The 54,245-nt window shown below is 70.9% G+C and carries 53 protein-coding genes, 2 tRNA genes, 3 pseudogenes and 1 riboswitch (2 of these 59 running past the window's edge); of the genes and pseudogenes, 28 read left to right on the top strand and 30 right to left on the bottom strand.

The genetic code is table 11. From position 1 onward, the window contains the following. The 4 genes from JSY13_RS09605 to groL form a co-directional block, all read left to right on the top strand. Positions 1-677, top strand: the 3' portion of a protein-coding gene (locus JSY13_RS09605; protein WP_259606465.1) for a DUF2332 domain-containing protein. 316 nt of this gene lie to the left of the window's left edge; the window shows 677 of its 993 coding nt (coding positions 317-993); the start codon falls outside the window, past its left edge; it ends in the stop codon at positions 675-677. Positions 678-686: 9 nt separating this feature from the next. Further along, positions 687-944 carry a DUF3263 domain-containing protein gene (locus tag JSY13_RS09600; RefSeq protein ID WP_259606464.1) on the top strand — a complete coding sequence of 86 codons (258 nt, stop codon included), beginning with the start codon at positions 687-689 and terminating at the stop codon, positions 942-944. A 128-nt stretch (positions 945-1,072) separates the two neighbouring features. Next, positions 1,073-1,555 (top strand): LytR C-terminal domain-containing protein, encoded by a 483-nt coding sequence (locus JSY13_RS09595; RefSeq protein ID WP_259606463.1) that lies wholly within the window; start codon positions 1,073-1,075, stop codon positions 1,553-1,555. A 114-nt stretch (positions 1,556-1,669) separates the two neighbouring features. Continuing rightward, on the top strand, positions 1,670-3,289 hold the full coding sequence (groL, locus tag JSY13_RS09590) for a chaperonin GroEL (protein WP_259606462.1): 1,620 nt from the start codon (positions 1,670-1,672) through the stop codon (positions 3,287-3,289). Between the two features lie 95 nt (positions 3,290-3,384). On the opposite strand, the gene JSY13_RS09585 is transcribed toward groL, so the two are convergent. The 4 genes from JSY13_RS09585 to JSY13_RS09570 form a co-directional block, all read right to left on the bottom strand. After that, positions 3,385-3,672 (bottom strand): WXG100 family type VII secretion target, encoded by a 288-nt coding sequence (locus JSY13_RS09585; protein ID WP_259606461.1) that lies wholly within the window; start codon positions 3,670-3,672, stop codon positions 3,385-3,387. A gap of 141 nt (positions 3,673-3,813) precedes the next feature. Further along, positions 3,814-5,511 (bottom strand): sensor histidine kinase, encoded by a 1,698-nt coding sequence (locus tag JSY13_RS09580; protein WP_259606460.1) that lies wholly within the window; start codon positions 5,509-5,511, stop codon positions 3,814-3,816. 16 nt (positions 5,512-5,527) lie between these two features. Continuing rightward, positions 5,528-6,214, bottom strand: a complete 687-nt coding sequence (locus JSY13_RS09575; RefSeq protein ID WP_259606459.1) for a response regulator transcription factor — start codon at positions 6,212-6,214, stop codon at positions 5,528-5,530. A gap of 55 nt (positions 6,215-6,269) precedes the next feature. Then, entirely contained in the window at positions 6,270-6,821 is a 552-nt protein-coding gene (locus tag JSY13_RS09570; RefSeq protein ID WP_259606458.1) for a TetR/AcrR family transcriptional regulator, read from the bottom strand. 96 nt (positions 6,822-6,917) lie between these two features. Here JSY13_RS09570 and JSY13_RS09565 point away from each other — a divergent pair, with 96 nt between their 5' ends. After that, positions 6,918-7,814 carry an alpha/beta fold hydrolase gene (locus tag JSY13_RS09565; protein ID WP_259606457.1) on the top strand — a complete coding sequence of 299 codons (897 nt, stop codon included), beginning with the start codon at positions 6,918-6,920 and terminating at the stop codon, positions 7,812-7,814. A 95-nt stretch (positions 7,815-7,909) separates the two neighbouring features. Here JSY13_RS09565 and JSY13_RS09560 read toward each other — a convergent pair whose 3' ends face one another. From JSY13_RS09560 to JSY13_RS09550, 3 genes are read right to left on the bottom strand one after another with little or no spacing between them, the layout of a single operon-like run. Beyond that, entirely contained in the window at positions 7,910-9,550 is a 1,641-nt protein-coding gene (locus tag JSY13_RS09560) for a DNA repair helicase XPB (RefSeq protein ID WP_259606456.1), read from the bottom strand. 39 nt (positions 9,551-9,589) lie between these two features. Beyond that, positions 9,590-11,284: a helicase-associated domain-containing protein gene (locus tag JSY13_RS09555; protein WP_259606455.1), complete on the bottom strand. Its 1,695-nt coding sequence runs from the start codon at positions 11,282-11,284 to the stop codon at positions 9,590-9,592. Between the two features lie 7 nt (positions 11,285-11,291). Further along, entirely contained in the window at positions 11,292-11,579 is a 288-nt protein-coding gene (locus tag JSY13_RS09550) for a multidrug ABC transporter ATPase (protein ID WP_259606454.1), read from the bottom strand. Positions 11,580-11,682: 103 nt separating this feature from the next. On the opposite strand from JSY13_RS09550, the gene JSY13_RS09545 reads away from it, so the two are divergent. Beyond that, a complete protein-coding gene (locus JSY13_RS09545) occupies positions 11,683-12,063 on the top strand; it encodes a cold-shock protein (RefSeq protein ID WP_259606453.1) in 381 nt (126 codons plus the stop codon). Next, positions 12,047-12,601, top strand: a complete 555-nt coding sequence (locus JSY13_RS09540; RefSeq protein WP_259606452.1) for a DUF3027 domain-containing protein — start codon at positions 12,047-12,049, stop codon at positions 12,599-12,601. The genes JSY13_RS09545 and JSY13_RS09540 overlap by 17 nt, the downstream gene beginning before the upstream one ends. 44 nt (positions 12,602-12,645) lie before the next feature. On the opposite strand, the gene serC is transcribed toward JSY13_RS09540, so the two are convergent. Then, positions 12,646-13,758, bottom strand: coding sequence for a phosphoserine transaminase (gene serC, locus JSY13_RS09535; protein ID WP_259606451.1), 1,113 nt, complete (start codon positions 13,756-13,758; stop codon positions 12,646-12,648). Between the two features lie 99 nt (positions 13,759-13,857). Here serC and JSY13_RS09530 point away from each other — a divergent pair, with 99 nt between their 5' ends. The 3 genes from JSY13_RS09530 (at position 13,858) to JSY13_RS09520 (ending at position 16,432) form a co-directional block, all read left to right on the top strand. Next, a complete protein-coding gene (locus tag JSY13_RS09530; protein WP_259606450.1) occupies positions 13,858-14,559 on the top strand; it encodes an iron-dependent transcriptional repressor DtxR in 702 nt (233 codons plus the stop codon). Between the two features lie 339 nt (positions 14,560-14,898). Then, complete coding sequence (locus JSY13_RS09525; RefSeq protein WP_259606449.1) at positions 14,899-15,624, top strand: M23 family metallopeptidase; 726 nt, start codon at positions 14,899-14,901, stop codon at positions 15,622-15,624. Between the two features lie 310 nt (positions 15,625-15,934). Then, positions 15,935-16,432 carry an HNH endonuclease gene (locus JSY13_RS09520; RefSeq protein ID WP_259606448.1) on the top strand — a complete coding sequence of 166 codons (498 nt, stop codon included), beginning with the start codon at positions 15,935-15,937 and terminating at the stop codon, positions 16,430-16,432. Positions 16,433-16,605: 173 nt separating this feature from the next. On the opposite strand, the gene JSY13_RS09515 is transcribed toward JSY13_RS09520, so the two are convergent. The 4 genes from JSY13_RS09515 to JSY13_RS09500 all read right to left on the bottom strand — a co-directional run bounded on the left by JSY13_RS09515 (position 16,606) and on the right by JSY13_RS09500 (position 18,415). Further along, positions 16,606-16,679, bottom strand: a tRNA-Arg gene (locus JSY13_RS09515). A 68-nt stretch (positions 16,680-16,747) separates the two neighbouring features. After that, entirely contained in the window at positions 16,748-17,092 is a 345-nt protein-coding gene (locus tag JSY13_RS09510) for a histone-like nucleoid-structuring protein Lsr2 (RefSeq protein ID WP_259606447.1), read from the bottom strand. A gap of 39 nt (positions 17,093-17,131) precedes the next feature. After that, a complete protein-coding gene (locus tag JSY13_RS09505; RefSeq protein ID WP_259606446.1) occupies positions 17,132-17,458 on the bottom strand; it encodes a DMT family transporter in 327 nt (108 codons plus the stop codon). 13 nt (positions 17,459-17,471) lie between these two features. Then, positions 17,472-17,538, bottom strand: a riboswitch (guanidine-III (ykkC-III) riboswitch). 28 nt (positions 17,539-17,566) lie between these two features. Then, positions 17,567-18,415: a LuxR C-terminal-related transcriptional regulator gene (locus JSY13_RS09500; protein WP_259606445.1), complete on the bottom strand. Its 849-nt coding sequence runs from the start codon at positions 18,413-18,415 to the stop codon at positions 17,567-17,569. A 133-nt stretch (positions 18,416-18,548) separates the two neighbouring features. Here JSY13_RS09500 and JSY13_RS09495 point away from each other — a divergent pair, with 133 nt between their 5' ends. Then, entirely contained in the window at positions 18,549-18,881 is a 333-nt protein-coding gene (locus tag JSY13_RS09495) for a DUF485 domain-containing protein (RefSeq protein ID WP_259606444.1), read from the top strand. Further along, entirely contained in the window at positions 18,878-20,497 is a 1,620-nt protein-coding gene (locus tag JSY13_RS09490; RefSeq protein ID WP_259606443.1) for a solute symporter family protein, read from the top strand. Before JSY13_RS09495 ends, JSY13_RS09490 begins: the two co-directional genes overlap by 4 nt. Before the next feature lie 71 nt (positions 20,498-20,568). On the opposite strand, the gene JSY13_RS09485 is transcribed toward JSY13_RS09490, so the two are convergent. Beyond that, on the bottom strand, positions 20,569-21,117 hold the full coding sequence (locus JSY13_RS09485) for a methylated-DNA--[protein]-cysteine S-methyltransferase (RefSeq protein WP_259606442.1): 549 nt from the start codon (positions 21,115-21,117) through the stop codon (positions 20,569-20,571). Positions 21,118-21,275: 158 nt separating this feature from the next. On the opposite strand from JSY13_RS09485, the gene JSY13_RS09480 reads away from it, so the two are divergent. Both JSY13_RS09480 and JSY13_RS09475 read left to right on the top strand, forming a co-directional pair. Beyond that, a complete protein-coding gene (locus JSY13_RS09480; RefSeq protein ID WP_259606441.1) occupies positions 21,276-24,992 on the top strand; it encodes an AAA family ATPase in 3,717 nt (1,238 codons plus the stop codon). Next, the gene (locus tag JSY13_RS09475) at positions 24,985-25,233 is read left to right on the top strand and encodes a hypothetical protein (protein ID WP_259606440.1); all 249 of its coding nucleotides are present in this window, start codon (positions 24,985-24,987) and stop codon (positions 25,231-25,233) included. The genes JSY13_RS09480 and JSY13_RS09475 overlap by 8 nt, the downstream gene beginning before the upstream one ends. Before the next feature lie 60 nt (positions 25,234-25,293). On the opposite strand, the gene mscL is transcribed toward JSY13_RS09475, so the two are convergent. From mscL to JSY13_RS09460, 3 genes are read right to left on the bottom strand one after another with little or no spacing between them, the layout of a single operon-like run. Then, the gene (mscL, locus tag JSY13_RS09470) at positions 25,294-25,674 is read right to left on the bottom strand and encodes a large conductance mechanosensitive channel protein MscL (RefSeq protein ID WP_259606439.1); all 381 of its coding nucleotides are present in this window, start codon (positions 25,672-25,674) and stop codon (positions 25,294-25,296) included. Between the two features lie 30 nt (positions 25,675-25,704). Further along, positions 25,705-25,977, bottom strand: a complete 273-nt coding sequence (locus tag JSY13_RS09465) for an FmdB family zinc ribbon protein (RefSeq protein WP_259606438.1) — start codon at positions 25,975-25,977, stop codon at positions 25,705-25,707. Positions 25,978-25,992: 15 nt separating this feature from the next. Then, the gene (locus tag JSY13_RS09460) at positions 25,993-26,589 is read right to left on the bottom strand and encodes a 5-formyltetrahydrofolate cyclo-ligase (RefSeq protein WP_259606437.1); all 597 of its coding nucleotides are present in this window, start codon (positions 26,587-26,589) and stop codon (positions 25,993-25,995) included. Between the two features lie 59 nt (positions 26,590-26,648). Between JSY13_RS09460 and galU the strand changes: the two genes are divergently transcribed. From galU to JSY13_RS09440, 4 genes are all read left to right on the top strand, one after another. Continuing rightward, positions 26,649-27,536 (top strand): UTP--glucose-1-phosphate uridylyltransferase GalU, encoded by an 888-nt coding sequence (gene galU / locus JSY13_RS09455; RefSeq protein WP_259606436.1) that lies wholly within the window; start codon positions 26,649-26,651, stop codon positions 27,534-27,536. Positions 27,537-27,555: 19 nt separating this feature from the next. Further along, the gene (locus tag JSY13_RS09450) at positions 27,556-28,191 is read left to right on the top strand and encodes a GNAT family N-acetyltransferase (RefSeq protein ID WP_259606435.1); all 636 of its coding nucleotides are present in this window, start codon (positions 27,556-27,558) and stop codon (positions 28,189-28,191) included. A 111-nt stretch (positions 28,192-28,302) separates the two neighbouring features. Beyond that, positions 28,303-29,181 (top strand): hypothetical protein, encoded by an 879-nt coding sequence (locus JSY13_RS09445; RefSeq protein WP_259606434.1) that lies wholly within the window; start codon positions 28,303-28,305, stop codon positions 29,179-29,181. Between the two features lie 26 nt (positions 29,182-29,207). Further along, a tRNA-Ala gene (locus JSY13_RS09440) sits at positions 29,208-29,283 on the top strand. Positions 29,284-29,494: 211 nt separating this feature from the next. Here the strand turns inward: JSY13_RS09440 and JSY13_RS12740 are convergent. From JSY13_RS12740 to JSY13_RS12730, 5 genes and pseudogenes are all read right to left on the bottom strand, one after another. Then, positions 29,495-30,112, bottom strand: a pseudogene (locus tag JSY13_RS12740) (helix-turn-helix domain-containing protein); the annotation flags it as partial. A 344-nt stretch (positions 30,113-30,456) separates the two neighbouring features. Further along, a protein-coding gene (locus JSY13_RS09430; protein WP_370428832.1) for an IS3 family transposase occupies positions 30,457-31,853 on the bottom strand; the annotation gives its coding sequence in 2 pieces (ribosomal slippage) (positions 30,457-31,517 and positions 31,517-31,853; 1,398 coding nt in all). 442 nt (positions 31,854-32,295) lie between these two features. Beyond that, positions 32,296-32,871, bottom strand: a complete 576-nt coding sequence (locus tag JSY13_RS12735; RefSeq protein ID WP_259606433.1) for a CatB-related O-acetyltransferase — start codon at positions 32,869-32,871, stop codon at positions 32,296-32,298. A 65-nt stretch (positions 32,872-32,936) separates the two neighbouring features. After that, a complete protein-coding gene (gene galE, locus JSY13_RS09420; protein WP_259606432.1) occupies positions 32,937-33,962 on the bottom strand; it encodes a UDP-glucose 4-epimerase GalE in 1,026 nt (341 codons plus the stop codon). Positions 33,963-34,007: 45 nt separating this feature from the next. Then, positions 34,008-34,872: pseudogene (locus JSY13_RS12730) on the bottom strand (IS5 family transposase). A gap of 155 nt (positions 34,873-35,027) precedes the next feature. Here JSY13_RS12730 and JSY13_RS09405 point away from each other — a divergent pair. The 5 genes from JSY13_RS09405 to JSY13_RS09385 all read left to right on the top strand — a co-directional run bounded on the left by JSY13_RS09405 (position 35,028) and on the right by JSY13_RS09385 (position 39,126). Further along, positions 35,028-35,969 carry an ABC transporter ATP-binding protein gene (locus JSY13_RS09405; protein ID WP_259606430.1) on the top strand — a complete coding sequence of 314 codons (942 nt, stop codon included), beginning with the start codon at positions 35,028-35,030 and terminating at the stop codon, positions 35,967-35,969. Beyond that, positions 35,969-36,733, top strand: coding sequence for an ABC transporter permease (locus JSY13_RS09400; RefSeq protein WP_259606429.1), 765 nt, complete (start codon positions 35,969-35,971; stop codon positions 36,731-36,733). Before JSY13_RS09405 ends, JSY13_RS09400 begins: the two co-directional genes overlap by 1 nt. Positions 36,734-36,801: 68 nt before the next feature. Further along, positions 36,802-37,911, top strand: a complete 1,110-nt coding sequence (locus JSY13_RS09395) for a sensor histidine kinase (RefSeq protein WP_259606428.1) — start codon at positions 36,802-36,804, stop codon at positions 37,909-37,911. Next, complete coding sequence (locus JSY13_RS09390) at positions 37,905-38,513, top strand: response regulator transcription factor (protein ID WP_259606427.1); 609 nt, start codon at positions 37,905-37,907, stop codon at positions 38,511-38,513. The genes JSY13_RS09395 and JSY13_RS09390 overlap by 7 nt, the downstream gene beginning before the upstream one ends. A 154-nt stretch (positions 38,514-38,667) precedes the next feature. Beyond that, positions 38,668-39,126, top strand: coding sequence for a glycosyltransferase family 2 protein (locus JSY13_RS09385; protein ID WP_259606426.1), 459 nt, complete (start codon positions 38,668-38,670; stop codon positions 39,124-39,126). On the opposite strand, the gene JSY13_RS09380 is transcribed toward JSY13_RS09385, so the two are convergent. After that, positions 39,034-40,302, bottom strand: coding sequence for an IS110 family RNA-guided transposase (locus JSY13_RS09380; protein ID WP_239541894.1), 1,269 nt, complete (start codon positions 40,300-40,302; stop codon positions 39,034-39,036). The genes JSY13_RS09385 and JSY13_RS09380 overlap by 93 nt on opposite strands. Positions 40,303-40,796: 494 nt before the next feature. On the opposite strand from JSY13_RS09380, the gene JSY13_RS09375 reads away from it, so the two are divergent. From JSY13_RS09375 to JSY13_RS09360, 4 genes are read left to right on the top strand one after another with little or no spacing between them, the layout of a single operon-like run. Then, on the top strand, positions 40,797-42,977 hold the full coding sequence (locus JSY13_RS09375; protein ID WP_259606425.1) for a hypothetical protein: 2,181 nt from the start codon (positions 40,797-40,799) through the stop codon (positions 42,975-42,977). A gap of 8 nt (positions 42,978-42,985) precedes the next feature. After that, a complete protein-coding gene (gene pelF, locus JSY13_RS09370; protein ID WP_259606424.1) occupies positions 42,986-44,704 on the top strand; it encodes a GT4 family glycosyltransferase PelF in 1,719 nt (572 codons plus the stop codon). Beyond that, entirely contained in the window at positions 44,701-46,029 is a 1,329-nt protein-coding gene (locus JSY13_RS09365) for a hypothetical protein (RefSeq protein WP_259606423.1), read from the top strand. The genes pelF and JSY13_RS09365 overlap by 4 nt, the downstream gene beginning before the upstream one ends. Before the next feature lie 7 nt (positions 46,030-46,036). Next, a complete protein-coding gene (locus JSY13_RS09360) occupies positions 46,037-46,750 on the top strand; it encodes a spherulation-specific family 4 protein (protein WP_259606422.1) in 714 nt (237 codons plus the stop codon). Here JSY13_RS09360 and JSY13_RS09355 read toward each other — a convergent pair. The 8 genes and pseudogenes from JSY13_RS09355 to JSY13_RS09315 form a co-directional block, all read right to left on the bottom strand. Continuing rightward, entirely contained in the window at positions 46,735-47,601 is an 867-nt protein-coding gene (locus JSY13_RS09355) for an endo alpha-1,4 polygalactosaminidase (protein WP_259606421.1), read from the bottom strand. The two genes, JSY13_RS09360 and JSY13_RS09355, sit on opposite strands and share 16 nt — an antisense overlap. Before the next feature lie 53 nt (positions 47,602-47,654). Then, positions 47,655-48,519: pseudogene (locus JSY13_RS12725) on the bottom strand (IS5 family transposase). 187 nt (positions 48,520-48,706) lie between these two features. Then, positions 48,707-49,066 carry a nuclear transport factor 2 family protein gene (locus tag JSY13_RS09340; RefSeq protein ID WP_259606419.1) on the bottom strand — a complete coding sequence of 120 codons (360 nt, stop codon included), beginning with the start codon at positions 49,064-49,066 and terminating at the stop codon, positions 48,707-48,709. Continuing rightward, positions 49,063-49,542, bottom strand: coding sequence for an SRPBCC family protein (locus tag JSY13_RS09335; protein ID WP_259606418.1), 480 nt, complete (start codon positions 49,540-49,542; stop codon positions 49,063-49,065). Before JSY13_RS09335 ends, JSY13_RS09340 begins: the two co-directional genes overlap by 4 nt. Then, complete coding sequence (locus tag JSY13_RS09330; RefSeq protein ID WP_259606417.1) at positions 49,535-49,870, bottom strand: ArsR/SmtB family transcription factor; 336 nt, start codon at positions 49,868-49,870, stop codon at positions 49,535-49,537. Before JSY13_RS09330 ends, JSY13_RS09335 begins: the two co-directional genes overlap by 8 nt. A 30-nt stretch (positions 49,871-49,900) precedes the next feature. Next, on the bottom strand, positions 49,901-51,103 hold the full coding sequence (locus JSY13_RS09325) for an iron chelate uptake ABC transporter family permease subunit (protein WP_259606416.1): 1,203 nt from the start codon (positions 51,101-51,103) through the stop codon (positions 49,901-49,903). 180 nt (positions 51,104-51,283) lie between these two features. Beyond that, complete coding sequence (locus JSY13_RS09320; RefSeq protein WP_259606415.1) at positions 51,284-52,780, bottom strand: deoxyguanosinetriphosphate triphosphohydrolase family protein; 1,497 nt, start codon at positions 52,778-52,780, stop codon at positions 51,284-51,286. A 127-nt stretch (positions 52,781-52,907) separates the two neighbouring features. Next, complete coding sequence (locus JSY13_RS09315) at positions 52,908-54,083, bottom strand: MarP family serine protease (RefSeq protein WP_259606414.1); 1,176 nt, start codon at positions 54,081-54,083, stop codon at positions 52,908-52,910. Between the two features lie 125 nt (positions 54,084-54,208). Here JSY13_RS09315 and JSY13_RS09310 point away from each other — a divergent pair, with 125 nt between their 5' ends. Continuing rightward, positions 54,209-54,245, top strand: partial view of a MogA/MoaB family molybdenum cofactor biosynthesis protein gene (locus JSY13_RS09310; protein WP_259606413.1) — the beginning only. It continues 449 nt past the right edge of the window; 37 of the gene's 486 nt are visible here — the first part of the coding sequence; its start codon is at positions 54,209-54,211; its stop codon lies beyond the right edge, outside the window.

Here is a 54,245-nt window from a genome sequence, read left to right as displayed (position 1 = left end):
TCAGCCGGATCGAGGGACCGGTCGCGCTGCTGGAGATCGGTGCGGCGGCGGGGCTGTGCCTGTACCCGGACCGGTACTCCTACCGGTTGCGCGATGCCGACGGCGCGCTGCGCCTGGCTCTCGACCCGCGCGGCGGCGCGTCGCCGGTCGTGCTCACCAGCACCGTCACCGGGCCGCTCCCGCCGCTGCGGATGCCGGAGGTGGTCTGGCGCGCCGGCATCGACCTCGCCCCGCTGGACGCCCGGTCATCCGCCGATCGCGCCTGGATGCGCAGCCTGGTGTGGCCGGGGGAGACGGAGCGGGAGGAGCGGATCACGGCCGCTCTCGACATCGCCGCCGCCGACCCGCCGCTGCTGCTCGCGGGGGACGCGGCCGAGCGGATCGACGAGCTCGTCGCCCGCGCACCGGCGGATGCGACGCTCGTGATCACGACGCCGGGTGTGCTCGTGTACCTCCCGCGCGCGGCCCGGCTCGCGCTCATCTCCCGCATCCGGTCCCTGCCCGCGCGGTGGATCACGATCGACGCCCCCGGTCTCCACGACGCCTGGGATCCTCCGCTCGACGCCGGCGCGTGGCGGGGCTCGGCGGTGGCGCTCGACGGGCGGGTGATGGTCGCGGCGGATCCGTTGGGCCGATGGTGGGAGTGGCGCACCGGGAACGGAGCGGATGCCGCATAGCCTGGTGCCATGTCCGGAGAGCTCACCGATCGCGACCGCGCGATCCTGGCGCTGGAAGCCGCCTGGCCGCGGCACGGCGGCATGAAGGAGGAGACGATCCGGGCGCAGCTGGGGATGAGCCCGGCGCGCTACTACCAGCTGCTCGGCCGGCTGATCGACAGCGAGGCGGCGCTCGAGCACGACCCGCTGCTGGTGCGCCGGCTGCGCCGTATCCGCGACACCCGCTCCGCGCAGCGCGCCGCCCGCATGCGCGGCTTCGTCGGCTGACCGCCCGCACCGGATTCCCGGCCACGGGCCGATAGCATCGAGTGGTGTCCACCCCTCCCCGCGATCGATTCGATGAGGTGCCCCGCTCGACGGGGCGTGTCGGCGCACATCGCGCCGAAGCACCCGGCATGAACGGGTGGATCGTGCTGCTGTGGTCGGCGGCCGCCGCGCTCGTGCTCATCGTGGGCGGCATCTTCGCCTCGCTCGTCGTGATGGGCCGCATCGACCTCTTCCCCGAGGCCGCTCCGGTGACCACGGCGACCCCTGGCGTGAAGGGGGAGATCGACACCTCGTACCGGGTGATGATCCTGAACGCGACCCCCGACGAGGGCCTCGGGGAGCAGCTGCGGCAGACCCTGCTCGACAACGGCTGGACCGCCGAGACGGTGTTCGCCAGCGACGGCGCCAGCGAGGACTTCCCGCAGACGACGGTGTACTTCGTCGACGACGGCGACGTGTCCGCCGCCCTCGGCCTTGCCGAGCTGATCGGCGGTGCCGAGGTCGAGAAGAGCGACTTCTACGCGGGGCTGAACGACTCCGATTCCCCGCAGCTGACCGTGGTGCTCGGTCTGGACAAGGCGGCCGCCGCGCCCGAGACTCCCGCCGAGTAGGCGCGCCTCCGCCGCGGCTTGCACTCTCTGGGGGCGAGTGCCAGAATGGCGTTAGCACTCATCGACTCTGAGTGCTAAACCCAACGCCTACGTCCGGGAGGGACGACAAAACTCATGGCAAAGATCATCGCTTTCGATGAGGAGGCCCGCCGCGGCCTCGAGCGCGGCCTGAACATCCTGGCCGACGCCGTCAAGGTGACCCTCGGCCCCCGCGGTCGCAACGTCGTGCTCGAGAAGAAGTGGGGCGCCCCCACCATCACGAACGACGGCGTGTCGATCGCCAAGGAGATCGAGCTCGACGACCCGTACGAGAAGATCGGCGCTGAGCTGGTCAAGGAGGTCGCCAAGAAGACCGACGACGTCGCGGGTGATGGAACCACCACCGCGACCGTCCTGGCTCAGGCGCTGGTCCGCGAGGGTCTGCGCAACGTCGCAGCCGGCGCCGACCCGATCTCGCTCAAGCGCGGCATCGAGAAGGCCGTCGCCGCCATCACCGAGGAGCTCCTCAAGGGCGCCAAGGAGATCGAGTCCAAGGAGCAGATCGCCGCGACGGCATCCATCTCCGCGGCCGACACCGCGATCGGCGAGCTCATCGCCGAGGCGATCGACAAGGTCGGCAAGGAGGGCGTGGTCACGGTCGAGGAGTCGCAGACCTTCGGCACCGAGCTCGAGCTCACCGAGGGCATGCGCTTCGACAAGGGTTACCTCAACCCCTACTTCGTCACGGACCCGGAGCGCCAGGAGGCCGTCTTCGAGGACCCGTACATCCTCATCGCGAACCAGAAGATCTCCAACATCAAGGACCTTCTGCCCATCGTCGACAAGGTGATCCAGGACGGCAAGGAGCTCGTCATCATCGCCGAGGACGTCGAGGGCGAGGCTCTCGCGACCCTCGTGCTGAACAAGATCCGCGGCATCTTCAAGTCCGTCGCCGTCAAGGCCCCGGGCTTCGGCGACCGCCGCAAGGCTCAGCTGCAGGACATCGCGATCCTCACCGGCGGCCAGGTCATCACCGAGGAGGTCGGTCTCAAGCTCGAGAACACCACCCTCGACCTGCTCGGCCGTGCGCGCAAGGTCATCGTCACCAAGGACGAGACCACGATCGTCGAGGGCGCCGGTGACTCCGCGCAGATCGAGGGCCGCGTGACCCAGATCCGCCGCGAGATCGAGAACACCGACAGCGACTACGACCGCGAGAAGCTCCAGGAGCGCCTCGCCAAGCTCGCCGGCGGCGTCGCCGTCATCAAGGCGGGCGCGGCCACCGAGGTCGAGCTCAAGGAGCGCAAGCACCGCATCGAGGACGCCGTCCGCAACGCGAAGGCCGCGGTCGAGGAGGGCATCGTCCCCGGTGGTGGCGTCGCGCTCATCCAGTCCGGCACGAAGGCCTTCGAGGGCCTCTCGCTGGAGGGCGACGAGGCGACCGGTGCGAACATCGTCAAGGTCGCCATCGAGGCTCCGCTCAAGCAGATCGCCCTCAACGCCGGCCTCGAGCCGGGCGTCGTCGCCGCGAAGGTCGCCGAGCTCCCCGCGGGCCACGGCCTCAACGCCGCGACCGGCGAGTACGGCGACCTGTTCGCCCAGGGCATCATCGACCCGGCCAAGGTCACCCGCTCGGCGCTGCAGAACGCCGCGTCGATCGCCGGCCTGTTCCTCACCACCGAGGCGGTCGTGGCCGACAAGCCCGAGAAGGCGTCCGCCGCTCCGGCCGACCCGTCCGGCGGCATGGACTTCTGATCTGACGATCCGACGTCCGTCTGCGACACAGCGCCCCCGGCTCCGGCCGGGGGCGCTGTGCGTTCCACCAGGGGGTCGGCGGAACAGCCAGGGGGTCAGCGGAACAGGCTCGCCGAGTACTGATCGGCCTCGGCGTACTGCATCGCGGCTGTGGCGAGGGCGCCGCCGATGGACCCGAGCACCTGCTCGACGTGCAGCTGCGCCGCGCGCCACTGCTCGCTGCACTCCTGGAACGCGGCGGATGCCGGGCCGGTCCACGCGGACTGCAGCTGCGTGAGCTGCGACATCAGCGTGCCGGACTCGGTCTGCAGGCGCGACATCGTACCCAGGACGGCGCCGTGCGCGGCATCGACGGCGTCGGTATCGACGGTGAAGACGGTCATCAGGACTCCTCTCGACGGGTCTCCGACGCTACGCGGCGAGCCGGCGCCGCGTAGCGCCCGTTCCCGGTCGCTGTGCAGAACTCGCCGAAAGACATCCGCTGTGGAGGACGACCGCGAGATCACCCGGCCGACCCACCGGCCTCAGAGCTCCAGCCGGTCGAGCGGCTGCGTCTCCTCGAGAAGGTGCTCGGGCGTCGCCTGCGGCGGGGCGAGCGGCAGGGCCACCGTGAAGGTCGCGCCGCCGCCGGGAGTCTCGTCCACTGTGACCGACCCGTTCAGGGCATCCACGATCGAGGCCACGATCGCCAGCCCCAGGCCCGCGCCCCCGGTCTCCCGCGCCCGCGAGGTGTCGGCGCGCCAGAAGCGCTCGAAGATGTGCTCCCGGATCTGCGGCGGGATGCCCTCGCCGTGATCCACCACCGCGATCGTGCCCACGCCGCGCCGGCGATCCGCGCCCACGACGATCTCGATCGGGCTGTCGTCCGGCGAGAACCGGCGGGCGTTGCCGAGCAGGTTCGTCACCACCTGGCGCACCTTGTTGTCCTCGCCGAGAACGATCGGGGGCGTGCGCACCGGGGCATCCGTCGTCTCCGTGAAATCGATCGACGGCACCTCCGGGGCCGGGCGGGGCCGGCGTCGCAGCCGCGACAGCGCCACGCCGGGACGGGGGCGCGGCGCCGGCGGCGCGTCCTGGATCGGGATCGGGGCCGTGGTCGCCGGCGGCGCATCCCCGGCGGTGGTGTCGATCACGGTGACGGTGCGCCCGGGGGATGCCACCCGCACGTCGAGCGCGGCGTCCCGGGCGATCGGCCGCAGATCCAGCGGCTCGATCCGGATCTCGCGTTCGCGCTCCTCGTCGAGGCGCGCCAGGGCGAGGAGGTCCTCGACGAGCACGCCCATCCGGATCGCCTCCTTCTCGATCCGCTCCATCGCCCGGGCGGTGTCCTCCTCGCCGCGGATCGCGCCCATCCGGTACAGCTCGGCGTAGCCGCGCACGCTCACCAGCGGGGTGCGCAGTTCGTGGCTGGCGTCGCCGATGAAGCGCCGCATGTTCTGGACGGTGCGGTCGCGCTGCGCGAGGGAGCGGTCGACGCGATCCAGCATGGTGTTGATCGCGGCGTTCAGTCGGCCGACCTCGGTGCTCGGCTCCAGGTCGGTGAGGCGCTGGCTGAAGTCGCCGGCGGCGATGGCCATGGCGGTCGCCTCGACGTGCCCGAGCCTCCGGAAGGTGAGGGTGACCAGTCCGCGGATGAGCAGGGCCGCGAGGAGGATGGTGACCAGCGCGACGGTCGTGTACACCCCGAAGTAGGTGGCGATGATCCGGTCGGCCTCCTCGAGGGGGAGGGCGACGAACTGGATGTAGTACGCGCCGGGGCCCTCGTCCACGAAGACCGCCCCGTGGTACGCGGCGCCGTCCTCGCTCTCCAGCGGGATCGGGGCGCGGTCCTCGAGGGCGTGCGCGGCTTCGAGGGTGAGCGTGCGCGGGAACACCGGGCCGTCGGATGCCCCGGACCCGCCGCCCCGCGCCAGCAGCGTGCCGTTCGCCCCGTACACGGCGAACACGTAGTCGGAGGATCGGGGCGCGGTCTCCTTCGGCGTGAAGACGAGGGTGCCGCCCTCCGACGCGATGTCGAACCACCGCTCGGCGATGCCGCTCTTGGCGAGATCCGGCAGCTGCGCGTCGATGTTGCTGATCAGCGCGTTGCGCAGGATGGGGACCGTGCCGATGCCGGCGACGACCAGCCCCAGAGCCAGGACGGCGACGGTGACGCCGGTGACCTTCGCCCTCAGGCTGATCCGCCGCCACCAGCTGGTGACCGCGTCGGGCTTGTGCGCCATGCGGCCCCCTCGCCGGCTACTTGCCGACCTTGAGCATGTAGCCGAAGCCGCGCTTGGTCTGGATCACCGACTCCTCGGTGTGCGGGTCGATCTTGCGGCGCAGGTAGGAGATGTAGCTCTCCACGATGCCGGCGTCGCCGTTGAAGTCGTACTCCCAGACGTGGTCGAGGATCTGCGCCTTCGACAGCACCCGGTTGGGGTTCAGCATGAGGTACTTGAGCAGCTTGAACTCGGTCGGGCTGAGCTCGATCGGCGTCTTGCCGACGTACACGTCGTGCGTGTCCTGGTCCATCGACAGCTCGCCGGCGCGGATCACCGACTCCTCGTCGGCCTGCATGGTGCGGCGCAGGATCGCCTGCGCGCGGGCGACGATCTCGTCGAGCGCGAACGGCTTGGTGACGTAGTCGTCGCCGCCGGCGTTCAGGCCCTCGATCTTGTCCTGGGTGTCGTCCTTGGCGGTGAGGAAGAGGATCGGCGCCGTGAAGCCGGCGCCGCGCAGGCGCTTGGTCACGCTGAAGCCGTTCATGTCGGGCAGCATCACGTCGAGGATGATGAGGTCGGGCTCCTCCTCGAGCACGGCCGAGATGGTGGCCGCGCCGTTCGCGACCGTCTTCACCTGGAATCCGGCGAAGCTGAGACCCGTGGACAGCAGGTCGCGGATGTTGGGTTCGTCATCGACGACCAGGATGCGCGCATCAGTCATGTCCCCATTATGGTGATCCGGGCCATGCGGCGGCTGATTGTGCGCGGATCGGCGGTCAGGCCGCGGGCCCGTGCACGGCGGCGGCGACGGCGAGGGTGACGGATGCCGCGATGGGCGCGTCGGGGTCGACCGTGAGCCGGTGCAGGAGCAGCCCGTCGCACGCGGCCATCAGCATCGGCGCGCGCTCGGCCGCGGCGGGGCCGCCGATCGCGCCGAGAAGCGACCGCGTCCACTCCTCGAAGATGCGCCGCTGACGGCGCAGGGGTGTGACGGCCTCGTCGTCGACGGCCTCGAGGAACAGTGCGTACCGGGCGCGGGTGCGGGCGGCTCTCGGCCCGGACTCGATCTCCATCGCGGTGACGAGCATGTCGACCAGCGCCTGCTCGGTCTCGATCGGGGCGGGGAAGCCGCCCTCGGCCCGCTCGCTCTCCGCGATCCAGTCGATCACGCCGGCGAGCAGGGCGGCGCGCGTGCGGAAGTGGTTCGACGTGGACCCCGGGGGGAGTCCGGCGGCGGCGTCCACTCGGGCGTGGGTGAGGGCGCGGACGCCCTCGGTGCCGACAAGGTCGACGGCGGCATCCAGGGCGCGGTCGCGGGTGGTGCTCATGACGTCATACTACAGACGTAGTGACAAACTACTATGAACGTAGTAGATTGGGCGCATGGCTGGGGCGGCCTGCTCGCATCGAGGGAGAGGCTCATCATGGACACGCCCGCATCGCACACCGCCGGCACGACGACGTGGTCGCCGCCGCTGCCGGATGCCCCGGGTTTCGAGCACCGGATGGTGGACACACCCGGTCTGCGGACCCACATCGCGACGATCGGCACCGGCGACCCGGTGCTGATGCTGCACGGCTTCCCGCAGCACTGGTGGCAGTGGCGGCGGATCGGGCCGCGGCTCGCCGCCGCGGGGTACCGCGTGATCTGCCCGGACCTGCGCGGCTCCGGATGGACCGAGGCCGACGAGCAGGGCTACCGGCGCGAGACGATGCTGCACGACGTCGTCGCCCTGCTCGACGCGCTCGGCCTGCCGCGCGTCCGCGTGGTCAGCCACGACCTGGGGTCCGTGGTCGCGGGGCAGCTCGCGTACGCGCACGCGGAGCGGGTGCGCTCGGCGGTGCAGCTGTCCGTGCCGCCGGGATTCATGATCTTCACCCCGAAGCTGCTTCCCGCCTTCCGTCACATGCCGCGGATGTTGCGGCACCGCGAGGGCGCCTCCCTGCGCTGGGTGTTCGGAGGTCCGTGGACCGCGACGCCGATGACCGACGAGACGATCGACGGGTACCTCCGGGTGCACAGCCGGCCCGAGGTCAGCCGCGCCGTGAGAGCGCTGTACCGCGGAATGGTCATCCCGGAGGTCATGCGGCTCTCCCGTGGCGACTACAAGCGGATGCGGCTGCATCCGCCCACTCTCGCCGCCTTCGGCCGTGAGGACGGGCCGTTCCGGGAGGAGATCGTCCGGCGGATCTGCCGCGAGGCCGACCGTCGTGCCGACCGCTTCGAGCTGGCTTTCGTCGAGGGGGCCGCGCACTTCATGACCGACGACGCCCCCGACGAGGTGGCCGAATTGATCCTGGACTGGTTCCGTCGCAGCTGACCTCCCTCACTTCCCGGCACATTGTGTCGCGATCTGCGGGTTGAGGCCTGGGGGACTGGCACCTGGTGACACAATGTGGCGTTCCGGGTGGGTGGTCAGGCGGCGAGGGCGTCGGCGTCCATGATGGTGTAGCTGTAGCCCTGCTCGGCGAGGAAGCGCTGCCGGTTCTGGGCGTAGTCCTGGTCGACGGTGTCGCGGGCGATCAGCGTGTAGAAGCTCGCGGTGTGTCCGGACTGCTTCGGCCGCAGCAGCCGCCCCAGCCGCTGCGCCTCCTCCTGCCGCGACCCGAACGAGCCGGACACCTGGATCGCGACGGACGCCTCCGGCAGGTCGATCGAGAAGTTCGCGACCTTCGACACCACCAGCAGCGAGATCTCGCCCTCGCGGAACTGCCGGTACAGCTCCTCCCGCTCGTCCACCGGCGTCGCCCCGGTGATCTGCGGCGCATTCAGCGACTCGGACAGGGTGTCCAGCTGGTCGAGGTACTGGCCGATCACGAGGATGCGCTCGCCGGGGTGCTTCGCGATCAGGTCGCGCACGGCCTTGATCTTGGCAGGGGCGGATGCCGCGAGCCGGTACCGCTCCTCGTCGGTCGCCGCCGCGTACTCGAGCCGGTCGCCCGGCGGCAGGTCGACGCGCACCTCGTAGCAGGCGGCGGGGGAGATGAACCCCTGCGCCTCGATCTGCTTCCACGGCGCGTCGAACCGCTTGGGCCCGATCAGGCTGAACACGTCACCCTCCCGGCCGTCCTCCCGCACCAGGGTCGCGGTCAGCCCGATCCGGCGCCGCGCCTGCAGGTCGGCGGTGAGCTTGAACACCGGCGCCGGCAGCAGGTGCACCTCGTCGTACACGATGAGGCCCCAGTCCATGGCGTCCAGCAGGGCGAGGTGCGCGTACTGGCCCTTCCGCTTGGCGGTGAGGATCTGGTACGTCGCGATGGTGACCGGCTTGACCTCCTTGGCCTGGCCGGAGTACTCGCCGATCTCCTCGGGCGTGAGCGAGGTCCGCTTGAGCAGCTCGTCGCGCCACTGCCGGGCCGAGACGGTGTTCGTCACCAGGATCAGCGTGGTCGTCTTCGTGTTCGCCATGGCGCCGGCGCCGACGATGGTCTTCCCCGCACCGCACGGCAGCACCACGACCCCGGAGCCGTCCTTCGCGAACGCCTCCACCGCCTCGCGCTGGTACGGACGCATCTGCCAGCCGTCCTCGGCCAGCTCGATCTCGTGCGGCGTGCCCGGCGTGTAGCCGGCCAGGTCCTCCGCCGGCCAGCCGATCTTCAGCAGCTCCTGCTTGATCTGGCCCCGGGCCCAGGCGTCCACCACGTAGGCATCCGGCGAGGGGTGCCCGATCAGCAGCGGCTGGATGCGCTTGTTGCCGGCCACCTGCGTGAGCACGGCCGGGTCGCTGGAGCGCAGGATCAGCCGGCCCTCCTCGTCGCGCTCGATCACGAGCCGGCCGTAGCGGTTCACGGTCTCGCGCAGATCGACCGCCACCGACGGCGGGACCGGGAAGCGCGACCAGCGCTCCAGGGTCTCCAGCATGTCCTCCGCGGTGTGCCCGGCGGCCCGTGCGTTCCACAGGCCCAGACGCGTGATCCGGTAGGTGTGGATGTGCTCGGGTGCGCGCTCCAGCTCCGCGAAGATCGCCAGCTCGTGCCGGGCCGTCTCGGCGTCGGCGTGCGCCACCTCGAGCAGGACGGTGCGATCGCTCTGCACGATCAAAGGGCCATCAGACATAGCAGACCAGTCTACCGCCGCCCCCGCCGGCCGGACCGTTCAGCCCTCCAGCACGCGCACCGAGCGGATGCTGCGCACCGGCAGGGTGCGCTCGACGTCGGCGGTGCGGTCGCGGCCGCGCAGGCGGCCGCCGCCGAGGCCGGATGCCTCGAGCGCCAGCTCCCGGCTGGAGCCGTCCGGCATGGCGACCTCGACGAGCACGACCGCCCGGGCACGGACGGCCGCCTCGAGCTCCCGGTCGAGCCACGCCGCATCGGCATCCGGACCCTGATGCGCGCGCAGCCGGGCGATCAGCGGCGCATAGGACGCGGCGGCGGCCGGATGCTCGTCCGCCATGCGCCGGCGCGCCGGGGGGATCGCGGCCCCGTCCCCGCCGACAAGAGTGGCGGGGTAGCGCGCGTCGGCGAGCGCCCAGGCGATGGTGTCGGCGCCCACCCGGGAGACGAGCACCTCGCCGTCGCGGACCAGGCCGAGCGGTCGCAGCGCGCGGTCGACCTCGATCGCCTGCAGCAGGTGCGCGTCGGTGCTGGAGACCACGGTGCCGCGGGCCGGGTCGGCCGTCACGCGGACCAGGCCGTGCCGCTGCGCCGTCTGCGCCACCAGGTAGGACAGCGGCTGCGGCAGGCCGGTCGGCGACAGTCCGGTGAGGAAGTCCAGGATGCTCTGCCCGGTCTCACCGTCCGCGAGGGCGCGGGCGATCGACTCGGCGGTGAACCGGTAGGAGGAGGCCTGCGCGGCGTCGTGCTCGGTCATCGCCCGCAGCCGGTTGTCCAGCGCCGGCAGCAGCGGTCCGGGCGCGATCGCGGTGAGGTCGTTCTGCAGGAAGACCCGGTCCACCTCCGAGGGCAGCAGGGTGGCGAGCGGCTCGGCATCGGCCGGCTCGCCGCGCCGCAGGGGTGTCGCCCAGGCCGGTTCGCCGCCGTCGTCGGCCGAGAGCCCCAGCAGGGCGGCCCGGTTGCGCAGCGCCGCGACCGCCGCGGGCCATCCCGGATCCCAGGGGTGGGCGTCGTCCCAGGCCGCGACCGGAATCCAGCCGGCGCCGGTGCGGATGCCGCGCGGCAGGCTCTCCCGGAACGCCTCGGCGAGCAGGGCCCAGCGGCGCCGGAACGGGGAGTCCAGCCAGTCGCCGGCGGCGGGGGTGATGCGCAGCTCCCGGTCGACGGGGCGGGCGAGGTCCGCGGTCACGGCCAGGGCGCGCAGCTCGTCGAGCACCTCGGCATCCATCCCGCCTTCGGCGAGCCGGCGTCGCTCACCGGCGCCGAGGGCGCCGGATGCGACGAGGGTGAGCGGGGCGGTGCGGGCGCTCAGCAGCAGGTCGGCGAGGCCCCGCACGGTCTGGAAGGCGCGCTCGGCCGCGCGTGCCGCCGCCTCGGCGGACGCGGGCGCGGCCTCCGCGGCGACCGGCGCCGGCGGCACGTCCCGCTGCTCCGCGATCGCGGCGACAGGGGGCGGGACGCGGCCGTCGTCGTCCATCAGCGCGAGGGCGCGCAGGCCCGGCGAGGGATCGCCCGCGCTGCCGTCGCGCGCGGCGCGCACCAGAGCCTCCGCCTCGTCGCGGGTGAGCGTGCACAGCGCCCGCTCCACCGAGGCGGTGTCGAGCAGCGCTTCGGCGGCATCGAAGAAGTCCTGCCACGGGGCATCCGCCCGCACGCCGCGAGCGTGGAACAGCTCTGCGAGCCACGCGTCGTCGGCCGCGGCGAGCCGGTCGGCGAGCGGACGCGCGTAGGTGCTCATCGGCCGCTCAGGAGCGCGAGGACGCGCGCCCCTTCCGGATGAAGCTCATGACGAGCAGGGCGATGATCATCACGAAGGCGAGCGGCAGCCCGTACATGGGCACGGCCGCGACCACGGGCCAGGCGCCGGTGCCGAACGCCTGCTGGTCCATCCCGGCGGCCGTGCCGATGATGATCGCGAAGAAGCAGACGATCGACAGCGCGGCGACGCCCAGTGCCCCGAACGCGAGGAAGCGGTCGATCCCGCGGACCGGGACGTCGCGGTCGGCGTCGGGGCCGTCGTGCTCAGTGCTCATCCGTCTCAGCGTATCGCCTGCGCGCCGGGGCCGGACCGGTAGGCTGGAGGGGTCGCGCCGCCGCGCGACGTTCTTTCCATACCGTTCACAGCGAGGTTCTCCCATGCCCACCGGCAAGGTCAGGTTCTACGACGAGGAGAAGGGGTTCGGCTTCATCGCCAGCGATGACGGCCAGGACGTCTTCCTGCACGCCTCTGCCCTTCCCGCGGGTGTCACCGTGAAGAAGAACACCCGCGTGGAGTTCGGACTCGCCGACGGCCGCCGCGGCCCGCAGGCGCTCTCGGTCCGCGTGCTCGACGCGCCGCCCAGCCTGGCCAAGGCGCATCGCAAGCCGGCGGACGACATGGCCGTCATCGTCGAGGACCTCGTCAAGCTCCTCGACAGCATCGGCGGCGATCTGCGCCGCGGCCGCTACCCGTCGTCCAGCCACGGCCGCAAGGTCGCGGCCGTGCTGCGCAAGGTCGCCGATGAGCTCGACGCCTGACGAGCTGGCGGCCGCCACCCGCGACCTCGCCCTCGCCGCCCTGCACGAGATCACCCCGGCTTCGACGATCGGCCCGGCGGCCGGTCACGTGGTGGAGGCGGACGGCGCGGTGTCGCTGCGGTTCCAGAACCGCCTGCCCGGCTACCCGGGATGGTTCTGGACGGTCACCGTCGCGCAGGTGGAAGGCGCCGAGCCGACCGTGCTCGAGGTGGAGCTGCTGCCCGGCGACGGCGCACTGCTCGCCCCCGAGTGGGTGCCGTGGGCCGAGCGCCTGGCGGAGTACCGCGCGCACCAGGCCGAACCGGCCGAGCAGGCGGCCGCCGCGTCGGCGGAGGCCGGGGAGACGGATGCCGACGCGCTGCTGGACGCCGCGCTCGAGGCGGACGGACTGGACGAGGACGACGACCAGGAGCAGGACATCCTGCACGCCGGCGACCTGGACGGGGTCGACATCGACGAGCTGGACGAGTCCGGCGAGGACGACGACGACGAGGAACTCGACGACGCCGACGAGGCGCTCTCCGACGAGGAGGAGTGACCGGCGCGGGCGTGCGCTGACCGCGGCGCCCGGGCATCCGTTCGTCAGCCGGCGGTGCGCTCCAGCACGTAGTCGAGAGCGCGCGTGAGCGTACGCACGTCGTCCGGCTCGATCGAGACGAACGTCGCGATGCGCAGCTGGTTGCGGCCGAGCTTGCGGTAGGGCTCGGTGTCCACGATGCCGTTCGCGCGCAGCTCCTTGGCGACGGCCGCGGCGTCCACGCGCTCGTCGAAGTCGATCGCGACGACGACGGGGGAGCGGTGCGCGGCATCCGTCACGAACGGGGTCGCCACCTCCGAGGCGTCCGCCCAGTCGTAGAGGATGCCGGAGGACTCCGCGGTCCGCGCGGCGGCCCAGCCGAGCCCGCCGTTGTCGAGGATCCAGCCGAGCTGGCTGTCGAGCAGGTGCAGCGTCGCCAGCGCGGGCGTGTTCAGGGTCTGGTTGAGCCGGGAGTTGTCCACCGCGTTCTTCAGGCTGAGGAACTCAGGGATGTAGCGGTCGGATGCCGCGATCCGCTCGATCCGCTCGATGGCGGCCGGGGAGGCGGCGGCGAACCACAGGCCGCCGTCCGAGCCGAGGTTCTTCTGCGGGGCGAAGTAGTACACGTCCGCCTCGGCGATGTCGAGGTCGATCCCGCCGGCGGCGCTGGTCGCGTCGATCACCGTGAGCGCGCCGTCGGCCGCCACCCGGCGGACCGGGGCGGCGACACCGGTGGAGGTCTCGTTGTGCGGCCAGGCGTACACGTCCACGCCCTCCACGGCCTCCGCGTCGGTGCGCGAGCCGGGCTCGGCGTTGCGCACGTCCGGCGCCTCCAGCCACGGAGCCGCGGCGGCCTTGGCGAACTTGCCGCCGAACTCGCCGAACACCAGGTTCTGGCTGCGGCGCTCGATGAGGCCGAACGCGGCGGCGTCCCAGAACGCGGTCGAGCCGCCGTTGCCGAGCAGGATCTCGTAGCCGTCCGGCAGCCGGAACAGCTTCGCGAGGCGCTCGCGCACGCTGCCGACCAGGTTCTTCACCGGGGCCTGACGGTGCGAGGTGCCCAGGAGGCCGGCGCCCGCGGCGACGAGGGCCTCCAGCTGCGCGGGGCGCACCTTGGACGGACCGCATCCGAAGCGTCCGTCGACGGGCAGGAGTTCTCGGGGGATCTCGATCGCCATGGGTCGATTCTAGGGGGAGGGGCTGGGCCGCCCCGCCCGCATGACGCCCCGCGTCATCGCGGGAATGTAGGCTTGCCTAAGAACCACCGGAGGCCTTGCATGACCGACCTGATCGACACCACCGAGATGTATCTCCGCACGATCCTCGAACTGGAGGAGGAGAACATCGTGCCGCTGCGCGCGCGTATCTCGGAGCGTCTCGGGCACTCCGGCCCGACGGTGTCGCAGACCGTCGGACGCATGGAGCGCGACGGTCTCGTCGTCGTCTCCGAGGACCGCCGTCTCGAGCTCACCGAGACCGGACGGCGCAAGGCCGTCGACGTGATGCGCAAGCACCGTCTCGCGGAGCGCCTGCTGTCCGACGTCATCGGGCTGGACTGGGCGTACGTGCACGACGAGGCCTGCCGCTGGGAGCACGTGATGAGCGAGCAGGTCGAGCGCCGACTCGTCGAGCTGCTCGGCCACCCCACGGAGTCGCCGTACGGCAACCCGATCCCCGGGCTGGATCAGCTCGGCGACCTGCCGGCCCGCACCTTCGACGAGGGCGTCGTCGGCCTGGTGCAGAAGCTGAACGAGGCGGGCGGCCCGATCGAGGGCACCGTGCGCCGGCTCGCCGAGCCGGCCCAGGTGGACCCGGAGCTTCTGGAGCAGCTGCGAGACGCCGGCGTGGTCCCCGGCGCGCGCGGCGACTACCGCTACAACGAGGGCTACGTGCTCATCCAGATGGAGGGCAAGGACGAGGGGCTGGAGCTCCCGGTCGAGCTCGCCTCGCACATCTTCCTCGTCGGCGAACCCGCGTGATTCCGCGGCTGCGGGCCGCATCCGGGGGATTGCCAGGTTCGCAGGGTGACAGAATCGTTATCTTCCGGTAACCTCGGACGGGTCGCCGGCGAAGAAGCCCGCCGGTGATGCACGCGAAGATCGCCTCCCTGGCTCGTCGTCTTCGCGAGAAGTTCGCACAACGTGCCCGTGTGACTACGTGCCCGAGAAACGACAGTGCCGACGAGCCAGCGCTGCCCGAGCGCCGAGGCGCAGGAGGAAACCCTTTTGGCCGCAGACATCGACAAGACCGCGACGACAGCAGAACAGAGTTCCCCGGCACGGCGCCGAGCATCCTCGGCCGGCCGGAGTGTGAAGCCGATGCGGACCGTCGCGATCTTCGCGGCCGTCAGCGCGCTCGTCGCCGCCGTGGCGCTCCCCGCCTACGCGGCCACGAAGCCGACCGGTACGGAGGCGACCACGCTGCAGCAGCTGGCCGTCGACGACGCCCAGTCCCTCGTCGTCGCCTCCGAGGCCACCGCCGCGCCGCTGAACCGCGGCAGCTACTCGGCGACCACGCCCGAGGAGATCGAGAAGAAGAAGGCCGAGGAGGCCGCGGCCGCCCGCGCCGCCGCCGCGGCCCAGCTCGCCGCCGCGGGCGCTGACGGCGGACGGGTCAGCGACGCCGACCTCCGCCTGGTGGCCGCCGGCTCCGGCGAGGTCCGCTACCCGCTGCCGGCCGGCTCGTACTACGTCAGCCGCACGCTCAGCAGCGGCCACGACGGCGCCGACATGGTCGCCGACGGCGGCACCCCGATCTTCGCCGCCGCCGGCGGCGTGGTCCGGATCTCCTCCGAGAGCTACTACGGCTACGGCGTCGCCGTCGTGATCGACCACGTGATCGGCGGTCAGCGCGTCTCCACCGTGTACGCGCACATGACCAACGGCACCCGCGCCGTCAGCGCCGGGCAGGTCGTCCAGCCCGGCCAGTTCATCGGCAAGGTGGGCAACACCGGCCGCTCCTACGGCGACCACCTCCACTTCGAGGTGCAGGTCAACGGCTCCCTCGTCGAGCCGATGGGCTGGCTCAGCGCCAACGCCGGCTGAGCCCTCGTCGACACGCCCAGCGCTGTTCACCGGCTGTTCCCGTCCCGGATGCCCCGGGATGGGTTAGCCTGAACGCGTCGTCGTACGAGTGGGAGAAGCCGATGTATCCGATACCGAGCATCCGCACCATGGATGCACTCGGTCGTCTGGTGCTCCGGCATCGCCCGCAGGGCTGCCTCGGTTCCGCCGAGTGTGAAAGGCGCTGTCCGTAGACAGCGCCTTTTCCGTACCTGCGAGCGCTCCTCATCCGCACGGCGTCGTGTGAGTCGAGAGTGCCGGGAAGCCATCCCGGCGGATCGAGAGGATGACGATGCGCACACTGGTCCTGAACGCCGGATACGAGCCGCTCGCGGTCGTGTCGTTCAAGAGAGCCCTGGTCCTGGTCATGAACGACAAGGCCACGGTGATCGAGCACATGGAGGACGACCCCGTCTGGGCCGCCCGCGGCGCCTACGAGCGCCCCGTGGTGATCATCCTCTCGCGCTACGTCCGGGTGCCGAATGCGCGCCGGATGCCGGTCACCCGCCGCGGCGTGCTGCGCCGCGACGACCACCGCTGCGGCTACTGCGGCAAGTCGGCGTCGACGATCGATCACGTGCTGCCGCGGTCGCGCGGAGGCCGCGACACTTGGGAGAACCTCGTCGCCTGCTGCCTGCGCTGCAACAACATCAAGAGCGACCGCACTCCGCAGGAGATGGGCTGGGAGCTGCGCGTCACGCCGCGCCCGCCGCACGGCACCGCCTGGACGGTCCGCGGCGTCGAGCGCAGCGACCCCCGCTGGGAGCCGTACCTGGCCCTCGCGGCCTGAGCCTCCCGCGATGGTGCCCTCGAGTCCTCCATCGGCCCCTCCGCGCGCCGCTCGTCGGAGGCGGATGTCGCGTGGGGAGGGAAGGCGGCGCGCGGAGCCTCCGGCCGATGGGGGCCCGCTGTCGAGGGCTTAGACGATGGAAGGGCCGCCCGTGGGCGGCCCTTTCAACATCGTGCCCCCGACAGGATTCGAACCTGCGACCTGCCCTTTAGGAGAGGGCTGCTCTATCCAGCTGAGCTACGAAGGCGCGCGTCAAGTCTAGTCGTGCGCCGGAAGCCGCCGGAGCGCCGCCGGAGCGCCGCAGGGGGAGCGTGCTCAGTGCGCGGCGCGGTAGGCGTCCACGATCTCGCTGGAGACGCGACCGCGCTCCGAGACCTTGTAGCCGTTCTGCTTCGCCCACTCGCGGATGGCCCCGGCCTCCGCATTGCCGCCCGCACGGCGGCGGGACGTCCCGCCGCGGACCGCGCCGGCCGTCGTCGCACGCCGTCCGGCCTTGATATACGGGGCGAGCGCCTCACGCAGCTCGTCCGCGTGCGCGGTGGTCAGGTCGATCTCGTAAGCGGCGCCGTTGAGCGAGAAATGCACCGTCTCGCCCTCACCGCTTTCCAGAAGAGTTCCATCGATGTCGTCGACGAGCTGATGAACGATTTTGCGAGCCATGGCACAACGCTATTGCGCAAACGGCTCCGACGGCAACATTCAGGCGTGACCGGTGTCGACGAGTTTCAATCCCACGATGCATCCGATCAATCCGGTCAGCAGCAGAATCCGCACCCACGAGATATCCGTCTCGCCCGTGATCATCGCCCAGATCACCGTGAGCGAGGCGCCGATTCCCACCCAGACCGCGTACGCCGTCCCGGTCGGAATGTCGCGCATCGCCCAGGCGAGCCCGAGCATCGAGAGAATGAGCCCCGCGAAGAACACCACGCTCGGCCACAGCCGGGAAAGGCCCTCGGATTTCCCCAGCGCTGTGGCCCACACGGCCTCGAGAACTCCGGAGATGATGAGCACGACCCATGCCATGATTGCGACCCTCCAGGACCAGTCCTTTCGCTCACCGGGTACTGGCCTGCCTCGTCCGGGGCCGCTGCCGGCGGCCGCATCCCAGATTATCCGGGCGGGGTCGGCCGGTCAGGGGAGCAGGCCGAGCCGCCGCGCCCGCGCCACCGCGGCGTGACGAGTGGACGCGTCCAGCTTCGACATCGCCGAGCCGAGATATGCCTTGATCGTCCCCTCGCGCAGCCCGAGCCGCACGGCGATCTCCGCATTGGTGGCGCCCAGCGCCACGCAGGCGAGCACGTCGGTCTCCCGCGGGGACAGCCGCACCGTCGGCACCGGACCGGTCGTCGCCGGGACGACGGGTTCGCCGGCCAGGCCCAGCAGGCGCCGCTCGACCGCTGCGAGCCGCTCCCGAAGCGACTCGTCCGCGATGTCCGCGGCGATGCTGCGCAGCTCGGCGTAGCTCTCGCGCAGCTCCTCGCGCTGCGCGGGGGGCAGCTGCGCGGGGCTGGGCAGCGCGTGCAGGCGCCGGTCGACCTCGTCGCGGATGCCGAGCTCGGTCGCCACCGAGGCCGCGACCTGCATGGCCGGGGCCGTCGCGACGCCGCCCACCTGCCACTCCTCCCACGCCCCGGCGTAGAGCACCCCGCGCGGCCGTCCGCCCACCACGACGGGGATCGCGAGCAGCGTGCGCAGCCCCTCGCCGAGCACGAACATGTCGTAGTCGTGGGTGATCTGCTGGGAGGTCCGGTAGTCGCTGGTCATCCGCGGCCGCAGCTCCATCATCGCCCGGCCGCCGAGGCCGCGCTCCGGCCGCACCCGGAGGCCGTGCAGGCTGGGCGTGCGGTTGCCGACGATCGCGGTCACCGCGACGACGCCGTCCTCGACCAGTCCGCCGAACGTGACGGGGAAGCGCGTGCGACGCGCCAGCTCACGCACCGCGTCGGCGAGGAGCTGCTCCTCGGGGTCGGGTCGGATCATCGTGGTCAACGGATACCAACTTTCGGGGGTGACGGCGCCGTTCCCCTTTTCGTAGCGTCGACCTTATCACCCGCGCGGCGCCGCCGCGCGAGACACGGACATGTGGCAAGGAGGCCTCATGAAGGATCGGGTCATGGGCGATTCCCCGGGAGCGATCGATTACATCGCCGTGGAGGAATCGCCGAAGTTCCAGCACCTGAAGCGGATGCAGCGCTCATTCGTGTTTCCGCTGGCGGTGTTCTTCCTGCTGTGGTATTTCGCATACGTCCTGCTGGCGGCATTCGCCACCGAATTCATGAGCCAGCGGGTCTGGGGGGATATCACCGTCGGGCTGCTCTTCGGGCTCGGGCAGTTCGTCACCACATTCGCCATCACGATGGCGTACGTCTCGTTCGCGAATCGTCGGCTGGATCCCGTCGCGCAGGAGATCCGTGAAGAACTCGAGAATGCGGAGGCGAAGGCATGAGCACCACGATCATCGCCGCGGAGACGGTCCAGAACGACCCCGTCCTCAACATCGCGATCTTCGGCGCATTCGTGGCGGTGACGCTGTTCATCGTCATCCGCGCCAGCCGCAACAACAAGACCGCGGCCGACTACTATGCCGCAGGCCGCTCCTTCAGCGGACCGCAGAACGGCTTCGCGATCGCCGGCGACTACCTGTCCGCGGCATCCTTCCTCGGCATCTGCGGGGCGATCGCCGTGAACGGCTACGACGGGTTCCTGTACTCCATCGGGTTCCTGGTCGCGTGGCTGGTGGCGCTGCTGCTCGTCGCGGAGCTGATGCGCAACACCGGCAAGTTCACCATGGCCGACGTGCTGTCGTTCCGGCTGCAGCAGCGCCCGGTCCGCCTGGCCGCCGCGATCACGACCCTCGCGGTGTGCTTCTTCTACCTGCTCGCGCAGATGTCCGGCGCCGGCGGCCTGGTGTCCCTGCTGCTCGGCATCGACACCCAGATCGGGCAGTCCCTGGTGATCGCCGTGGTCGGCGTGCTGATGATCCTGTACGTCCTCATCGGCGGGATGAAGGGCACCACGTGGGTGCAGATCGTGAAGGCGGTGCTGCTCATCGCGGGCGCCATCGCGATGACGCTGTGGGTGCTCGCGCTGCACGGCTTCAGCCTGAACGCGCTGCTCGGCGCGGCCGTCGAGGCCTCGCCGCAGGGCGAGAAGGTGCTCGGCCCTGGCCTGCAGTACGGCGCGAACCCGCTCGACTTCCTCTCCCTGGGGATGGCGCTCGTGCTCGGCACCGCCGGCCTGCCGCACGTGCTGATGCGCTTCTACACCGTGCCGACGGCCAAGGAGGCGCGGCGGTCGGTGGTGTGGGCGATCTGGCTGATCGGTCTGTTCTACCTGCTCACCCTGGTGCTCGGCTACGGCGCCGGGGCGCTGGTCGGACCGGAGAACATCCTGGCCGCCCCCGGCGGCGTGAACTCCGCGGCGCCGCTGCTGGCCCAGGCCCTCGGCGGCCCGATCCTGCTCGGCTTCATCTCGGCCGTGGCGTTCGCGACGATCCTCGCGGTCGTCGCCGGGCTCACGATCACCGCGGCGGCGTCCTTCGCGCACGACATCTACGCCAACGTGATCAAGCGCGACAAGGACGGCAACCACACCGCCGACCCGAACGGGGAGGTGCGGGTCGCCCGCCGCACGGTGGTCGTGATCGGCATCCTTGCGATCCTCGGCGGCATCGCGGCGCAGGGCCAGAACATCGCGTTCCTGGTGGCACTGGCGTTCGCGGTCGCGGCATCCGCGAACCTGCCGACCATCCTCTACTCGCTGTTCTGGCGCCGGTTCAACACCCGCGGTGCGGTGTGGAGCATGTACGGCGGCCTGATCTCCGCGGTCGGCCTGATCGTCATCTCCCCGGTGTTCTCCGGCGGGGAGAAGTCGATGATCCCCGGCATCGACATCGCGATCTTCCCGCTGAACAACCCGGGCATCATCTCCATCCCGCTCGGCTTCCTGCTGGGCTGGATCGGCACGGTCACCGCCCGGCACACCGAGTCGCGCGCGCTCGCTGCCGAGATGGACGTGCGCTCCCTGACCGGCTTCGGCGCGGAGAAGGCGGTGGAGCACTGATCGTAGCCGATGACGGATGCTGACGCCGGTCCCGATCCGGCGGACGCCCGCACCCGACGGACCCCGGCGGCCTACACGCCGGGGTCCGTCGGGTCACGCCTCGGACCGGCTTCGCGTTCGAGGTCGAGCAGGAAGCGCTTCCGCTCCGGATACGCGCCGTAGTGCCCCGGCGTCCCGTCGGCGCGGATGACGCGGTGCACCGGCACGATGACCGAGAACGGCGTCTCCCGGCAGGCGGTGCCCACCGCGCGCGCGGCCCCGGGGCTGCCCGCGCGCACCGCGACCTCGCCGTAGCTCATCGTCTCGCCCCACGGGATCTCGCACACGGCCTGCAGCGCCGCGCGGGCGAAGCCGTCGACCAGGCGCCAGTCGAAGCGGAGATGATCGTCGAAGCGGATCGGCGCGCCGTCGAAGTACGCATCCAGCAGGTGCGCCAGTTCGTCCGCCGCCCCGGGATCGTGCTCGGGCGCCGAGCCGAGCCGGCGGCTGAACCCCTCCAGCAGCCACGGGACGGTGGGATCCTCCGCCTCGGACAGGTCGAACCCGACGATGCCGTCGTCCGAGAACACGGCCAGCCCGTCGCCGAACGGCGTCGGCACGAAGTCGTAGCGGTACCTCATGCACCCATCCTGGCCCCGGCGCTCCCGCTCCGGCGCGCCGCCGGCCGGGAACGGGGGAGAACCCGCGACGAGGATGCGGCTGTGCAGAACGTCCGGGAATTCGGCCCGATCCGGCGGGGATACCGCACGGACCGGCGTGTCGCGCCTAGGCTTTCCGTGTGTGGCGACGAGAGGCGAAGTCTGCGGAGAGCGCAGGAACGGATGCCGCGGTGACCCTCGGTGAGCTCAGCGACTCATCGACCGGCGTCGGCATCGCCCACGCCGCCGAGGCGGAGCGCACCCGCCGCCGCGCCGAGGCGGCCGATCTCGGCGGACCCTCCCCGCTGGTGACCTACCGGGACACGCCCGAGGCCGGGATCGACATCTCCAAGGCCCATCCCGGGAGCCTGCCGCAGTTCATCACCGGACGCTCCACCCTGCTCTCCAACCTGTTCCGCGACGAGGTCGGGCTGCGCACCGCGCGCATGGCCGCCGAGCGCATCACCGCCCGCAACACCGAGCTGCGCACGGTCCGCGGCATCGACGCGGTGCGCCTGGCCGTCGGTCTCGCCCGCTGGCGGCTCGGCGGCGCCGAGTTCTCCGCCCCGGTGCTGCTGCGCCCGCTCGCGATCCGCCGGCACCACGCCGATTTCGAACTGAAGCTGCAGGGCGCCTTCGAGGTCAACCCGGAGCTCGTGCGGGTGGCGCGCGAGCACTTCGGCCTCAGCCTCGACCCGGTCGGCCTCGCCGCCCTCGCCTACGACGGCGGCATCTTCAAACCGCAGCCGGTGATCGATCAGCTGCGCGCGCTCACCCAGTCCATCGACACCTTCGCCGTGCAGCCGCGCCTGGTGGTGTCCACCTTCGCCGACGTCGCCGCTCCGATGGTGCGCGACCTGGCCTCCCTCGACCATCCCGTGCTGAACGCCCTCGCCGGGCACCGCGCCGACCGCGAGCAGGTCACCGCCCCGCGCCCGGAGCCGGAGATCGTCGGGCCGGACGAGCGGGCACCGGCATCCGACAACCTGCTCCTGGATGCGGATGCCGAGCAGGAGCAGGTGCTGGCGCGGATCGCGGCCGGCCACTCGCTCGTCGTCTCCACGCTCCCCGGCACCGGCGGCACGCAGACCGTGATCAACGCGCTCGGTGCGGCGGTCCGCGCCGGCCGCCGGGTGCTCGTCGTCTCAGCCCGCCGCTCCACACTCGACGGCGTCCGGCACCGGCTCGCGGGCATCGGCCTGGACGGCCTGGCCGTCTCGCCGGCGAACCTGCGCCGCGACCTCATCCGCGCGATCGGACGCTGCGAGAAGGCGACGCAGCCCAAGGTGGCCGAGGTGGACGATGCGCTGGTGCGGCTGCGCGCCGTGCTGCGCGACTACCGCACCGCGCTCACCTCACCGGTGGGGCGCACCGGCGCCTCCGTCCTGGACGCCACCCGGCACCTCACCCGGCTCGCCTCCCTGCCCGTCCCGCCGTCCACGACGGCACGGCTGAGCATGGACGCGCTGGAGCGCCTGGCATCCGACCGGGGACCGGCCGCCGAGGCGCTCACCACGGCCGCGCGGCTCGGCGAGTTCCGCTTCGGCCCCGACGACTCGCCCTGGTACGGCGTCAGCTTCGAGACCACCGAGGCGGCGCGGGCGGCGCACGCCCTCGCCGGGCGGCTGCACGCCAGCGCCGTGCCGTCTCTGCTGGAACGCGGCTACGAGCTCATCGCGCAGACCAGCATGCGCCCGTTCTCCACGGTCGAGGAGCTGGGGGAGTACCTGCGCCTGCTGCAGGGCATCCGCGACTCCCTCGACCGGTTCAGCCCCACCGTCTTCGAGCGCCCCCTCGGCGAGCTCATCCAGGCGCACGGCTCCCGCCGGGACGCCCCCGGCATGTCGGCGGCGAACCGCCGGCGCCTGAAGCGGCTGGCCCGCGAATACGTCCGCCCCGGCGCGCACGTCAGCGAGATGCACGAGGCGCTGCTGCGCATCCAGCAGCAGCGCACGCAGTGGCAGCGCTACGTCGAGGCGGGCGTCGCCCCGCAGGTGCCGCTGGGACTGGCGGACGTCGCGGTGGCGTGGCAGCGCGTGAACGCCGAGCTCTCGGAGCTGGACGCCGCGCTCGGCCGCCGGGAGCCGCTGGCCTCGCTGCCCGTGGCCCGGCTGCTGCGGACGCTGTCCGGCCTGGCCGCGAAATCGGACGTCTTCGACAACCTGGTGGAGCGCACCCGCATCCGCGACTCGCTCGCCGAGCTCGGCCTGGGGCCGCTGCTGGCGGACCTCTCGATCCGGCACGTCCCCGAGGACCGCGTGGCTGACGAGCTCGAGTTCGCCTGGTGGCAGTCGCTGCTGGAGCGCGCCCTGCAGGACGACCGGGCGCTGCTCGGCGCGAACACCGCCGTCGTGGACCGGCTCGAACGCGACTTCCGGCTCGTGGACGAGGCGCACACCGGGCTCGCCGGCCCTCTGCTGGCGTGGAACCTGGCCAGCCAGTGGCGGATCGCGATCGTCGACGAGCCCGAGGAGGCGCGGCACCTGCGCTCGGCGCTGAAGACCGGGGAGGCGACGCCCGCCGAGATCGCGGCAGTCGCCCCGACGCTGATGCGGGTGCTCGCGCCGGTGTGGATCGCGTCCCCGTACGAGGTGCCGGCGATCCCGGAATCCGTCGAGTTCGACCTGGTGCTGCTGGTCGACGCGGCCGCGATCAACCTCACCGAGGCGGCGCCGGCCATCCGCCGCGCGCGGCAGGTGGTCGCCTTCGGCGACCCGGTCACGCAGAAGCCGACCCCGTTCCAGCTGGCGACCGACCCTGCGTCGGAGTGGGAGCCGGAGGTGCCGTTCGACGACGTGTCGGTGTTCGAGCGGCTCGCCGAGCTGTTCCCGGTGATGACCCTCACCCGCAGCTACCGCGCCGGCGGCGAGGATCTCGCGGAGCTCATCAACGACGCGTTCTATGGCGGGGAGATCGTGTCGCTGCCGTGGGCGGGCTCGTACCTCGGCCGCGGCAGCCTCACCGTCGACTACGTCGAGGGCGGGGTGGGCACGCCCGACCCGGTCACCGGTGCGGTGGAGAGTCCCGACGCGGAGGTCGCCCGCGTGGTGACGCTCGTCGTCGAGCACGCGGTGCACCGGCCGACCGAGTCGCTGATGGTGGTCACCGCCAGCCGGCGGCACGCCGAGCGCGTGCGGGCCGCAGTCACCAGCGCGTTCGCGGGCCGGTCCGACGTGGCCGACTTCGTCGGTCGCGACTCCGCGGAGCCGTTCGCGGTGCTGACCCTCGAGGAGTCCGTCGCGGAGAGCCGCGACCGGGTGATCTTCTCGCTGGGCTACGGTCTCACCAAGCACGGCCGCGTGCTCAGCGACTTCGGCGACCTGTCCCAGCCCGACGGAGAGCGCCTGCTCACGGTCGGCATGACGCGCGCCCGCCGGTCGATGGTGATCGTGTCGTGCATCCGCCCCTCCGCCTTCGACGAGGGCCGCCTCGAGCATGGCGCCGCCACGCTGATGTCGATTCTCGGCGGGCTCGCCGCCCGCGGGCGCGACGCGCGGCTGGAGGACCTCGCCGACCCGCTCACGCTCGCGCTCGCCCGCGAGCTGCGCCGCCTGGGCGCCTCGGTGGACGTCGACTACCGCGGGCTGCTGCCGCTGGTCGCCCAGCACGCCGGCCGGGCCGTGGTGATCGAATCCGACCCGGAGTCCCGCGGCGAATCGCTGCGCGAGAGCCTGCGCCTGCGCCCCCAGGTGCTGCGCCGGCTCGGCTGGCACTACGTGCGGGTGCACGCCTTCGACCTGTACAGCGACCCGGCCTCGGTCGCCACCCGCATCGCCTCGGTGCTCGGCATCCAGGAGGACGCGGTCCGCGCCGAGCACGACACCGAGCCGATCGACCTTGGGGACGCGGATGCCTGAGAGCCGCCGCCAGCGGATCGAGCGCGTTCCGGGCGCGCGCCGCGCCCGGCTGACCCCGGCCCCCGGCACGGACCCGGACCCCGAGTCGCGGCCGGGCTCCGAAGCGGTGTCCGACGCGGCGCCGGATCCTGCCGCGCCGGATGCGGCCCCGCCGCGGGTCGCCCGTTCGCGCACCGGCGCCGCCCCGGCATCCGGGCCCAACGACGAGCGGATGCTCCGCGAGGTCCCGCCGCACTACTGAGCCGGCGGACACGACGACGCCCCCGGCGGCGGAGGGCGGCCGGGGGCGTCGGTGACCGGATCAGCGGGCAGCGCTCCTGCGCAGCTCGTCGCGGATCTCGATCAGCAGCTCCTGCTCGGTCGGGAGGGTCTCCTCCTCGACGGCCGGGTTCTTCGCCGCCTGGCGCTCACGGTACTTGTTCATCGGCATGACGAACACGAGGTACACGATGAGAGCGACGGCGAGGAAGTTGATGACCGCCCCGATGATCGCGCCGATGCCGATGACGCCCAGCTTCACGTTGCTGAGGTCCTCGGCGTTGAACAGCAGCCCGATGATCGGGTTGATCAGGTTGTCGACGATCGCGGTGACGATGGCCGAGAACGCGGCGCCGATGACGACCGCGACGGCCAGGTCGATCACGTTGCCCTGGGCGATGAATTCCTTGAATCCCTTGAGCATGGGTCCTCCCCTATTCAGAGACGGGCGACCTCAGGCCGAGGCCGCGGCCTTCGCGGGCGCCGGTGCGGCGCTCGACGAAGAATCCGTCTTCGATGATGCCGGGGAGGCAGCCTTCGCACCAGCATCGCCGCGCGAGTCGGTGCGGTAGAAGCCGGAGCCGTTGAACGTCACGCCGACGGAGCCGTACTGCTTGCGCAGCCGGCCGCCGCATTCGGGGCACAGCGTGAGCGCGTCGTCGGTGAAGCTCTGCACGGCGTCGAACCGGTGGTCGCAGGCCGTGCAGGCGTAGGCGTAGGTGGGCATGCGCAATCTCCGTTGTCAGTGCCGCTCCGGGGAGAGCACGATGGTCTGCGTCGGCGTGACGATGCCGTCGACCGGCTGGTCGTGCACCTCGCGCGGCAGGGTGTCGAGTACCTCGGAATCATAGATCACCGCGTACACCGGGGGGCACTTCTGCATCGAGCCGATGGTCTTGTCGAAGTAGCCGCGGCCCCAGCCCAGGCGTGTTCCGGTGCGGTCCACCGCCGCGGCGGGGATGATCATGAGGTCCACATCGTCCACCGCGATGGGGCCGAGGACCTCCCCGGTCGGCTCGGGCAGACCGAACATCCCCTCCGCGACGTCGTCCGGGTCGTCGGCGACGGCCCAGTCCAGCAGGCCGTCGGTCCGCGTGATCGGGAGCAGGACACGGATGCCGCGTCGCACCGCGTTCCGCACGAACTCGCGGGTCCCCGGCTCGGAGGTCGTGGACAGGAAGCAGGACACCGAGCGCGCTCCGAGGCGGTCGACCAGCTCGTCCAGCTGCCGGGCGATACCCGCCTCGGCGCTCTCGCGCTGCGCGGGCGAGAGCAGCTGGCGGCGTTCCCGCAGCTCGGCGCGCAGTGCCCGCTTCTGCTGCTCCGGCTCGGTCGGCATCCTCCGATCATACGCGGCGCGGGGCGGGCGCCGAGCGGGCCACCGGTAAGCTGACGGGCATGGCGAAGAAGAGAATGAAGGCGGTCATCCCCGCGGCGGGACTGGGGACCCGGTTCCTCCCGGCGACGAAGGCGATGCCGAAGGAGATGCTGCCCGTCGTCGACAAGCCGGCGATCCAGTACGTCGTCGAAGAGGCGGCCTCCGCCGGGATCGACGACATCCTGGTGATCATCGGCCGCAACAAGAACGCCATCTCGAACCACTTCGACTCCGTGCCCGAGCTCGAGGTCAAGCTGATGGAGAAAGGCGACACCGGCCGCCTGGAGCGGGTGATGAAGTCGAGCGACCTCGCCGACATCCACTTCGTCCGCCAGGGCGAGCCGAAGGGGCTCGGCCACGCCGTGCTGCGCGCCCGCACCCACGTCGGCGACAGCTCCTTCGCCGTGCTGCTGGGCGACGACCTCATCGACGAGCGCGACCCGCTGCTGACGAAGATGATCGAGGAGCACGAGCGCACCGGCGCCGCCGTCATCGCCCTGATGGAGGTCGAACCCTCGATGATCCACATGTACGGCGCCGCCGCGGTGGAGACCACCGACGACGCCGACGTCGTCCGCGTCACCGACCTGGTCGAGAAGCCCGCGCGGGAGGACGCGCCGTCCAACCTCGCCGTCATCGGCCGGTACGTGCTGCCCGCCAGCGTGTTCGAGATCCTGGAGCGGACCGAGCCCGGCAAGGGCGGGGAGATCCAGCTCACCGACGCCCTGCAGGAGCTCGCCACCGCCGAGGGCGGGCCGGGCGTCGTCGGCGTGGTGTTCCGCGGACGCCGCTACGACACCGGCGACCGGGTCGACTACATCAAGGCGATCGTGCAGCTCGCCGCCGACCGGGACGACCTCGGCGCGGACCTTCGTCCGTGGCTGAAGGAGTTCGCGGAACGTCTCTGAACGGGAGGGCGGTCAGGTCATGCAGCTCGATGCGCTGGCCCCGCTGCAGCACGGGCCGGTGGCGCTCCGCCTCGTCCGCGCCCGCGACGCGAGGCCGCTGCAGAACGAGCTGCTGACCAACCGCCGCTGGCTGCAGCCCTGGGAGGCCACGCTGCCGGGCGCGGCCACGTCCTTCGACATGCGTCTCAGCATCCGCCGCCTGCTGCAGCAGCACCGCGACGGAGGCGGGTACCCGTTCGTGATGGAGTACGACGGCGAGATCGCCGGCCAGCTCAACATCTGGGGCGTGGCCCGCGGCTCGCTGTGCTCCGCCACGATCGGGTACTGGGTGAGCGAGCGGTTCGCCGGCCGGGGCATCACCCCGACGGCCGTCGCGCTCGCCACCGACGCCAGCTTCACCCAGTACGGGCTGCACCGGATCGAGATCTGCATCCGCCCGGAGAACAGCGCCAGCCTGCGGGTGGTGCAGAAGCTCGGCTTCCGCTACGAGGGACTGCGCCGCCGCTACATCCACATCGACGGCGACTGGCGCGACCACTACGCCTTCGCGCTCATCCGCGAGGAGGTGCCCGACGGGGTGCTGCAGCGCTGGCTGGAGGGGATGGCGCCGGAGGACGCCGCGAGCATCCCGCCGGGCGACCGGCTGCCCGGCTGAGCGTCCACAGCCCGTGCGGGTTCCGCTGGTCGCGGCGACACGCCGGTGCACGCCACGACACGCGCCCGCCGTGCCGGGCGCGTCCGCCCGTCGTCGCCTACCGTGGGGGACATGGATGGGCCGGTGCTGAGTGGCGGCGTGATCGTCGTCGTCGCCGTGCTGCTGTGGGCTCTCTATCTGATGCCCAGCTGGCGCGGCCGTCATCAGTACTACGCCGCGGAGCGCAACGCCGTGCGGCTGAACCAGGCGCTCCGGGTGCTCGCGGAGACGAGCGAGACGCCCGCCGAGGTCCGCCTCGAGTTGAACATGCGCACCGCGCTCGCGCAGCAGCGGCTCGCCAAGCGCGTGCAGGCCGAGAAGGCGAACGCCGAGCTGGAGCGCCTGCGCGAGGAGCTGGCGGCGACGCGTCGCGATCCGCTCGTGCGGCAGGCGCGGGCGCGCCGGCGAGTGCGCCTGAGCGCCACCGTCGCGGGCCTGGCCGGAGCGGTGCTGGCCGGTCTCGGCGTCTGGCAGTTCGCGGTCTCCGGCGGGTGGGTGCTGCTCGCGATCGGAGCCGTGCTGCTCGTCGCGGGAGTCGCCGTGCTCCTGCAGATGTCGCGGGTCGCCCGCCGCAGCGCGCGTCGCGCGGCCGCGCCGGTGATGACGGATGCCGCGGCTCCGCGCGTCTCGCCCCCGCTGCACGACCAGGGACCGGCATCGTGGACGCCGCGCCCGCTGCCGCAGCCCATGGTCTCGGTGGCCGGATCCCGCGCGCAGGCCGCGCGGGCGCAGCAGCAGGCGCAGGAGGACCGCCGTCAGGCGGCCCGGCTGGCAGAGCTGCGCCGCCGCGCGGAGGAGCTCGCGCCGCCGGCTCCCGTTCGTCTTCCGGCCGCCGCCGAGACGGCGACGACGGATGCCGGCGACTCGCCGTACGCGCGGATGGGCTTCGTCGACGACGCCGAGATCGAGGCGCACGTCCGCCGGCTGCTGGCGCGACGCGCGGCGGGCTGAGCGCATGGTAATGTAGCTGAGTCCACGGGCCCATGGCGCAGTTGGTAGCGCGTCTCGTTCGCAATGAGAAGGTCGGGGGTTCGAATCCCCCTGGGTCCACCACAAGAGGCTTACTGCAATCGGCATCTTCGTAAATGCCGTTCGGTACCTCACTCCAGAGATGTTTTAGTTCCGCCAAGCCGCCCCCCGGGGCGGCTTTCGGCGTTTCCGGCCCTGTGTGGCGTGCTGCGGCGGCCTGGGTGGCGTGGCGGGCGGTGTCGGGGCCTGCGCCGCCTGTGCGGGCGTTCCAGCCGTGCTCGGCAGCGAGGAGCGTCTTCCCTTGGCTGTCGCGGGTGAGGTCGACCATCCCGGTCAGCTCCTTCGGCCCCCGTCGGCGCGGGTCGACGTGATGCCAGACGTGCTCGTCGACGCCGAGGCTGGTGACATTCTCGAACCGGGACTCGTCCGCCGCGAGCTTGACCAGTTCGGGTTCGACGGCCCGCCACACCGTCTTCCACGACGTCCCGAGCTGCCGGGCGAGTCCTTGGATGGTGGCGTGCTCGCGACGCAGCTGCCCGATCGCCCACGCGACGGCGCGCTTCGTGATCGACCCGCGCGGCGCGACCAGCGACGGGACCTGTTCCACGAACGTCTTCCGCGGACAGCCGGACTCGCCGCACCGCCACATCCGCTGCCGCCACACCACCCTCACCCGCGTCACACCCGGCACGTCATGCAGCACCCGAAGGCGCCGACCACGGCTCGTCACGAGCACGCCGCACCCCGGGCAGCCCGTCGGGGACGCCGGAGTCGAAACGGTCACCACAAGAAGTCCGTCGCGACGCTCGACGTGCTCGACATGGACACCGTCGAGGCCGAGAAGCAGGTCGCAGCGGGCACACGGACAGTCGGCGGGGCGCGCGTCAGCGCACCCCGAAGTAGGGTGAAGCACGTCGAGGTCCTCGGTCGGAATCAGAGAGTTAGCGCTTCTGATCCTCGGGGACCTCGACCCCTACCGCCGAATCACCGCCCGGCCACCCTCACCCCACCGGATGTCCGAAGAGCCGAAAGTGGGCTTGATCCGCTTCATCCGCAGCAGATCGCGCGGGCGACAGGTCGTGCCGTCGGGAGCGTAGCCCGGGACGTGGTGCGGTGGGCGCAGGCGGGATGTCATCCCACGGCCGATCACTTCAGGCTCCTTCGGCGGCACGGCCTCGAGCACGCGTTCCCCTCACGAGAGACAGTCGACGATCTCGAGAGGAGCGGAAAGTGTCAAGGCGGGTGAGACAGATTCCGTCAGGCGGTCTGTATGAGGGCCTCCTGTGAGGGCTGGTTGATCCAGGCGGCCTCGGGCAGCTTGGGCGCCTGGGGTCGGCGGTGGCCGAAGCGCTCGGGACGGGCGGCGTAGGCCGCGTCCAGGGTGGCCTGGCGCTGGGCGCGGACCTGCCCGGCGGTGCCGAAGTGGACGCTGGCGGGGGTGTGCAGCCCGATCCCGCAGTGGCGGTGCTCGTGGTTGTAGTAGGCGAAGAACTGCTCGGCGAACGCGCCGGCGTCGGCCAGGGACCCGAAGCGCTCGGGGAAGACCGGGGCGTACTTCAGCGTCTTGAACGCCGCCTCGCTGTAAGGGTTGTCGTTCGACACGTGCGGGCGGGAGTGCGACCTGGCCACCCCGAGGTCGACGAGCAGCTGAGCGACCGGTTTGGAGGTCATCGAGGTCCCGCGGTCGGCGTGGATCGCCTCCGGCACGCCATGGATGCCCATGGCGTGCTCGAGCAGGTTCTTGGCGATCTCGGCGTCCTCGCGGGCCGCGATGGTCCAGCCCACGACGAACCTGGAGAAGATGTCGAGCACGACGTACAGGTCGTAGTACACGCCCCGCTCCGGCCCCTTGAGCTTTGTGATGTCCCAACTCCACACCTGCCCCGGCGCCGTCGCGACGAGCTCGGGCCGGGTCCGGGGCGGGTGGCTCGCCTGCCGGCGCCGTTCCCCGGCCATGTCGTGCTCGCGCAGGATCCGGTGCATCGTGGACATCGAGCACAGGTAGGTGCCCTCGTCCAGCAGCGTGGCCCAGACCTGGGCGACCGACTTGTCCGCGAACCGCTGGCTGGTCAACACGGCCAGCACGTGGGCCCGCTCGGCGGCGGACAGCTTGTTCGCCGGTGCCGGCCGCGGTGTCCGTGGACGTGGCGGTGGCGGGTTCTTGGCCCGGTAGTGACTGGCGCGGGAGCGACCCAGCAGCGCGCACGCAGCCGCGGTGCCGACGTGCTCGGCCAGCCCGTCGACGGCCGGGTTGATCACCGCGGCGACCGCGGCGGCTTGTCCGCGCTCTCGGAGAGCGTCTCCAAGAGCGCGTGTGCTTTTCCCATCAGGTCCAGCGCCGCCCTGGTCTTGGCCAGCTCGGCCTCGGCCTTCTCCGCCCGGGCCCGTAGCGCCTGCAGCTCCCGCTCGCGCCGGTCCCGCGGCTTGCTGCCCAGCCCGGACAGCGAGCCGGCGGCCGCGGCCTTGCGCCACTCGATGATGTGGGAGGTGTACAGGCCCTCCCGGCGCAGGATCTCCCCACGCCCAGAGCGGTCCGCGGCGTCGTACTCGGCCAGGATCGCCGCTTTGAACTCGGCGGTGAACGTCCGCCTCTTGGGCCGGTCAGCACGAGGAGCCATAGCCCCATCATCGGTGCCGACGTCAGCAACCGTCATCGTCATCTCAGTATTGGTCCGTTCTCGCCCCGTGCAGTGCGAAGGTCAGCAGTGCTGGTGTCTCACCCCATCCTGACGCACAGGGGAGCGCCGACGCAGTTCGTGGGGCGGGGCGTGTCGATCGCACGGAGCTGGCTCTGATGCTGATCCTCCAGGGGCGCACCCCGCGCGAGATTCGCCGCTCGCTCAAGCGCTACCTCGCCCGTCAGATCTACAGGCAACTCAACGCCACGATCACACCTGCGGCGGCTGCTTGACATACATAGGAGATTCAACGGGCGGCTCGAACACCTCCGCGGCTCCGCCCTCGGCTTCCGCAACCTCACCCACTACATCGCTCGGTCGCTGCTCGAAGCCGGAGGGTTCAGACCCGCGCTACACCCTCGTTCGTGAAGAGCCCCTTTAGCGACGTGCGTGGCAGGTGTTAACGCGCGAGGTGGAACTACTGGACTGGGTAATGGGCTACCGCGCGCAGCCGCTCGATCGCAGATCGGATGTCGTCCGTGCGGAAAACATCAATGTTGCTGCGGAGGGTTTCTACCGGTAGCTCCCACCATCTGAGCTCCTCCAAGTCAGCGATGACGTCGTCGCTGAATCGCATCCGCAGCTTGCGTGCGGGTGCGCCCGCGACCACGCTGTAGGGCTCGACATCGGGACACACGATGACCGTATCGATCACCGCACCATTACCGATCGAGACTCCGGGCATGACAATCGCCTGCGTGCCGATCCAAACGTCATGCCCGATGGCGACGCGATCCACCTGCTGGCTACGGGGATCGCGCGAGATGCCCAGTTCGGGTACGTAGGGGAATGCATGGGTGGTGAGGTGTGTCATCGGATGCGAGATCGCGCCGATGGTGACGTCCCATGAGACCGAGCCGAATGATCCCAGATCCGCAAAAGCGATCTTGGAGAAGCGCCCGATCGATGTGAAGGTGCCAACGCTGCAGGATCGCAGGCTGGCGTGATGCGCAACACGGGCGTGCAGTGCAAGTCTCGAATCGTCGAGGGTCACCGACCGCCAACTTACGATCGCTCCGGCCCGTCGGGCGCGAGCGATGTGCTTTAGATTATTGAGCATTATGCGGTCATCGACTTGCTCGATGAGGTGCGCTTCTGCTCCCAATTCCAAGCGTCCGCGCATGCGTCGGCAATCCCGAGCCGGGCCTTCCAGCCCATCACGCGTTCCGCCTTTGACGGATCGGCGTACGACACCGCGACGTCTCCCGGCCGTCGTTCGCAGAACACGTAGGGTACCTCCACCCCCGTAACCTTCTCGAACGTGCGGATGAGCTGCAGAACGCTTACAGGCTCGCCCGTGCCGAGATTGAACACCTCGTAACCGGGACGCGCAGTCTCTAGGGCCTTGACGTGCCCCCAGGCGAGATCTTGAACATGGATAAAGTCACGAACTCCCGTACCATCGACGGTGTCGTAATCGCTCCCGAAGACTTGCACCGCTTCGCGACGTCCTGCCGCAGCATCGACGACAATAGGCATGAGATTTGTAGGGGCGAGGCGAGGGCTCTCGCCGATCAGGCCGGATGGGTGCGCTCCGACGGGATTGAAGTAGCGGAGACTCACAGCCCTGAGCGAGGCGTGAGCGGCTGCAGCATCCGCAATGATCTCTTCGATCATGCGCTTGGTCTTGCCGTAGGGATTAGCGAGCGCGAGGGACGTCGGGGTCTCTTCGGTGACGGGCAACTTCTCCGGGAAGCCGTAGACAGTGGCGGAGCTCGAGAAGATCATCGTGTCAATCGCCGTGGCGGCCATCGCCTTAAGCACTGCGATCGCCGAGCTAATGTTCACGTCGTAGTAGCGAACCGGATCGGCCGTCGACTCCGCGACGGCTTTGAGACCCGCGAGGTGGATGACCGCGTCAATGGGCGCGTGAGCTTCGATGAAGGCTTGCACCGCCGCCGCTGACCTGCAATCAACCTGTTCGAACGGCACCGGCCGGCTGATGATCGACTCGACTCGCGCGACGACGTCTGCGTGGGCGTTCGAGAGGTCATCGATGATGAGTGGCTCGTGCCCGGCCTCAGCAAGTGCGATCGCGGTGTGAGCACCGATGAAGCCGGCGCCGCCGGTAAGAAGCACGCGCATGTCTCGAGCCTACCGGTGGTCGATGCGGTGAACTAGGCCGTGTTGCTAAATCCATTGCAAGGCGGCGGAGAGGCAGATCCCTGCCGCGTATGACCGGGCGGTCTTGTCGTAGCGGGAAGCGAGTCCGCGCCACTGCTTCACGAAGTTGAAGCACCGCTCGACGACGTTGCGGCCCTTGTAGCGCTCCCGTTGCTCATCGCCGAAGTCGATCGGACGGCCCGGCCGCTTGCGGCGGTGCGCGATCTGGTCGTCGCGTTCGGGGATCGTGGCCTTGACGCCGCGCTCGCGCAGCCAGGCCCGGTTCTTCTTCGACGGGTAGCCCTTGTCCGCGAGCACCCGGTCCGGTCTCGTGCGCGCGGGCCCTCGGCCGGGGATGTGGATCTCGTCGAGTACGCAGGTGAACATGCTCGTGTCTGCGACCTGCCCGCCAGTGAGGACGAACACCAGCGCCCGGGCCTTCCCGTCGCAGACGAGATGGATCTTCGTCGTCAAACCACCCCGTGACCGGCCGATCGCGTGGTCAGGAGGCTCTGGCCCGGACTTCTTGTAGTTCGACGGATCCCCCTGTGACCCGGGGCAAGGTCGCGCCATGCTGATGGACACGCGCGATCGAGGAATCCACCGACACGACCCAGTCGATCTCACCCTGAAGCGACGCCCGCTTCTGCACGTGGGTGAGCAGGTCCTCCCAGACGCCGTCGCTCGCCCACCGGCGGAAGTTCTTGTAGATCGTGTTCCAGCTCCCGAACCGGTCGGGCAGGTCTCGCCACGCCGATCCCGTGCGGAACCGCCACGCGGTCGCCTCGACCACCGTGCGCCGATCCACCGGAGGACGGCCCCGTGTCCTCACCGGCGGGAACACGTCCCGGATCAGCTCCCAGACCTCGTCCGTGATGACATCTCGCGACACGCCTCAAGGATCACCCGAAGGCTCCACACCCGCCGTCGGGCGAGGGTGCTGGGATCGCTTCATCTGCGCGGCCCGACGGGGCGTGACAGTTGTCATGCCTAACTCGTGACGGGCGCGGATCGTGCGCGCGCGGAGCGTTCGGCGAGTGTGGAGGCATGGACACACGGGATGCCGCCGCGGTCGCGCTGCGCGGCGTGGTGAAGCAGTTCGGAACGGGACCGGGCGCCGTCCGCGCGGTCGACGGGATCGACCTCGAGATCGGCCGAGGCGAGATCGTGGCGTTGCTCGGGCCCAACGGTGCCGGGAAGACGACGACGCTCGACATGGTGCTGGGCCTGACGAATCCCACCGACGGCGACGTCGCGGTCTTCGGCCAGGCGCCGCGCCGGGCGGTGCGCGCCGGCCGGGTGTCCGCCGTGCTGCAGACCGGCGGACTGCTGCGCGACCTCACCGTGCGCGAGACCATCACCCTCATCGCCTCGACCTTCGCCGATCCGCTCTCCGTCGACGAGGTGATCGCGCGGGCGGGTCTCGAGGGCATTGCGCGCAGACGAGTATCGAAGTGCTCGGGAGGAGAGCAGCAGCGGCTGCGGTTCGCGCTCGCGCTGCTGCCCGATCCGGATCTGCTCATCCTCGACGAGCCGACGGCCGGCATGGACGTGCGCGCTCGCCGGGAGTTCTGGGACACGATGCGCGCGGATGCCAGAAGTGGGCGCACCGTGATCTTCGCGACGCACTACCTCGAGGAGGCCGACGCGTTCGCGCAGCGGATCGTGATGGTCGCCGGCGGCCGGGTGGTCGCCGACGGCACGACCGCGGAGATCCGCGCGACCGCGACGGGCCGACGGGTGTCTGCCTACGTCGATGCCGGATCGCAGCAGGCGGCGCTCGAGCGGCTGCGGGAGCTCGGGGAGGTCGAGGTCGACGCCGGGCGGCTGCTCGTGCGGACCGCCGACTCCGACGCGGTCGCGCGCGTGCTGTTGAACGAGCTCGGCGCGCGCGACCTCGAGATCGCCACGGGCAGCCTCGACGATGCGTTCGAGGCGCTCACGGCAGGTGCCGCTCCGGCGGCCGCGGCACCGATGGGAGCGGCGTGATGAACCTCACGTACTTCGGCATCGAGCTGCGGCGCATCGTGCGCGACGTCGTGACGATGTTCTTCGTCGCGGTTCTGCCCGCGCTCCTCTACGTCATCTTCGGCGCGAGCCAGTCGTACGGCGAGAACAGCGTCGGCAACGGCAACGTCGCGTTCTACGTCATGATCGGCATGGCGGCGTATGGCGCCGTGACGGCCACGGTCGGCGTCGGCGGCACGGCTGCGGTCGAGCAGATGCAGGGATGGGGTCGGCAGCTCGCGCTCACACCGATGAGCGATGCCGAGCGGGTGGTGACGCGCGCGGCGGTCGGGTTCGTCGTCGCGATCGTTCCCGTGGCGCTCATCTACGCGCTGGGCGCCATGACCGGCGCCGAGGCGGATCCGCACGTGTGGGCGATCAGCGCGCTCGTCGTGCTGCTCGGATCCGCCGTGTTCTCGTTCTTCGGGCTGCTCGCCGGCCTCCTGTTCCGCAGCGAGGCCGCGGTGAGCGCGGCGAGCGGATCGCTCGTGATCTTCGCCTTCCTCGGCAACCTCTACTTCCCGCTTACCGGTGCACTGCTCGACATCGCGCGCTTCACCCCGCTCTACGGCTACGTCGCGCTCGCGCGGTACCCGCTGACCGACGGATGGACGGTGCGCCAGAGCCCGGCGGACGACTCGGTGCAGGAGGCGCTGTGGGTGCCGGCGCTCAACCTGGGCGTGTGGGCCGCGATCTTCATCGTCGCCACGATGCTCGTCGCCCGGCGCGGCCGGTCCCGCCAGTGACGGATCCGCTCGCGACGGGTCCCGCGCGGATGCTGGGCCCCGCACCCGCGCCTGTCAGCATGGAGGGCATGGCGCAGGCGAGACGAGCGGATGTGGGCCCCTGGGCCCGCTTCTCGTGGACCCTCGGCGTCGTCTGGGTCGTCTGCATGTTCTTCCCCATCGCGTCGGCGCTCGAGTCCGGGGCCGCCCCGGCCGCGCGGACGACGGCGGTCGTGCTGCTCGTCATCTTCGGCGTGCTGTACGTCGCGACGTTCGTGTGGCTGACGATGTCGGCGTCCTGGGAGCAGGCCGCCCGGCGGGGCCTGCCGGCGCTCGCCGTCATGACGGTGCTCATGCTCATCGCGACCGCCCTTGTCGGCGTCGGCGCGCTCGGGGCGGCGCCGTTCCTCGTGGCCATTGCGATGTTCTCCGGCCCCCGCACGGGGTCGCTCGCGCTCGCGGTCGCGATCTCCGTGGCGCTCGTCATCGCGCTCGCGGCGAGCGGACAGCTGGGCGACCACTGGGGGCTCCTGCTGCCGACGGCGTTCGTGCTCGTCACGTGCGCGATCGTGCGGATCATCGACGGCGCACAGGACGACCACAACGAGCTCGAACGGCAGCTCGCCGTCGTCGCCGAGCGGGAGCGCGTCGCCCGCGACGTACACGACACGCTCGGGCACTGCCTGACGCTCCTGACGGTAAAGGCCGAGCTCGCCGAGCGGCTGGTGGACCGGGATCCCGACGCGGCGAAGGCGGAGCTCGCGCAGATCCGCAGCCTCACGCGCGAGGCGCTCGCCGAGGTGCGTGCGACCGTCGCAGGGCTGCGCGTGGCGCGGCTCGGCGACGAGCTCGAGAGCGCCAGGCGCGCGCTCGCGGACGCCGGCGTCGAGGCGGACGTGCCCGCCGATCCGGAGGTCGTCGATCCGCGGCACCGCATCGTCGTGGCATGGGCGCTGCGCGAGGCGGTGACGAACGTCGTGCGGCACGCGCGGGCGCGGCGCTGCGTCGTGCGCCTCGCGTCGGCCGGGATCGTCGTGGAGGACGACGGGATCGGCACGCCCGCGGACGTCGCGGCGACCGGCCTGCGCGGCATCCGGGAGCGCGCGGCGACGGCGGGCGCCAGGCTCACGGTCGGGCCCGCGCGAGAGCTCGCGGCCGGTGGAGATCGCCCCGGCACGCGCGTGGAGGTGACATGGTGATCCGGCTGCTGCTCGCCGACGATCAGGCGCTCGTGCGCGGCGCGCTCGCCGCGCTACTGAGCCTCGAGCCCGACCTCGAGGTCGTCGCGCAGGTCGATCGGGGTGACGTCGTCGTCGACGCGGCGCGGGCATCGGGGGCGGATGTCTGTCTGCTCGACGTCGAGATGCCGGGCGCCGACGGCATCGAGGCCGCCGCCGCGCTGCGCCGCGAGCTGCCCGGCGTGCGCTCGCTCATCGTGACGACGTTCGGCCGACCCGGCTACGTGCGCCGCGCGCTCGAGGCGGGTGCGGCCGGGTTCGTCGTGAAGGACACCCCAGCGGGCGAGCTCGCCGACGTCGTGCGGCGCGTGCAGGCGGGGGAGCGGATCGTCGATCCGGCACTCGCGACCGAGTCGCTCATCGGAGGTGCGAACCCGCTCGGTGAGCGGGAGCGCGAGATCCTCCGGCACTGCCTCGACGGCCAGCCCGTCGCCGCGATCGCCGAGCGTGTGCATCTCTCGCCCGGCACGGTGCGCAACTACCTCAGCGCCGCGATCGCGAAGACGGGCGCCTCCGGCCGCGTCGCCGCCGCCCGCATCGCCCAGGAGCGCGGCTGGCTCTGAGGCGGTTCACCGGGTCGGTTGCCGGGCACGCCCGCTTGCGGTGGTCGCTTCATCTTCGCGGCGCGCCGCTTCGTTCAGCAACCGATGGCTGCGGCCGGGTCGTGCGGCAACCGAGGGGCGCGGCCGGGTCGGTTGCGGGGAGGGGCCGCTCGGCGTGATCGACTCGGTCACCTATGAGGAGGCGAACACCTCGATCCCGAACTTCATCCGTCAGCGCAGCCGCTGGATCAAGGGCTACATGCAGACCTCGCTCGTGCACGCTCGCAACCCGATGGTGCTCATCCGCCAGGCCGGGCTCATCCCGTTTCTCGCGTTCGCGCTGCTGATCGCGGGCACGCCGCTGACGTTCCTCGGGGTGATCCCGTCGTACGCCGCGACGATTGCCGATCACGGGCTCGCCCGTCACGCCGAACAGCTCCGAGTGGATCGAGACGGGGTTGACGTCGCTCGAGGGCACGCCGCTCAACGCGGAGGAGCGGATGGCGGCCGTGCTGGCCATCACGTGCCCCTATGTCCTCTGTCAAGCGGCGAGGGCGGGTTGGGCTGGTCGCGGTTGGTAGAGGGTGCCGTCGCGGAGCATGGCGTAGAGGACGTCGGAGCGGCGTCGAGCTAGGGCGATGAGGGCCTGGTTGTGGCGTTTGCCTTGGGCGATCTTGCGGTCGTAGTAGGCGCGTGATTCGGGGTCTCGGAGTGCGGCGAACGCGGAGAGGAACATGGTCCGTTTCAGGATCTTGTTCCCGCGCCGGGAGGGATGCTCGCCGCGGATCGAGGTGCCGGATCGTCGGGTCACGGGTGCGAGGCCGGCGTAGGCGGCGAGGTGCCCGGCAGTGGCGAAGGTCTTGGTGGTGACTTCGGTGAGGAGCCGGGCTGCGGTCCTGACGCCGACTCCGGGCATGCTCGTCAGGACCGGTTGAAGAGGGTGAGCGTCGACGATCTTCTCGACCTCGATGGCGATCTCATCACGCTGCCGTCGCAACGCCTGGAGCTGCTCTGCGAGCCTGGGGAGCACCAGCGCGGCGGCGTCGGTGCCGGTCACCACGACGGTCTGCTCGCCGAGCGCGGTCATGATCTCTGCCGCCCAGACACGACCTTTGCGGGGCGCGTTCTTCAGCAGCCGGTTCCCTAGCCGCTTCTCACCCGCAGTCTTCATCGCCGCCGGCGACGGGTAGCGCTGCAGCAGGTCCAGGATCGCGGGGTGATCCAGCCGCGGCCCGAGCACGCGTTCCAGCGCCGGGTGGATTTGGGTGAGCAGACCCCTGATCCGGTTGGAGACCTGGACGATCTGACCGGCGAGGTCGTCGTCGAACCCGCAGAGCATGCTCAGCTCCGCGACCTTCTCGTCGGCGACCTGGATCGACCGGAGCGTGTGCGGCATGGTGCGGGCCGTTTCGGCGATGATCGCCGCGTCTCTCGCGTCGGTCTTCGCCTCACCGGGATGCAGATCCGCGATGCGCCGCATCGCCAACCCCGGCAGGTAACCAACGAGAGCACCTGCGGCTTGCGCGACCGCGACCGGGAGTGCACCGATCGTCGCGGGTTGATCTACGACCAGCAGCACCACGCCATGCGAGGCGAGCTGGTCGATCACCGCCCGCAATTGGCGCTCGTCGTTCGGGAGTGCTCGGTCGAATAGTCGCTTGGCTTCCCGGTCGAGCGCGACCGCGTGATGCTCGCCCTTGCCGACGTCGAGCCCAACGAACACGTCGACCTCGTCGTATCTGTCGATGCTGGTGACCACTTCGTCCTCCGCTTCACTCGTGACGGCGTCCGCGGCGGCGCGTCTCGGCATCCACGTTACGAACGGCCTCGAGCATGCTCGGGTCCAGCCCCTATCAGCGATCACACACCGCCAACCAGGCCCGGTGACAACACCCCCCGGATCATCGAGGACAGGGGGCAGCAATCATGCCGGGCCCAGCAGGCCGTCACCGCCCAGCATGGCCGCCGAACGGGTCACGAAGAAAGTAACGGGGGGAAACGGCTGCACCTGTTGTGTACAATTCAACAGTTCACACAACGGGGAATGGACGCTATCGTGCAGAGCACGTCTGACGATCGGGCGGACGATCCGATCGCCGGGGGGCACGCAGGCAGCCGATCACGAGTGAGCTCGTGACCGCATCCCGTGCGCAGCACACGATCACGATCAGCGTTCTTCATGTCTACGGGGAATAGGTCAGAAGAACCATGTCTCGATCGTTCGATCGGCCCATCAACTCACCATGCGCACAGCCCGGCCTTGCGACGGGCCGTGCGGGCGCGCGCTCCGACCAGCGACGCCGGGTGGCTGGGCGACGCTTCGCCTCCCTCGCCGTCGGCGGGGCGCTGGTCCTGGCCGCCGCTCCCTCGGGGCTGGCGGCCGCGGCCGCCGAGACGACCGCGGAGCCGACCATCGAGCTGACCGTCCTCGTCCTCGACGACGGGTCACCGACGGTCGGAGCGATCGCCGATCGCCTCGAGGACGAAGGGGTGGCCACCCGCCGTCTCGCGCTCGGCGACCCCTCTCGCGCGCGGATCACCGCCGAGTTCCTCGCCGACCACGAGGCCGGCATCGCCCACTACCTGGGCGTCGTCGCCCCGTCTGCTGCCCTCACCGGGCTCGGCGAGGACGAGAAGAGCACCCTGGCCAGCTACCAGGCAGAGTTCGGCGTCCGCGAGGTCGACGCGTACAACTGGGCCCACCCCGGGGTCGGGACCGGCTACCCGACCTACTCGGGTCCGGTCGATGGTCTGGAGGCCACCCTGACCTCCGACGCCCTGGGCGGCGACTGGTCCTACCTCGACGGCCAGGTCGACCTCGACGACGTGGACCCGGCGGTCTCCGAGTCCTACGGCTACCTTGCCGACCCCCTCCCCGCGACGGACGACTCCTCCTTCACGCCGATTCTCACCGCGACCGGGAGCGACGGCCGTAGCGGCACCCTCATGGGGGTCCACGAGGTCGGCGGCCGGGAGCGGCTGATCCTCACCTTCGCCTCCAACGGCTACCAGAGCCACTTCAAGGTGCTCTCCCACGGCATCGTCTCCTGGCTCACCCAGGGCGTCTCGACCTCGCTCTACCGCAACATCTTCAGCGTTCACATCGACGACGTCTTCCTCTCCAACGGCGAGTGGAACGCCGAGGGCAACTGCACCCCGGGTGACGAGTGCGACCCGGCCCGCTACCCCGACACCGCACCCGGGGCGACGTCCCGGATGGACGCCAGCGACGTCAGTCACCTCGTGGACTGGCAGCGGGCGAACGACTTCAAGCTCGACATGACCTTCAACGCCGCCGGCGCCCGCCGAGGCGATGCGCTCACCACGTCCCTCCTCGCCAACGCCGGTGAGATGCGCTGGCTGAGCCACACCTGGGAGCACCCCTACATCGGGTGCTTCAAGGACAAGTCGGTGACGCCGTGGCAGTGCCAGTCCGACCCGGTGACCGGTCAGGTGAAGTGGTACCCGAAGGGGGACATCAGCCGCGAGATCAACCGCAACATCCGCTGGGCCCAGAGGAACGGCGTCGCGCTCGACCGCACAGAGCTCGTCACCGGCGAGCACTCGGGTCTGAAGAGCCTCCCGCAGATGCCGGCCGACAACCCCAACCTCGCAGGGGCGCTGAACCAGACCGGGATCTCCTGGATCGCCTCAGATGCCTCTCGTGAGGCCGAGCAGCGCAGTATCGGCAAGGCGCTGACGGTGCCGCGCCACCCGATGAACATCTACTACAACACCTCCCTGACGAGTACCGCGGTCGACGAGTACAACTGGGTCTACACCTCTGCCGCGGACGGCGGGTCCGGGATCTGCGAGACGGACCGACGCTCAACCTGCATCGAGCCGCTCGACGTCTCCAGCGGGTTCGCGGACTATATCGTCCCCACCGAGACTCGCATCGCTCTCGGTCACCTGCTCGGGATGGACCCACGGCCGCACTACGCCCACCAGTCCAACCTCACCGGCGACCGGATCCTCTACCCCGTCCTCGACGGCGTGCTGGGCACATACCGTGACCTCTTCGCGGACTCCGCACCCGTCGTGAACAGCTCGCTCGCCGAGTCCGGCGAGGAGCTGCGTCGCCGAGACCAATGGGAGAGCTCTAAGAGCCAGGTCGAGGCCTCGGTCACCGGCGACATGCTCACGGTGACCAACACCGGGTCGGCCGCTCTCTGGGTCCCGGTCACCGCTCCTTCGTCGGCGACGATCGCGGGTCAGCCCTTCGGCACCTCCTACGCCGGCTCACGCTCCTCATGGGTCGAGCTCGGCGCCGGGGAAAGCGTCACGGTCGATCTGGGCCGCGACGCCGGACTCGGTGACCCTGCACCCGAGGCCGAGCTCCCGACGAGCGATGACCCGGCCCAACTGCCCGAGGTGAGCGAACCGCCCGTCGACGCGCAGGACGCGACGGTCGAGATCGCCGAGGACAACGAGGCGACGTCTGCGGTCACCGACCACGGCCACGGCGCGCACGAGCCGCGGTAGGGGCCCCGATGGAGATCGCGCTCGTCAACGAAGGCACCTACCCGATCACGACGGGCGGGGTGAGCACCTGGTGCCACCAGCTGCTCGAAGGGATGCCGGAGCACCGCTTCCACGTGGTGACGGTCACCGGTCCTGATGACACCCCGATCGTCTGGCCGACCCCGCCGAGTGTCGCCTCAACCACGCTGCACCCCGTCTGGGGACGAGCAGCGAGCTCTTGGACCGACGTCCGGCCGTTCTCCCGCAGCCGGCGTCGGTGGATCTCCCACGCGATGCACGCGTTCTGGTCGGCCGTGCTGCCGCCAGCGCCAGCGGGCGGGTTCACCGGTCCGGTCCGGCACGACTCTGCCGCGGTCGGTGCGGCGGTCCGCGCCCTCGTCGCCGCAGGCAACGGGCGACTGCGCACGCTGCTAGTCTCCCCCGGGTCGGCCGAGGCCCTGCTCGCTGCGTGGGAACACCACGCACCCGGGCTTGACGGCGAGTCTTGCCTGACCGTCGGGGCTGCCGCCGACGCTGCGGCACACGTCGACCGCATCCTCAGCGCCACTGACGTCGACTTCCCCGAGGTCGACGTGGTGCACGCGTCCTCGAACGGCGCGGCAGCGCTCATCGCCGTCGCGCGCAAGTGGCGCGACGGCACCCCCTTCGCCCTTACCGAGCACGGAGTGTACCTGCGCGAGCGCTATCTTGCTCTCGGCGGAACCGACCTCGAATGGGAGAGCCGGTATGCCGTCGCGACGGCCCTGCGCGCGCTCTGCGAGCTCGCCTACGCAGAGGCTGACCGACTCCTGCCGGTGAGCGACTTCAACTCGCGGTGGGCGATCCGCCTGGGCGCCGAGGCTGACCGCTCTAGCCCGGTGCTCAACGGCGTCGACCCAACGGCGTACCCGCCGATCGAGACCGAGCCGGACGTCCCGACGATCAGCTTCGTCGGCCGTATCGACCCGCTGAAGGACCTGCATACCCTGCTGCGCGCCTTCGCCCTCGTCCGGACAAAGGTCCCCCAGGCGCGGTTGCGCATCTTCGGACCCTGCTCTGACTCCGCGGCGGCATACCAGGCTGACCTGCTCGCCGAGAGTGCCAGCCTGGGCATCGAGGACGCCGTGACCTGGGAGGGCCCGAGCGAGGGCTCACGCCCGGCGCTCCTCGCCGGCCACGTCGTCGCCCTGTCCTCCGTCTCCGAAGGGCTGCCGCTGACCCTCATCGAGGCGATGATGAGCGGCAAGGCCACCGTGAGCACCGATGTCGGCGGCGTCGTCGAGCTCGTCGGGCGATCCGGCGACCGCGGCGCCCTCGTGCCGCCGAAGGACCCGGAAGCCTTCGCCACCGAGTGCATCCGCCTCCTGACCGACCGGGCCCACCGGGCGCGCGTCGGCGCGGCAGCCCGTCGGTACGCCCAAGAGCACCTCACCCTGCAGAGCTGCGTCGGTTCGTTCCGCCGCTGGTATGCCGAGCTCGCCGGCGAAGGGGAAACGACGCCCGCGGCGTTCCTGCCGGCCTCCGTGGCGCCCACCGCGGATGCTCCCGACCAGCCGGTCCGGTCGTTCGTCCGCCTGGACCCTCCGCTCGAGCATGACGAGAGCGTGGGTCGCTCCCGTTCTGGTCGGTCCGCGAGGGTCGAGCTCGTGAGCGCCTCCCTCTCCGAGCGACTCGGCGGACCCGTCGCGAGCCGCCTGGCCGACCAGCCACCGAAGGGGCGGGTGCTATCGGCACCCAGGTCATCATGAAGTATGCGGACCCGGTGGTGGACCCGTCCGCGCGGCACGCCAGCCTCGTCGCCGGTGCGGTGGACAGCCTGGACGCCACTGCGCGCCTCGAGGCCGCCGGCTTCAGCGATGCCATGGCGCGCGAGTACGGCTTCGCCGACGTCTACCACTACGCGCGAACCCTCCCCACCGGCAGCACGTCCCACCGGCGAGCGGTCCGGAGTGATGCCAGCCCTCGGGCGGAAGGCTGGCTGCGGGCGGTGGTCCTGCTCTCCGGCGCCCTCATCGTCGCCCTCGCCGCGGCCAACCTCGTGCAGATCGAGGCGGTCGCGCGAGCGGTCGTCCCGCTCGGCCTTACCGGCTGGATCACCGGCAGCCTCGTCGGCGCGGTGGCCTGGCGTCGCGTCGGGCTCGCTCAGCCGGCCGACGGAGCGAGGCGCAGCGCTGCGTTGGCGATCCTCGCTGTCCCGGCAGCGATCCTCCTCGTGTTAGCGATGGCGGGCGACCACCGAGTAGTCGTCGGCCTCATCGCCCTGCTGTGGCTGCCCTTCGTCGCCGCCCAGGCCATGACCACGGTCTTCGGCCGATTGCGGGTCCTGGCCGCCCTGGCCGCCGCCTGCCTCGTCGCGGCCGGGACGGGCCACCTGGCCGGCGCACGCTGGCTGCCCGGCGCCGCACTGGTCGCCCTCGCGGTGGGAACCTGCGTCCTCGCGACGGCGAGCTATCGGCGAACGACGAGCGTGGGTCGACGGGCTCCGAGGCTGCCGGACCGGCGGGACCTCGGTGCGAGCGCCGTCGCCGCGGTCCAGGCCGCGCTGTTCTCCGCTGCAGTGGTCGTCGCGCTCTACTCAGTCGGCCTCGGGGCGCGGATCCCGCTCTCGCTCGGCCTGGTCATCGCCGCCGCTCTGTGCGACCCGCTCATGGTTGACTTCGCGGTCCGGCTGCGCGCTCTCACCCGGCGCGGCTCGGCCTGGTCTACCGTGCGGGCCGGGGTGATCGCGCGAACCCTGACCTACCTAGCCCTCGCTGGCCTCATCGCCGGCGCCACCACCGTCACGGTTGCCGTTGCGCTCGACCATCGGTCGGTCGCCGACGCCGGACGGGTCAGCGACGACGTCGCCTTCTTCGTCATCGCCCCTGCGCTCGGGCTGTTCACCATGGCGACGGCGATGACGCTGCGCGCTGGACGCGCGATGGGAGCGGTGCATCTCGCGGGTCTGTGTCTCATCGGTATCCTCGCCGTCACCCACCTCTCCACGGCCCTGGGCGCAGCAGTGCTCACGGCCTGCGTTGTCCTCACGGCGGCACGCGCCATCGACACCACCTGCCACCCCCGTAGCTGGTAGGTCCGAAATGGTCGAGATGCGTGCCGGCATCCCGCTGTACCGGCATCCCGTCGAGGACCCGGGCCTCTGGCGACGCTGCCTGCAGAGCCCCGATGTGTCGGTCCTCGTCGTCAACGTCGACTCGGGGCCTGGCTCGACCCCCGACGCTGCCTATCGTGATGCCCTCCTCGACCGTGAGGACGGGCGGGTTCCGGGCAGCCGCGTGCACGGGTACGTCCCGATGGACTACGGGCGCCGAGCCATCGCCGAGATCGTCGCCGATGTGCGCCGGTGGCAGGACCTCTATGGGGTCGAGTCGATCTTCCTCGACTGCGCGCCGTCCGCGGTGACCGGCACCGGTGTGCTGGACCATCCGGCAGCAGCGTCGTTCGAGCGGGTTGTCGGCGCAGTCCGCTCCGCTGGCGCATCGCGGGTCTCCGCCAATCCCGGCACGCTGTGCCACCCGGCACTGCTCGACCTCTGCGATGCGGTCTGCGTGCGCGAGTGCGACGTCGAAACCCACCTGCGGCTCGATCCGCCCGGTTGGCTCAGTGACGGGGATGCCGGCGACGTCTGGCACCTGATCCACGGGTGCCGACCCGACCAGGTGGCCGCAGTGGTCCGCCGGAGCCGCGAGCTGGGCGCGACGCTGCTCGGGGTCAGTCCCGGCGCCCTACCTCACCCGTGGGGTGAGGTAGGCTGGTTCGGACCCACGTCGCGGCGCGCTCAGCACGTCCGGTAGACGTACCCGGGAGCACCTCGCGGCACGACGGCGCGGTCCCTGAGCATGATCGAGGCGGGCCCGTCTGCGCGGGCGCACGCGCGCTCGAAGGCGTCCACCCCGCCGTCCGCATACTCGATCTCGATCACGCGCCCGCCATGGATCGCGCGGTAGCGGTCGCACTCGGTGCCCTCGCCCCAGGAGTAGCGGCCGCAGTCCTCGGCGACCGCGAAGTCGAAGCCGACCGCTCGTACCTCGGCTGCGGTGAGCTCAGCAGTGTTCTTCTGCGCCACGGCCAGCCCGAGGTCATGGGCCTGGGAGGTGATGAGCGTGGCGAGCGCCAGGTTGTCGCTACGAGTGAGCGCGCCGCCGCTACGGGTGAAGGTGTCGAGGTTGTCCGGCTCAACGGCGTCGAACCCGCGGCTCGCGCAGTCCGTGAGCCACGGTCCGATCACCTCACTCATGAGCCGCTCTCGGGCTGCGGCGCTCGAGGTGTCGACAAGCGCCTCGTCCCAGTCGGCGTCGATGACCACCGCGCCGTCGCGGCCGCGCAGCACCAGATCCGGACGGTCCCGCTCCCACTGAGCGAGCTCGTCGGGCTGGACCTGGAAGGCGTTGACGTAGCAGATCGAGTACACCCCGTCGACTGGATCCTGCGACCGGTCCCTGGTGACGATCTCCACCTCGGGGTCGGGCGGGTAGGCCCCACCGATCTGGTAGTCCGCGATGCCACCGAGCGGCGGCAGGGTGATCCTTCGGCCCGGTTCGTCGTCCACGTCCTCCCCCTTCGCGAAGATCAGCATCCCGACGACGGCCACGCACAGCACCAGCAGCGCCAGCAGCGCCACCGAAATGACCCTCGTCCCCTTCATCACCCGATGATCCTACCCCGCGCACCAGATCCGAATTTCCCTAGGACGTGTTGCTAAATCCATTGCAAGGCGGCGGAGAGGCAGAGCCCTGCCGCGTATGACCGGGCGGTCTTGTCGTAGCGGGAAGCGAGTCCGCGCCACTGCTTCACGAAGTTGAAGCACCGCTCGACGACGTTGCGGCCCTTGTAGCGCTCCCGTTGCTCATCGCCGAAGTCGATCGGACGGCCCGGCCGCTTGCGACGGTGCGCGATCTGGTCGTCGCGTTCGGGGATCGTGGCCTTGACGCCGCGCTCGCGCAGCCAGGCCCGGTTCTTCTTCGACGGGTAGCCCTTGTCCGCGAGCACCCGGTCCGGCCTCGTGCGCACAGGCCCTCGGCCGGGGATGTGGATCTCGTCGAGTACGCAGGTGAACATGCTCGTGTCTGCGACCTGCCCGCCAGTGAGGACGAACACCAGCGCCCGGGCCTGCCCGTCGCAGACGAGATGGATCTTCGTCGTCAAACCACCCCGTGACCGGCCGATCGCGTGGTCAGGAGGCTCCGGCCCGGACTTCTTGTAGTTCGACGGATCCCCCTGTGACCCGGGGCAAGGTCGCGCCATGCTGATGGACACGCGCGATCGAGGAATCCACCGACACGACCCAGTCGATCTCACCCTGAAGCGACGCCCGCTTCTGCACGTGGGTGAGCAGGTCCTCCCAGACGCCGTCGCTCGCCCACCGGCGGAAGTTCTTGTAGATCGTGTTCCAGCTCCCGAACCGGTCGGGCAGGTCTCGCCACGCCGATCCCGTGCGGAACCGCCACGCGGTCGCCTCGACCACCGTGCGCCGATCCACCGGAGGACGGCCCCGTGTCCTCACCGGCGGGAACACGTCCCGGATCAGCTCCCAGACCTCGTCCGTGATGACATCTCGCGACACGCCTCAAGAATCACCCGAAGGCCCCGAACCAGCATTTAGCAACACGGCCTAGGAAATGGGGTCAGCCCATGACGCCTTGCCGCGGTGGGTGGCGCGGATGCCGATCCTGAGCACGATGACACGGTTCTTCGACACACCTCCGACAGTGACCTATGACGCGACTCACCAGAGACGGGTTGCGCCCGGTTCAGGGCTGCGTGGGCGGACCGTAGGAGAGTCGATCGAAGATGAGTACGCTCTCGGTGATCTTCGCGTCCTTGACGGTGAAGAACTCGGCCGCCGGCGCGGTGGAGGTCGTCGCGGTCTGCGGGTAATAGAACAGCGCCACGCGGTCTTCGTCAGCGAACTCGGCGATGTCGCCGATGCCGGTGAGCATCGGGGCGAAGCCGCCGATGTACCCGCGGTAAGCGTCCTTGCCGTCCAGGTCGACGCCGGGAGCACGGCACGTGATGTCGTCGGCGACGTAGCTCATCGCTGTGTCGATGTCGCCGCTCGTCCAAGCGCGGTGATACTTCTGCACGGTGTCGTAGGCGTTGTGGTGGGTCACGAGGTTCTCCTTGGTTCGTGCCGCGGTTGCGGCGTGATCGGTCGGTCCGGGAGCGGCTGCCAGCCGTCGGGCCCGGCGTCTGCGCCGGTTCCGGCGATGGCGAGACGGGGCAGGAAGTTCGCCCAGCCGTCGGCGTGGCCGCGCACCTCGGTGTCGGGCAGGTCGGAATGGAGCAGATCGACTCTGGTCCCGCCGCTGATCGGGGTGAGGCGGAACTCGACCGTCGATGCTCCTGCCGGAAGGTCGTCGCTCCCCGCGAAACCCCAACTCATCACGACGCGGCTCGGTGGCTCGACGTGAAGATACTCGCCCCGCACGGGATGGCCGGCTATGTCGACGGCGAACGTGCCGCCCGGCGTCGGGTCGAGGTCTGCGTATTGCCCCATCCAGGCCGTCATGCCGTCGTTGGTGGTCAGGTACTCGAACACCGTCTCCGGCGAAGCCTCGATATCGATGGAGGCGCGGAACTCAGCCACGGGAATCCTCCTGCCGCGACTCGATGGCGGTCTTGAGGTCGGCCAGTTTCCGTGGCCAGAAATCATCCAGGTACGAACGCACCGCCGCAAGCCCATCGGTATCGACCGCGAACAGATGGCGGGTGCCCTCGCGGGTGCCGACCACGAGCCCCGCCTTGCGGAGCACCCCGAGATGGTGCGAGGTCGTCTGCTGCGAGAGCCCGAGGTCCTCCGCGATCATCCCCACCGGTTGCGGAGCGGAACGGATCAGCCGCAGGATCGCTCGCCGGTTGCCATCGGCCAGCGCACGCAATGCCAGATCGAGGTCGACTGCAGCCGGGGCACCCATCGTGAATCTCCTTGCTCGGTGGCTGCCACTCTAGCACAAACAGCTATTTGTACTCATGTTCATCAGTAAACGAAAATTCGGCCTGGCGGGGGAAGACGCCTCCGTGTCCGCCGCGGCGAGCCGGACGATGCGGTCTGCCGTGGCGATCGTCTCGGGTCTGTGCGCGATCAGAAGCACCGCGCGGTCCTGTGACCGGTTGAGGAACTCCATCACCACCGCATCGGCTGCCGGGTCGAGCGAAGCGGTCGGCTCGTCGAGGATCAGTACCCGGGGATCGTTGAGGAGTGCGCGGGCGATGGCGACACGGGCGCGTTGCCCGCCGGAGAGACCCGTTCCGTGTTCTCCGATCGGGGTGTCGAGTCCTTCGGGAAGCCCGATCCCGGGGTCGAGGAGTCCGGCGGCGCCGGCCGTTGCGCGGATGACGGTGTCGCACGCCTCCGGATCGCCCAGCGTGATGTTGGAGCGGATCGTGCCGCGTTGAAGCGGCGAGGACTGAGGAACCGCGGAGACGAGCCGGCGGAGCTCGTCATCGGGGATGTCGCGGAGATCCGTGCCGTCGATCCGGACGCTTCCCGTGTCCGGATCCCACAAGCGCAGCGCCAGCCGTGCCGCTGTCGTCTTCCCGGCGCCCGAAGGTCCCCACCAGCGCCACGGTCTCTCCCGGCCGGATGTGCAGAGAGAAGTCGTCGAGGATGCGTCCGGAATCGTCGTAGGCGAACCCCACACGGTCGAAGACGAGCCCGGCCTCGGACGCACGAGCCGGACGGTGCGGGCCGGTGGGCGTGTGCAGAGCCGGTGGACAGTCGAGGACCTCGGTGATGCGCTCGGCCGCGCCACCGCGACACAGGCCGTGAGCGCTCCCGCGAACGCCGCGACGTTCAGTGACAGGCCGCCGAGCGTCGCGGAGCCCAGCACGATCACCGTCACGGCGCCGACGCCGGCCCCGGACGAGACGCCGAGGACGTACGGCTCGGCGAGGGGGTTGCGCACCGTGACCTGCATCAGGGCGCCGGCCAGTGCCAGCCCGGCTCCTGCCAGTCCCGCGAGCAGTGCGCGCGGGAGTCGGAAGTGCCACACCGCCTGGTCCTGGAGCGGAGACAGCGACCCGTCCGACATCCAGGGCATGCCAGGGAGCACATGACCCACGACGAGCTGTGCGGCTTCACGCGGGCTGACCGGCACCGATCCGGTCGCGGCGGAGACCACCGCGAGCACGCCCACGGCGACGGTCAAGAAGGCGCACAGCAGCCACGTGCGAGCGCGAACCCGGCGGCGGGACCGGCCGGCGAAGACCGCAGGCGCCTCCGGGCGCATCGAAGCCGTGAAAGCGGAAGGGGACACACGATGACCGTATCGATAATGATTATCATGAGCAACTTCAGCGCGAGGATCCGCGTGACGCCGCCGGGCTGATCACAGACCCTGGCCGGCATCCCACAGGCGCTCGGTCCGTCCGGTGAGCAGCGCATCGAGTGAGAGTGCCTGGGCGTCGGTGAGCGAGGCGACGTAGTCGATGATCCCGCGCCCTCGGCCCAGGGCCTCGATGTCGGCGTCGCTCCGAGAGGCGACCAGCAGCGGCGCATCCTCCCGGAGCCGACGGTAGTCGTCGGTGGCGAGCTCGACGAGGTCGAGCAGACGGCGCGGCGCTCGGCGCGCGTCGCGCGGATCGTCGAGCCACGCGGCGAAGCCGTCCACGAGCCGCTCCAGCACGCTCGCCTGCCCGCGTTGATACACCGTCAGGTCGGGCCGCTCGAGGATGAACCGCTCATGCAGGAACTTCAGCACCGCCACCTCGTGCCAGGTCTGGCGGCTCAGGCTGACGTGCCCCGAGCGGATGTCCGGATGCCGGTGCACCTCGATCGACGACTGCAGGCGCCGGATCCAGGCCGTGGTGAACCGCGCGAGCGACCGCTCACTCGCCAGAGATCCGTCGAAGGGCTCGGCGATGAGTCCGTCGACCACCTCGGCCCGCACCTTCGCGACCGCCTCGCCGAAGGCGTCCTCGTCGGCGATCCAGCCGTCTTTGCTCCGCAGCCGCCGCCACAGCAGTTCCAGGGAGTGCCCAGGGCTCCTGCTGCCCGAGGCCAGCTCCGCCTCGTCGGCGGCGCGCAGCTTCGCGAGATCCCGGCGCCAGGCCCGGAACTCTGCGGACAGCGTCGCGGGATTCAGCAGGTCGGCGCGGTAGAAGTCGTCGAGGTCGTGCAGCGAATAGGCGATGTCGTCGGAGATGTCCATGATGGAGCATTCGACGGTCTGCTGACCCGGCTCGATCAGGGGGTAGGCGTCGAGCGCCTGCCGGGCGTCCTGCTCGTCGATCGCGTAGAAGCTGAACTTGCTCGCCCCTCCGCGGCGCTGCCCGCCATGGCCGCGGCGCCACGGATACTTCAGCACCGCGGCGCGGACGGCGGCCGTGAGGTTGAGGCCGACGCCAGGCCGGTCGTACTCGTCGAGGCGGGTGAGGATGCGGTAGGTCTGCGCGTTGCCCTCGAAGCCCTCGGTCAGACCGAACCGGCTGCGGGCCAGGCGGTCCAGCGTCTGCTCGCCGAGGTGGCCGAACGGCGGATGCCCGAGGTCGTGCGCCGCGGCGGCCGCCTGCACGACAACCGGGTGCGCCCCGCCCAGCTCCGCCGCGATCCGGCCGGGTTCGTCCGTCCGCGCCGACAGGTGCGTCGCGATCGCCCTGGCGACGGCGGCGACTTTGATGGAGTGCGTGAGCCGGTTGTGCACCGCCAGCCCGGCACCGGCCTGCGAGATCACCTGCGTCACGGCCGACAGCCGCGAGTAGAACGGGGAGAACCGGATACGCTCGACGTCCACGCGGAAGTGCGGGTGCCCTTCGGCGCCCTGGAACTCATCCAGCGTCTCCGGCAGACGTCGGCTCTGGCGGGCATCGGGGGTCGGCTGCGGCATGGAAGTCAGTGTCCCATGGCGCCGCGCGCGAGGGACGGGAGCCTAGCGTTCGAGGTCGAGGTCGCGGACGGCAACCCGGCGCGGTCATGATCCCCGTGCGGTCATCCGGGCATCGGCGGGGCGGCTGTCACCCCAGGCAGCGTCCCGTCGCCACCGGCTGATCCGCGCCCTGGGCCGCCTCGAGCGCCGGCATCAGCTCGGCGTTCGTCATGGCGTAGCCGACGTCGGCGCGGGCCTCGTCGCGAGCGAACACGACGCCGGCCACCTCGCCGGTCTCGGTGAGCAGGGGTCCGCCGGAGTTGCCGGGCTCGACCTGCGCCCGCAGGGCGTACACGTCGCGCTCGGCGCCCGTCCCGCCGTAGATGTCGGCGACCGTCATCGGGTCGGATGCCGCGACGCCGGCCGGTACGGTGCGGAACGGCCCGCCGTGCGGGTAGCCCTGGATGACGCCGCCCGCACCCGGGGAGAGGGCCTGGCCGAGGGGGAGCGGGGCCGCATCCACATCCGCGGCGACCACCGCGAGGTCGTCCACGGGGTCGAAGTACACCACGTGGCCGTCGCGGGCGGGCTCGCCGGGCAGCTCGACGCGCAGGGTCTGGACGCCGGCGACGACGTGGGCGTTCGTCACGATGCGGTCCTCGGCGGCGACGAACCCGGTGCCGGACAGCATCGCCTGGCACTCCCGGGCGACGCCGGTGAGCCGGGCCACCGAGGCCGCGGCCCGGGCGAGCTGGGGATTGTCGGTGTCGATCTCACCGGCGTCGGGGGCGATGGACAGGTCGCTGTCGTCCAGGAGGCCGTCGATGGTGGGGAGCACGGTGTCGCCGAGCACGGCCTCGTGCAGGCGCGCCATCGCCTCGTCCAGGGGCTCGGGCGTCATCCCGTCGATCGTGCGCAGCACGGTCGACGACGCCACCGCCGAGGAGACCACGGGGATGCCCGCGGAGGCCACGCCGGCGCCGGCGAGGACGACGGCGAGGACCGCGGCGAGCAGGCTGAACGCCCCGCCGAGCAGGCGCTCGGCGACCCGTATCCGCAGCCGGTCGGCGCCGCGGCGCAGCAGCGAGCCCATCGCGGCGCCGATCCCCGCGCCCGCCGCGAGCAGCAGCACGGCCGCGGCGACGACGGCGGGACCGCGCCAGGCCTCGTCGGTCACGAGGCCCGCCACGGCGGGCAGCGCCCACGGCGCGGCGAGCCCTCCGGCGATGAGCCCGCAGACCATGCCGAGCGCGGAGAACAGGCCGGCGCGCAGCCCCGCCACGAACGCGGCGAACAGCAGCAACACGATGACGATGTCGACCACGGGCGGCGTGCGTCCTCCACGTTCTCGGACTCGGCGCCGTCGGGCACGGGCCGGTCGGGTCAGGCTACCCCGACGGCCTGTGCCCGGGCCGGGAGCGGGTGCCCGGCGGAATCTAGACTGAGCGGATGAACGCTCCGACCAGGCAGGCCGTCGTGGTGACGG

The organism is Microbacterium neungamense, from assembly GCF_024971095.1.
Lineage (GTDB): Bacteria > Actinomycetota > Actinomycetes > Actinomycetales > Microbacteriaceae > Microbacterium > Microbacterium neungamense.
Note: the sequence above shows the minus strand (reverse complement) of the source record. Positions and strands in the feature narration are given on the sequence as shown.

What these genes read in the sequence shown, in the direction of transcription:
- JSY13_RS09520 (WP_259606448.1), top strand. Translation starts at nt 15,935, where the DNA reads ATGCGCACACTGGTCCTGAACGCCGGATACGAGCCGCTCGCGGTCGTG.
- JSY13_RS09390 (WP_259606427.1), top strand. Translation starts at nt 37,905, where the DNA reads ATGGTGATCCGGCTGCTGCTCGCCGACGATCAGGCGCTCGTGCGCGGC.
- JSY13_RS09540 (WP_259606452.1), top strand. Translation starts at nt 12,047, where the DNA reads ATGAGCTCGACGCCTGACGAGCTGGCGGCCGCCACCCGCGACCTCGCC.
- JSY13_RS09465 (WP_259606438.1), bottom strand. Translation starts at nt 25,977, where the DNA reads ATGCCCACCTACGCCTACGCCTGCACGGCCTGCGACCACCGGTTCGAC.
- JSY13_RS09580 (WP_259606460.1), bottom strand. Translation starts at nt 5,511, where the DNA reads ATGGCGCACAAGCCCGACGCGGTCACCAGCTGGTGGCGGCGGATCAGC.
- JSY13_RS09545 (WP_259606453.1), top strand. Translation starts at nt 11,683, where the DNA reads ATGCCCACCGGCAAGGTCAGGTTCTACGACGAGGAGAAGGGGTTCGGC.
- JSY13_RS09490 (WP_259606443.1), top strand. Translation starts at nt 18,878, where the DNA reads ATGAGCACCACGATCATCGCCGCGGAGACGGTCCAGAACGACCCCGTC.
- JSY13_RS09575 (WP_259606459.1), bottom strand. Translation starts at nt 6,214, where the DNA reads ATGACTGATGCGCGCATCCTGGTCGTCGATGACGAACCCAACATCCGC.
- JSY13_RS09320 (WP_259606415.1), bottom strand. Translation starts at nt 52,780, where the DNA reads ATGCCGCAGCCGACCCCCGATGCCCGCCAGAGCCGACGTCTGCCGGAG.
- JSY13_RS09495 (WP_259606444.1), top strand. Translation starts at nt 18,549, where the DNA reads ATGGGCGATTCCCCGGGAGCGATCGATTACATCGCCGTGGAGGAATCG.
- JSY13_RS09500 (WP_259606445.1), bottom strand. Translation starts at nt 18,415, where the DNA reads ATGATCCGACCCGACCCCGAGGAGCAGCTCCTCGCCGACGCGGTGCGT.
- JSY13_RS09355 (WP_259606421.1), bottom strand. Translation starts at nt 47,601, where the DNA reads ATGAAGGGGACGAGGGTCATTTCGGTGGCGCTGCTGGCGCTGCTGGTG.
- serC (WP_259606451.1), bottom strand. Translation starts at nt 13,758, where the DNA reads ATGGCGATCGAGATCCCCCGAGAACTCCTGCCCGTCGACGGACGCTTC.
- JSY13_RS09565 (WP_259606457.1), top strand. Translation starts at nt 6,918, where the DNA reads ATGGACACGCCCGCATCGCACACCGCCGGCACGACGACGTGGTCGCCG.
- JSY13_RS09570 (WP_259606458.1), bottom strand. Translation starts at nt 6,821, where the DNA reads ATGAGCACCACCCGCGACCGCGCCCTGGATGCCGCCGTCGACCTTGTC.
- JSY13_RS09510 (WP_259606447.1), bottom strand. Translation starts at nt 17,092, where the DNA reads ATGGCTCGCAAAATCGTTCATCAGCTCGTCGACGACATCGATGGAACT.
- JSY13_RS09360 (WP_259606422.1), top strand. Translation starts at nt 46,037, where the DNA reads ATGGTCGAGATGCGTGCCGGCATCCCGCTGTACCGGCATCCCGTCGAG.
- JSY13_RS09395 (WP_259606428.1), top strand. Translation starts at nt 36,802, where the DNA reads ATGGCGCAGGCGAGACGAGCGGATGTGGGCCCCTGGGCCCGCTTCTCG.
- JSY13_RS09365 (WP_259606423.1), top strand. Translation starts at nt 44,701, where the DNA reads ATGAAGTATGCGGACCCGGTGGTGGACCCGTCCGCGCGGCACGCCAGC.
- JSY13_RS09585 (WP_259606461.1), bottom strand. Translation starts at nt 3,672, where the DNA reads ATGACCGTCTTCACCGTCGATACCGACGCCGTCGATGCCGCGCACGGC.
- JSY13_RS09555 (WP_259606455.1), bottom strand. Translation starts at nt 11,284, where the DNA reads ATGAGCACCTACGCGCGTCCGCTCGCCGACCGGCTCGCCGCGGCCGAC.
- JSY13_RS09560 (WP_259606456.1), bottom strand. Translation starts at nt 9,550, where the DNA reads ATGTCTGATGGCCCTTTGATCGTGCAGAGCGATCGCACCGTCCTGCTC.
- galU (WP_259606436.1), top strand. Translation starts at nt 26,649, where the DNA reads ATGGCGAAGAAGAGAATGAAGGCGGTCATCCCCGCGGCGGGACTGGGG.
- JSY13_RS09400 (WP_259606429.1), top strand. Translation starts at nt 35,969, where the DNA reads ATGAACCTCACGTACTTCGGCATCGAGCTGCGGCGCATCGTGCGCGAC.
- JSY13_RS09380 (WP_239541894.1), bottom strand. Translation starts at nt 40,302, where the DNA reads ATGCCGAGACGCGCCGCCGCGGACGCCGTCACGAGTGAAGCGGAGGAC.
- JSY13_RS09475 (WP_259606440.1), top strand. Translation starts at nt 24,985, where the DNA reads ATGCCTGAGAGCCGCCGCCAGCGGATCGAGCGCGTTCCGGGCGCGCGC.
- JSY13_RS09450 (WP_259606435.1), top strand. Translation starts at nt 27,556, where the DNA reads ATGCAGCTCGATGCGCTGGCCCCGCTGCAGCACGGGCCGGTGGCGCTC.
- groL (WP_259606462.1), top strand. Translation starts at nt 1,670, where the DNA reads ATGGCAAAGATCATCGCTTTCGATGAGGAGGCCCGCCGCGGCCTCGAG.
- JSY13_RS09330 (WP_259606417.1), bottom strand. Translation starts at nt 49,870, where the DNA reads ATGGGTGCCCCGGCTGCAGTCGACCTCGATCTGGCATTGCGTGCGCTG.
- pelF (WP_259606424.1), top strand. Translation starts at nt 42,986, where the DNA reads ATGGAGATCGCGCTCGTCAACGAAGGCACCTACCCGATCACGACGGGC.
- JSY13_RS09405 (WP_259606430.1), top strand. Translation starts at nt 35,028, where the DNA reads ATGGACACACGGGATGCCGCCGCGGTCGCGCTGCGCGGCGTGGTGAAG.
- JSY13_RS09525 (WP_259606449.1), top strand. Translation starts at nt 14,899, where the DNA reads ATGCGGACCGTCGCGATCTTCGCGGCCGTCAGCGCGCTCGTCGCCGCC.
- mscL (WP_259606439.1), bottom strand. Translation starts at nt 25,674, where the DNA reads ATGCTCAAGGGATTCAAGGAATTCATCGCCCAGGGCAACGTGATCGAC.
- JSY13_RS09460 (WP_259606437.1), bottom strand. Translation starts at nt 26,589, where the DNA reads ATGCCGACCGAGCCGGAGCAGCAGAAGCGGGCACTGCGCGCCGAGCTG.
- JSY13_RS09530 (WP_259606450.1), top strand. Translation starts at nt 13,858, where the DNA reads ATGACCGACCTGATCGACACCACCGAGATGTATCTCCGCACGATCCTC.
- JSY13_RS09505 (WP_259606446.1), bottom strand. Translation starts at nt 17,458, where the DNA reads ATGGCATGGGTCGTGCTCATCATCTCCGGAGTTCTCGAGGCCGTGTGG.
- JSY13_RS09550 (WP_259606454.1), bottom strand. Translation starts at nt 11,579, where the DNA reads ATGAGCACTGAGCACGACGGCCCCGACGCCGACCGCGACGTCCCGGTC.
- JSY13_RS09600 (WP_259606464.1), top strand. Translation starts at nt 687, where the DNA reads ATGTCCGGAGAGCTCACCGATCGCGACCGCGCGATCCTGGCGCTGGAA.
- JSY13_RS09445 (WP_259606434.1), top strand. Translation starts at nt 28,303, where the DNA reads ATGGATGGGCCGGTGCTGAGTGGCGGCGTGATCGTCGTCGTCGCCGTG.
- JSY13_RS09485 (WP_259606442.1), bottom strand. Translation starts at nt 21,117, where the DNA reads ATGAGGTACCGCTACGACTTCGTGCCGACGCCGTTCGGCGACGGGCTG.
- JSY13_RS09595 (WP_259606463.1), top strand. Translation starts at nt 1,073, where the DNA reads ATGAACGGGTGGATCGTGCTGCTGTGGTCGGCGGCCGCCGCGCTCGTG.
- galE (WP_259606432.1), bottom strand. Translation starts at nt 33,962, where the DNA reads ATGCGCGTGCTTCTTACCGGCGGCGCCGGCTTCATCGGTGCTCACACC.